Consider the following 57,671-nt stretch of genomic DNA (forward strand, 5'->3'; position numbering starts at 1 on the left):
CGCCTTCCTGGCGCTGTACCACACCGTCGAGGACGCACTCGACGACGATCAGCGCTAACCCCCGACCGCAGAGACAATAGGGCCCATGCCTCCCAGCTCAGATCAGGACGAACGCCGGATTGGACCGGCACGGCGAGCGGCGGAGGTTCCCCGCTCCACGCCAGCCCTCGACATCACCCTCACGACGGACTGGGTCTCGCCATCCGTCGCGCGGGACCGGGTACGTGCCTGGCTGATAAGCCACCACTGGTCCCCAGCACACACCGACGACCTGGTCCTGGCGGTCAACGAAGCAGTCACCAACAGCATCGAACACGGCTACGGCATCTCCCCGGAGGCAGCTGCCACAGGTCCCGCCCTGCCCCATGCCACCGTCGAGGTCCACGGCGAGATCGCCTTCGACGACCAGGGCCACCGCTACGCCGAGTTCGTCGTCCGCGACCGCGGTGACTGGCGGAGCCCCACCAGTGACGCGACCCGCGGCAACGGCATCCGGCTCATGCGGGCCTGCACCGCTGACTTCACCATCCAGCACAGCATCAGCGGCACCACTGTCCAGCTCCGCAGCCACCCACTTCCCGCCCTGCCGCATCAGAGCCCCATGGAAACGCCGGACGACACCGGAGCCGGCTGATCTGACGTGAGAACGGCTCCTCCGCGCCGGGTGGCCTCGATCCCGTCGACGCCGGGCAGGCGCACGTCCATCACCACCACGTCGGGACGTTCCCCAGGACGACGTCGATCGTGTCTCGCCGTCCGGGCAGCTCGCCACCACGGTGATGTCCTCGGTCTCGGACAAGACCTGCACGAGCGCCTCACGCATCAGCCGATGATCCTCAACCACCACCATCCGCACGTCCGCCTCCGAATCACGAGATTCCTAGGGGGACTGGCGTTGAACTCGGGCGAAACGACGACGTGGGCGAGGGAGATCCGTCGTCGGGCAGCGTCGTGGCCTGTGACCTCGATGGCGCCTCCACCCGGAGGCTGCGGCAGCTGATGCGCGACTGTTGAAGGGGCACGCAGGTGTGACGGTCGAGGCCGTGCTGGTGGCTGGCGAACTGGCCAGCAACGCGATCCGCCACGGCGAGGCATCGCGCCGGTGCCGTCTGCATTTGCTCAACCAAGGGTGCGCGTCCACGGTTCCCGGGCCAACACGGTGTGGGCCGAGATGGATCTCGGTGACGGCAGAGTCACAGCCGGATACTGCGGCTCGCCTCATGGAGTTGACCGTCCCTTTGGGTGACGATCCCGTACTGCCCGCCGAGCGGGACCCATTGGTGACAATGGGTGGTGTGCGACCGACACGTTGGGTGTGGGTTCCGGCTTCAAGGCCGGAGCCGGATCGTTGAGGGCCGGTCATCGCGCGGTAGGTACTCGCCGAAGGGCGTGCACTTTCTCCACACGGTGACCGCCCCTTGATGTCCGTTAGGACCTGTTCATCAGGCTCTGTCCGACCTGCGCATCGGCTGTACTCCGGTACGGTCGGGACGGTGACCGAGCAACCCGATCCGAACGCGCGCAGGCGGCTGCGTATCAGTCAGCGGACGGTCGACGGCACGGTCGTCGTCGAGGTGGTCGGCGAGGTTGACCTGGCCACCGCACCCGAACTGCAGGCGGCGATCGTGACCGCGCTCCGCGCGGCCGGTGACGGTGGCTGCGTCGCCGACCTCACCGACGTGACTTTTCTCGGCTCACCGGGGCTGACCGCGCTGCTCAACGGCACCCAGGAAGCCGAGCACCGGCGTGAGCCGTTGAAGATCGTCGTTGACGCCAACCGGCCGGTGATCCGCCCGATCGAGATCACCGGCCTGGACCAGGTGCTCCGCCTCTACCACACCCTCAACGAAGCCCTGCGCTCCGACCGGTAAGGCGGGTGCGGTGTGGGGTTGCCGGTGGCCCGGACAGACCCGGGCCACCGGCAGTCGACCGCCGCCGGTGAGCCGACCGGCTGCGGTCTGGACAACCACCCTGTGGTGGTGGTCTTGAGGGGGAGTGGGTCGGGCGGGCAATCGGCGGAAGGCGCCGCCCGACCCACTCCATCCGGGTCAGCCGCCCTGAGACGGCGGTCCGGCACCGCGAGGGGAATCAGGGGAGCTTGCGGTGCCGTGGGCGGGGCTGCCCGGAGCCGAAGGACGGGCCGACGGGGGCGCCGACCGCCGAGGGGTGTGCACAACGCCGACGTTGCCGGTGTTCTTGGACTGGGGTGTCGCTGTCGCCCCGCCGTTCCTGCCGGTCTTCGTGGGCTTGCCCGCGTTCTCTGGCTTGCCCGCGTTCTCCGGCTTGCCCGCGTTCTCCGGCTTGCCCGCGTTCTCCGGCTTGCCCGCGTTCTCCGGCTTGCCCGCGTTCTCCGGCTTGCTGTTGTTCGTGGCCTTCGACGACTGTTTCAGGTGGGGTGAGCAGTAGTCCGCGACCTTGTCCTCGCCGCCCGCCGCCACGACCAACGGCTGGAAGCGCGGGTTCTTCAGCGCCGTCGCCGCGTTCCCTCGGGCAGCGTGTTCCTGGCACAACGTGAAGACCGACGGGTCGATGACCGATGGACCGTCGGCCGTGGACGCGTCCGGCGTCGTCGACGACACCCCGGTGCCGGCGGAGCGTTCCGTCGGCGTGGGCGCGGGAGTGGTCGTGGTGGTCTGGTCGGCAGGAGCAGCCTGCGACCACGGACTGGGCAGCATGCCGCTGGTCGCGGCCACGACTCCCGCCGATCCGGCCACGGCCACCACGATCACGGCCTTGATGGTCAGTACCTTGGCCAGGCCCGACCGCACCCTCGAGCCATGCCCGGCAGCCGTCTCGGTGTGCGCGGCGCGGAACGCCGCCACCGCGGCCTCCTCGCCCGCCAGCTCCCCCGGATGTGGCGGCGCGGCAGCGGCTGCGAGCACGGCGGCGAGCCGGTCGCCGACCTCCCCGGTGGGCAACTCCCCACCGGGCTGAAAGCCGTCACGCCATGATCGTGTACTCATCCTGTCTTCCTTGGCGTCGAGTCCCGCCGCCACGTCACGCCCTTCGCCACCGTGACGTGCCCGCCACCCTTCTCAAGCCGTTCACCCAGCGTGCGCAACCCGCGCCAGATCGCGGTGCGCGCCGCTCCCGGCCGCTTCCCCATGATCCGTGCGATCGTGCGGGTGTCGAACCCCATCACCACCCGCAGCAACACCGCCTCGGCTTGGTCCTGCGGCAACGTCGCGATGAACCCGATCGCCGCGTCGGTCGCCACCGCCGTGACAGCCTCCTCGGCGGTGTCCCCGTCAGCGGGCACCTCGACCAGCACCTCAGCCGTGAACACCGCGACAGGTCTGCGCTGGGTGTATCTCAGATGATCCAGCGCCCGGTGCCGCGCGATCCGCGTCGCCCAACCACGAAACCCCGCACCCTCGTCCCGGAACGAACCGATGTCCCTGACGATATGGAGCCACGTCTCCGCCGCGATGTCCTCCGCGTCCTGCGCGGAGAGCACCAACCCTCGCAGATACCGCAGCAACTCCGGCTGCACCTCGCGATACAGCAACCGGAACGCCGCCTCGTCCCCACCCCGTGCCGCCCGCACCGCCGTCTTCAGGTCAGCCGCCGCCTGACCGGACGCCATACCTAAACCACAACCTCCCACACGATGGACTTCGCCTCACCGCCCTTGGCGCACGGCCGATCGACAACGTCACACCTGCCCGCGACCAGACCACATCCTTCGCCCGTTCGGGTGAAGGATGTCTCCACCGCCGCGACGCTCAGAGTGGTGCCGTGCGCAGCAACTGTCGAAGGAACGTGCTGGCAACACCGCGTCGGTAGTTCCGGTCGCACTGGTCGGATCGAGATCGGACAGCACCCCACTGAACCTGCCGCGGCGATGACCGCGCCTGTTGCCCAGCACTCTCACTGACGGGATGGTCATCTGCTGACCAGAAGCGACGCGCATCCTTGTGGATCGGACCTGCCTCGATGCCCTCGACGCGGCCGGCCTGCGCCGGAGTGCACCAGCACCCTGCGCCACTCCCGAAGAGAGCAGTTGTGGCGGTACGCACGGGACATGATCAGCGTGTGTGGCGAACGGCCTTCATACGCTTGAGTGATCGACGGCGGCAGACGGCGACACGGTCGCGGCAGCGGCGGCGAAGCGCTCGAAGGCAGCCGCCACGGCAGCGCGGGTCCGCTCGTCCAACTGCTGCATGATGGCCGACAGGATCTGCCGGCGGTCCGTGTCGACCCGCGCGATGATGCGGCGGCCCTCGGCGGTGGCCGCCAGCAACATCTCCCGCTTGTTGAGTGGGTTTCGCGCGCGCTGCAGCAAGCCCAGGGCGACCAGTTTCTCACCCGCTCTGGTGACGGTGGACGGGTTGATGGCGAGTTCCTGAGCGACGGCACTCATCGTGATCGGGTTCTTCTCCGCCACCGTTCGCAAGGTGCGGAATTGCGTCAGGGTGAGCTGCTCCACGACTGACTCGACCGTCGAGTCGGCGATCGCGACCATGGCGCGCAGGGCCGCGAGCGCTTCGTGTGTCCCGTCGGTCGCGATCGTCGTTTGCGTCACGCAACAATCATAAGCCGAGCACGGCGGGCAAACCAGACGTTTGCTCCACGCAATTGTCCCGTGGACCTGAATTGTCCGAGATGAACCGCCGTCCTGCCGGTTTCGAGTTCGTCATGGATGTTTGCGTCGCGCAAGTGTGGCTAGTCCGATCGACGAAGAGCCTGGAAGGAGGCTGTGGTGACCGCAGTGCACACCGGGCGGGATGCCGCGACCGACGTCAGCGCGTTCGCCGAGGCGTTGCGCGCGGGGGTCGACGGTGAGGTGCGGTTCGACCCGGGTACCCGTGCCGCGTACTCGACCGACGCGTCGAATTTCCGGCAGGTGCCGGTCGGGGTGGTCCTGCCGAGGACACCCGAGGCCGCGGCGGCCGCGGTCGCTGTCGCGCGGGAGCACGACGTACCAGTCCTCTCACGGGGTGGCGGTACGAGCCTCGCCGGTCAGTGCACGAACGCGGCGTTGGTCATCGACTGGTCCAAGTACTGCCACCGCGTCGTGGCGGTCGACCCCGAGGAGGCGACGTGCGTGGTCGAGCCGGGCATCGTGCTCGACGATCTCAACCGGCACCTCTCGTCGACCGGGTTGCGGTTCGGGCCCGAGCCCGCGACGCACATGAACTGCACCCTCGGCGGGATGATCGGCAACAACTCCTGCGGCGCCACGGCACAGCGGACCGGGAAGGTCGTGGACAACGTCGCCGCGCTGGAGGTGCTCTGCTACGACGGCACCCGATTCTGGTGCGGCCCCACCGACGACGACACCTACGCCGCGATCGAGCGCCGTGGCGACCTGAAGGCGGCGATCTACCGGCAGCTGCGCCACCTGCGCGACACCTACGCCGACCGGATCCGCGCGGGCTTTCCCGACATCCCGCGGCGGGTGTCGGGCTACAACCTGGACTCGCTGCTGCCCGAGCACGGTTTCGACGTGGCGGGGCTGCTGGTCGGCAGCGAGTCGACCCTGGTCACGGTGCTGAGGGCCAAGTTGAAGCTGGTGCCCGTGGTGAAGGAGCGGGCGCTGGTCGTGCTGGGGTTCCCGGACATCGCGGCCGCCGCCGACGCCGTTCCGTCGGTGCTGCCGCACGAGCCGATCGCGCTGGAGGGCCTGGACGCGAAGCTGATCCGGGACGAGCAGCTCAAGCACATGAACCCGGCCGCGCTGGCCGCGCTGCCGGAGGGCCGGGCGTTCCTGATGGTGCAGTTCGGTGGCGACACCAAGACCGAGGCACGAGAGCGTGGCCAGGGCCTGCTCGACGCCACGGGGCAACCAGCCCACGCGAAGCTGCTCGACGACCCGGCGCACGAGAAGCAGCTGTGGGCGGTGCGGGAGGCGGGGCTCGGCGCGACGGCGCACGTCCCGCACCGGCCGGACACGTTCGAGGGCTGGGAGGACTCCGCCGTCGCGCCGGAGCGTCTGGGCGACTACCTGCGCAGGCTGCGTGAGCTGTACGCCGAGTTCGGCTACGCCAGCGACACCGGCCCCAGCCTGTACGGACATTTCGGGCAGGGTTGCGTGCACACCCGCATCCCGTTCGACCTCTACACCGCGGCCGGTGTCGCCGACTACCGGCGGTTCCTCGAGCGGGCCGCCGACCTCGTCGCCGAGTTCGGTGGCTCGCTGTCCGGCGAGCACGGCGACGGGCAGACCAGGGGCGAGCTGCTCCCCCGCATGTTCGGGCCCGACCTGGTGCGTGCGTTCGAGCAGCTCAAGCACGTGTTCGACCCGGGCAACCGGATGAACCCCGGCAAGGTCGTGCACCCGGCGCCGCTGGACGTGCACCTGCGCCTGGGCGGCGACTGGGCACCCGCGACACCGCAGGACCTGCATTTCCGGTATCCGAACGACGGCGGCTCGTTCGCCGAGGCCGCGAACCGGTGCGTCGGGGTGGGCCGCTGCCGCCAGCACAGCACGGACGGCCACCAGGTGATGTGCCCGTCCTACCAGGTCACCGGCGAGGAGGAGCACTCCACGCGAGGCCGGGCCCGGCTGTTGTTCGAGATGCTGCGCGGGCACGACGACAGCCCGCTCACCGACGGCTGGCGCTCCCCTGCCGTGCGGGACGCCCTGGACCTGTGCCTGGCCTGCAAGGGCTGTAAGAGCGACTGCCCCGCTGACGTGGACATGGCCACCTACAAGGCCGAGTTCCTCGCCCACCACTACCAGGGCCGTCAGTGGCGGCGCCCGCGCGCCCACCTGGCCCTGGGTTGGCTCCCGGTGCTGGCCCGCGCGGTGAGCACGACACGCCTGGCTCCCGTGGTGAACACACTCACCCACACCCCCATGCTGCGCCGCATCGCGATCGCGGCCGCGGGGGTGGAGGACCGCGAGGTGCCGCTGTTTGCCGGCGAAACCTTGCAGCAGTGGTTCGCCCGCCGGGGTCCACGCGGGACAGGTGCCCGCGGCTCCGTTTTGCTGTGGCCGGACACCTTCACCAACCTTTTCCACCCCCACATCGGCCGGGCCGCCATCGAGGTGGTCGAGGCGGCAGGCTGGCGGGTCATCATGCCGTCCGGGCCGCTGTGCTGCGGTCTGACCTGGATCTCCACCGGGCAGCTCGCGACCGGCAAGAAGATCCTCACCCGCACCGTGCGGGCGCTCGCCCCGCACCTGCGTACGGGCGGCCTCGTGCTCGGTCTCGAGCCCAGCTGCACCGCGGTGTTCCGCGCCGACGCCGCCGAACTGTTTCCCGAGGACCAGGACGTGCGCAGGCTGCGCGACCAGACCGTCACGCTCGCCGAACTGCTCACCCACCACTCACCCGGCTACGAGCCGCCCCGGCTCCCCGACGGCACCACCGCGCTCGCGCAGGTGCACTGCCACCAGCACGCCGTGCTCGGCTGGGACGCGGACCGGGAACTGCTGAGCAAGGCGGGCGCGGATGCCGAGCAGCTGGACTCCGGTTGCTGCGGCCTGGCGGGGAACTTCGGTTTCGAACCGGGCCACCGCGAGGTGAGCGAAGCGTGCGCCGAACGGGTGCTGCTTCCCCGCCTTCGCCAGGCGGATCCGGCGACCGCGGTGCTCGCGGACGGGTTCAGCTGCCGCACCCAGATCCACGAACTGGACAGCGGTGGGCGGGAGGGCATCCACCTCGCCGAACTGCTCGCCGCCGCCCATCGAGGGAACCCCACCGGCAGCGCCCGGCCAGAGGACCGGTGCGCCACCCGTCCCGCGGAACCGACCAGAACGGCGAAGGCGATCGCAGTCGCAGGCGCCGCAGCCGCCGCGATCGGCGCGCTCGCCGCCGGACGCGCACTCACAGTGAGGAGAAGGACATGAGCGAGACCGTCGGCGACTACCTCCTGGCACGGCTGCGGGACTGGGACGTCCGCGAGGTGTTCGCCTACCCCGGTGACGGGATCAACGGCATCGTCGCCGCCTTCGGCAAGGCGGACAACCAGCCGCGGTTCGTGCAGGTCCGGCACGAGGAGATGGCCGCGTTCGCGGCGGTGGGCTATGCGAAGTTCTCCGGCAGGCCCGGTGTGTGCATGGCCACGTCGGGGCCCGGCGCGATCCACCTGCTGAACGGCCTCTACGACGCGAAGCTCGACCACGTGCCGGTCGTCGCGATCGTCGGCCAGACCGCGCGCAGCGCCATGGGCGGCAGCTACCAGCAGGAGGTCGATCTCCAGTCGCTGTTCAAGGACGTGGCCTCCGACTACCTCGTCGAGGTGAACGTGCCGGAGCAGCTGCCCAACGCGCTCGACCGCGCGATGCGGATCGCGGAAGCCAACCGGACACCCACCGCCGTCATCATCCCCGCGGACCTCCAGGAGATGGCGTACAGCCCACCCCAGCACGCGGTCAAGCAGGTGCCCAGCAGCCCACCGAGCCATCCGCACTCCGCGCCGGTGCCGCCCGACGCGGACCTCGCCCGTGCCGCCGAGATCATCAACACCGGGACGAAGGTCGCCGTACTGGTCGGGCAGGGCGCGCGGGGCGCGGCCGCGCAGGTGCGTGAGCTGGCCGACCTGACCGGGGCCGGGGTGGCGAAGGCGTTGCTGGGCAAGGACGTGCTCGCCGACGACCTCCCGTACGTCACCGGGTCGATCGGGTTGCTCGGCACCCGGCCGAGCTACGAGCTGATGCGGGACTGCGACACGCTGCTGATCGTCGGGTCGAACTTCCCGTACAGCCAGTTCCTGCCGGAGTTCGGGCAGGCCCGCGCGGTGCAGATCGACATCGACGGCCGGTTCATCGGCATGCGCTACCCGACCGAGGTGAACCTGGTCGGCGACGCGGCCGCGACGCTGACCGCGTTGCTGCCGAAGATCACCCGCAAGGAGGACCGGTCCTGGCGGGCGACCGTCGAGGAGAACGTGACCTCGTGGTGGGAAACCATGGACCGGCAGGCGCATGTGGACGCCCGCCCCGTCAACCCGATGCGCATCGTGAGCGAGCTGTCCACCCGCATCCCCGAGAACGCGATCGTGACCTCGGACTCCGGCTCCGCGGCCAACTGGTACGCGCGCAACCTGCGCATGCGAGGCGACATGCGCGGCTCCCTGTCCGGCACGCTCGCCACCATGGGACCCGGCGTCCCGTACGCGATCGGCGCCAAGTTCGCCCACCCCGGCCGGCCGGTGATCGCGCTGGTCGGCGACGGCGCCATGCAGATGAACGGCATGGCGGAGCTGATCACGATCGCCCGCTACCGGCACCTGTGGTCCGACCAGCGGTGCGTGGTGTGCGTGTTCCACAACAACGACCTCAACCAGGTCACGTGGGAGCTGCGGGCCATGGGCGGGGCGCCGAAGTTCGAGGAGTCCCAGACCCTGCCGGACGTCGACTACGCCGCGTTCGCCCAGAGCATCGGCCTCGCCGCACACCACGTCGACGCCCCCGACCAGCTCGGGCCCGCGTGGGACGCCGCGTTGTCCGCCGACCGGCCCACCGTGCTCGACGTGCGCTGCGACCCGGAAGTACCGCCCATCCCACCGCACGCCACGTTCGAGCAGTTCACGTCGGTGACGGAGGCCGTGCTCAAGGGCGACCCCGAAGCTCTGCACTTGATCGGCCAGGGCGTCCGCACGAAGGCCCAGGAACTGTTGTCCGGCTGGAAGAAATGACCACTCCAGTACTCGACCGCGTCACGGCCCGCGCCTACCGGGTGCCCACACCGGCACCCGAAGCGGACGGCACCCTCGCGTGGGATGCCACCACCATCGTGGTCGTCCAGGCCGAGGCGGCGGGTGTGACCGGTGTCGGCTGGACCTACGCGGATGCCGCGTGCGTGCCGTTGATCGAAGGCACGATGGCACCGATGCTGTGCGGCCGGCCGGTCCTGCACGTCCCGGCGCTGTGGTCGGCTGTCCAGCACGGCACCCGCAACCTTGGGCGCCCCGGACTCGTCTCCTGTGCACTGTCGGCAGTGGACATCGCGTTGTGGGACACGGCGGCCAGGCTCCTTGGCGTGCCGGCCAGCACCCTGCTGGGCAGGGTGCACGACAAGGTCGCGGTGTACGGCAGCGGCGGCTTCACCACTCAGAGCGCCGAGGAACTCACCGAGCAACTCGGCGGATGGGTCCACACCCGGCACATCCCGCGTGTGAAGATCAAGATCGGCGAGTCGTGGGGCGCGCAGGTCGGCCGGGATCTCGCGCGGGTGCGCACCGCTCGCGAGGTCATCGGTGCCGGCGCTGAGCTGTACGTCGACGCCAACGGCGCATACACCGTCGGCCAGGCCCGCCGCGTCGCACAGGCGTTCGCCGAGTACGACGTGGAGTGGTTCGAGGAGCCGGTCTCCAGCGACGACCTCACCGGCCTCGCCACCGTCCGCGCCGCGACCGACATCGACGTCACGGCGGGCGAGTACGGCTACGACCTGCCCTACTTCGCCCGCATGGTCACGGCCGGCGCTGTCGACTGCCTGCAGGTGGATGTCACCCGCTGCGGCGGCTTCACCGAATGGCGCCGGATCGCCGCGGTCGCCGCCGCCGCGAACCTGCAGGTGTCGGCGCACTGCGCCCAGAACGCGGCCGCACACGCCGCGGTCACCACCCCCAACATGCGGCACCTGGAATGGTTCGCCGACCACGACCGCATCGAAACGGCGTTCTTCGACGGCACGCTCGATCCCCACGGCGGGTCAGTCACCCCCGACCCCAGCTCCCCCGGTCTTGGGCTCGATCTCAAGATGCCGGATATCGAGGAATACGCGATCAACGCCTGATCCAACGACCGGCACTCACGAGGAGACATCGTGCTACCACCCGACAGCGCCTTCGCCGAAGCCGTGGCCCTGCGCTACTACATCGAAGCGGTGGCGACGGAACTCGGTGTCGAGACGACGGCGGCGTGGCACGAGTACGGGCCACCGTCCTCCGCATACATCGCGCTGCCCCACCGCCCTCCTGACAACCCCGAGCAGTTCCTGATGCTGCAGTGGTCCAGCGACGACGGCTGGTCGTTGGCCATCGAACCGACCGGTGCCGAAACACCGGTCGTCGTCGCGGCGTGGCCGGACGATCCACATCCCCCACCCCAAGCCCTGGCTGCCGCGGTACGCCGGCAGCTCAGCACCAGCCCTGACCTTGCGCACCATCCGAGTGAGGACGAACCATGCGTGCTCTGACCGTCCACCCGGGACAACCGGACTCACTCCAGGTCACCGACGTCCCCGACCCGGCACCCGGACCACACGACTTGCTGGTCGAGGGCCTCGCCCTCGGCATCTGCGGCACGGACAAGGACATCGTCCGCGGCGAGTACGGGTGGGCACCACCGGGCCGGGACCGGCTGGTGCTCGGGCACGAATCCCTGGGCCGCGTCCAGCGATCCCCGGACGGCTCCCGGTTCGCGCCCGGCGACCTGGTCGTCGGCGTGGTGCGCCGCCCCGACCCCGAACCATGCGGCGCGTGCCGTGCCGGCGAGTTCGACATGTGCCGCAACGGCCGCTACACCGAACGCGGCATCAAGGAGATCGACGGCTACGGCAGTGAACTGTGGACCGTCGAGGAGGACTACGCCGTCCCCGTCGACGACCGGCTCGAGCAGGTCGGGATGCTGCTCGAACCGGCCAGTGTCGTCGCCAAGGCGTGGGAGCAGGTGTGGCGCGTCGGCGAGCGCGCGTGGTTCGAACCCCACCGGGTCCTGGTCACCGGCGCCGGCCCCATCGGCCTGCTCGCCGCGCTCCTCGGCACCCAACGCGACCTCGACGTGCACGTCCTGGACCGGGTCACCGACGGTCCGAAACCCCAGCTCGTCGCCGACCTCGGCGCCACCTACCACCACGATCCCGTCGACGAGGTCGTCCACAAGCTCGGGCCCGACATCGTCATCGAGGCCACCGGCGTCGGTCAGCTCGTCTTCGACGTCATGCGCGAGACCGCCGCCTACGGCATCGTGTGCCTCACCGGCGTGTCCGCGGCAGGCCGCACCCTTGCCGTGGACGCCGGCGCGATCAACCGCGAACTCGTCCTGGAGAACGACGTCGTCCTCGGGTCGGTGAACGCCAACCCCCGCCACTACCAGCAGGCCGCCGAAGCCCTCGCACGCGCCGACGAGTCCTGGCTCGCCCGCCTGATCACCCGCCGGATCCCCCTGTCCGAAGCCACCGACGCGTTCACCGACCACCACGACGTGAAGGCCGTCATCGACCTCAGGCAGTGACGAGGAGAACCATGCCGTTGATCGAGGACTACGCACTGCTGGGCGACCTGCACACCGCCGCCCTCGTCTCGCGCGAAGGCGGAATCGACTGGCTGTGCCTGCCCCGCTTCGACTCCCCGGCGTGCTTCGCCGCGCTGCTCGCCGACGAGCACGCCGGGACCTGGCGGCTCGCCCCCGCCTCCGGTGGTCCCGCGACACGACGCGCGTACCGCGGCGACACGCTCACCATCGCCAGCGAGTGGGACACACCGGACGGCACGGTCCGCGTCGTCGACTTCATGCCGCCCCGCGGGCAATCCTCCGACCTCGTCCGCATCGTCGAGGGTGTGTCCGGGCAGGTGCCGATGCGGATGCTGCTGCGCCTGCGTTTCGACTACGGCGCGGTCCAGCCCTGGGTACGGCGCGAGGACGGGGACTTCGTCGCCGTCGCGGGCCCGGACGCGGTGTGGTTGCGCACACCGGTGCACCTGGACACCAGGGCCGCGGAAACCCACACCGCCACCCACGCCGAGTTCACCGTGTCCGCGGGCGAACGCGTCCCGTTCGTGCTCACCCACCGTCCCTCCCACCTGACCGCTCCCACACCGGTCGACGCCGACACCGCGCTCCGCGACACCGAAGAGTTCTGGGCGGGCTGGATGTCCCGCTGCGAGTACGACGGCCAGTGGGCCGGGGCGGTGCGCCGCGCGCTCATCACACTCAAGGCCCTCACCTACGCCCCGACCGGCGGCATCCTCGCCGCGGCCACCACGTCGCTGCCCGAACAGCTGGGCGGGGCCCGCAACTGGGACTACCGCTACTGCTGGCTCCGCGACGCCACCTTCACCCTGCAGGCACTGCTCGGCACCGGCTACGTCGACGAAGCCCGCGCATGGCGGGAATGGCTCGTCCGCGCCGTCGCCGGCGACCCAGCAGACCTGCAGATCATGTACGGGCTCGACGGCACCCGCCGCATCCCCGAGACCACCCTGCACTGGCTCTCCGGGTACGAAGGCGCCCAACCCGTCCGCGTCGGCAACGCCGCGGTCGACCAGTTCCAGCTCGACGTGTGGGGCGAGGTCCTCGACGGGCTCCACCTCGCCCGCGAAGAAGGCATCCACGCCACCGACACCGCCTGGGAACTCCAGCGCGCCCTGCTCGACTACCTGGAAGGCAACTGGCAGCAGCCCGACAACAGCCTGTGGGAGGTCCGCGGCCCACGCCGCCACTTCGTGCACTCCAAGGTCATGGCCTGGGCCGGGGTCGACCGGGCCGTCCACACGGTCGAACATCACGACCTCGACGGCCCAGCTGACCACTGGCGGCAACTGCGGGACACCATCCACGCCGACGTGTGCGAACACGGCTACGACGCCGACCGCGGCACCTTCACCCAGTTCTACGGATCACACGGCCTCGACGCCGGGCTCCTGCTCATCCCCCGCGTCGGGTTCCTCCCCTGGCACGACGAACGCGTACGCGGCACCGTCGACGCCGTACGCAAGGAACTGGACCGCGACGGGTTCCTCCTTCGCTACGACCCCCATGCCGACGGCGGCGTCGACGGCCTCCCCGGCGACGAAGGCAGCTTCCTCGCCTGCACCTTCTGGCTCGCCGACGCCCTGCACGGCACCGGCCGCACCGACGAGGCCCACACCCTGTTCGAGAAACTGCTCGACCTCCGCAACGACGTCGGCCTCCTCAGCGAGGAATACGACACCGGACAGCAGCGGCAGGTCGGCAACACACCCCAGGCGTTCAGCATGGTCGGACTCGTCAACACGGCACTCCACCTCACCGGCTCCGCCATCACCACCGAACGGCCAGCAAGCATCACAAGATCGGTCTCGGAATAGCGTGCCGCCGGGAGTCACGGGCGAACCTCCCATGGCATGCCGCCACAACACCTTCCTCGGCACAGGTTCCTTCCACATCGGTAGAGCACGCGAAAGTGGTCCGAACACGGCCAGCCCAAGCGCTGTGCTGACGCGCTCTCGTCCGAGCCAACGTGCTCGTGCCGCTGGTGTGTGCCCGTGGTGCGCTGGCGAGCGGGCACACGAGGTCACCAAGGGCGCCGGGCGACCTCGTCGGTGTCGAATTCGTCCGATGGCATGGAAGCTCGTCCGCGCGCCGCTCCGTGGCAGGTCGACGGTGGGACTTCGGTCGATGCGCAGCGTGGGTCAGTGGAGGAGTTTGCGGGTCAGGTGCGCGATCTGCCGTGGGGACATGCTCGGCAGGTAGGCGTGTGTGATGGCGCGGCCGATCGCGGGCAGGGTGGCGACCTCCGGGTACGCCAGGTACAGCGGGCGGTAGACGGGCTGGAACTTGGCCTTGAACGCCAGCAGGGAACTGAAGCCGTACACCGGTTCCAGTGCCACCGACGCGACGTCGAGCAGGCGCTGCAACCACGTGAGCCGCGCGCCGCGGTCGACCGGGCGAGCTGGGCACCGGACAGGCTCAGGAATTCGGCGCCGTCGGTCTTCGCGGACAGTGCCGCCTCGGCGATCAGGAACTCCATCACGCCGGGGAAGCCGTCCGTCCTGCGGCGCATGAAGTCCAGCGTCCACCCGACCACGGCACCGTCGCGGTGCACGGGCAGCCAGCTCGTGACGCCGTGGACGGTGTCCTCGCCGTCGACGGCGAGAAGCAGGCGGGTGCCCGGCTCGTTCAGCTCGGTCAGGCCGCCGAGCGTGAACCCCATCTCGGGCAGCCCTTTGTCCGCGATCCAGGTCTCGGAGATGGTCCTGATCTGCTCGGCGATCGCGAGTGGCGCCTGGCCGAAGGTGGTCCACTCGGCGACCACACCCGCCTTGGCGGCCCGGTTGCGCGCGGTGCGGACGTCCTGCCAGCGTTTGCCGGTGAACTCGAGCGTCGCGAGCGGCAGCACGGTCTCCTCCGCCACCTGCACGGTCGAGTAGCCGAGGCCGCGGCACGCGGCAGCCGTGTCCTCGGTGATCGTGTACAGGCACGACACCAGCCCCTGTTTCCTGCAGTAGGCGGTGAACTCGGCGACCGGGGGGCCGTCGGGACCGGGCGCGCCGAACGGGCCGCCGGTGGTGAGCGCGACCGACCCGATGGTGCGGTACGCGAACGCGGTGGCGCCGTCGGCGGTGAACCAGTACCGATGCCCGGACCACATCGCGATCTGACCGAGGTTGGAGCGCGGGTCCTGGCGGAGCAGCGCACGCGCGCGTTCCCGGTCCGCGACCGCACCCGGCTCCGCCTGCGTGGTGAACAAGCGCAGCAGCAGCGCGGTCACGGCGAGCCAGAACACCACGCCGGTCCACTCGAACACGACCGTGCTCGCCGGTGACACCGGCAGGATGCGCGGCGTCGCCTCGACGAGATAGCCGGGTGGCACGAACCGCTGCGGCAGGTCGGCGACCAACTCCAGCATGTTCGGTCTGCGGTCGAAGCCGCCACGCGCCAGCCAGCCGCCGGCGAGCCAGCCGATGGCGGTGCCGCCCAGCGCCACCACACCGGCGACCACGAGCGGCCGCGTGCCCGGCCTCGCCACGTCGAACCGTCGCCGTGCCACCACCAACACCACCAGCACGAGCGCGGGCAACGCGAGCGGCAACGCCACGGTCAGCATCGACTGGCCGGCAGGCAGGCCCGCGGTGAAGATCCGCTCCTCCTGTGGCGTGGTCAGCATCGTCGCCGCCTGCAGCACGCCGAGTCCGAACAGGACGGTGTGGACCCCGATCCCCGCCCACCACGCGGCCCGCCGCCCCCGCCGCAACCCTTCGGCGACCACCAGCAGCAACAGCACCGGCACCACGGAGAACACGGCGGGCCCGGCACCCGAGAGCCGCAACGCCGCGCGCAGCTCGCGGCACTCGATGCGCTGCCCCGCCTCGCACAGCGCGCGGACCGTACCCGCGTCGGGCAGTTCGGGCACCATCACGTGCCGCAGCACCGACAACGGCCCGATCGGGGTGCCCGCGAACACGGCGACCAGCGGGCCGACCGCGGTGACCGCGACGAGCAACGCCACCAGCGCACGGGACTCGGCGATCGACGGCGCCCTGCTCACGGGCCGGCGGCCGGGCCGCAGCAGCACCCCGGCCGCCAGTCCGGCGAGACCGATGGTGAGGCGCGTGAGGTCGGTGAGCGTGCCGGCGTACAGAGCCATCGCCAGCAGCAACGACACTCCGAGCAGCCGCGTTCGCCTGCGCCACAACGTGTCCATCGCGGCCGACGCGCCGAGCAGCGTGCCGGTGAGCGCGCCCGCGGGCCCGAACGCGGTGGAATGGGACAGCGCGATGGCCCACTCGCCGCCGAGCGCGGCGCCGAGTTCCACCAGCCCCACCGCCACGAGTGTGCCGGCCACCTGCGCGACCACCAGCACGACCGCGGCACGCACGCTGCCGAGCCGCCGCTCAGCGATCGGGAGGAACACGACCGCGAGCGCGGTGGTGAGCACGTAGGCCGTCGGGCCGTGTGCCCAGAACCCGGACGTGAGCGGGGTCCACCAGCGGCCGTCGGCCAGCGCAGGCGCCCCGGCCCCGACCGTGTGCCGCAACGTCCCGTGCGGACCGAACCGCACCGTCCCGGTCGCGAACGCGAGCAGCCACAGCAGCACGACGTAGCCGACGGTGAGCGGTGCGGACGCGATGGCGACGCCCAGATTCCTGGCGACCCGGCCCGGGTCCGCCTGCCGGATCGCGGTCATCGGGTCAGCTCCATCCTGGTCGCGAGCCAGGGCAACAGGACGCCCAGCGCGGGCCCCCACACCGCCCACGAATGGCCGCCCGGCAGCACGTGCATGTGCGCGTCCATCCCGGCGGCGAGCGCGGCCTGGTACATCTGTCGTGTCTGACGCAGGTAACGCTCGTCGGCCGCCCCTGCGACGAACTGGCCCGCGGAGTCCGGGAACCGGGTGCGTGTCAGCACGTCACGCGGGTTGATCGCGTGGTACGCCGCCATGTCACCGCCGAACGCGGCGTCGACCGTCTGCGCCACCGTGCCCGAGTTGGGCCGGTTCTCACCGGAGAAGTCCAGGAACGTCGGGTACACGTGCGGTGCGAGGACCCCGGTCTGGACCGCGCACGTGCCGCCGTTGGAGAACCCGCCGAATGCCCACGTCCGCGTGTCCGTGTTCACCTGCAGGTGCGTGCGGATCCAGTCGGGCACGTCGGTCGCGAGGTAGGTGGCCGCGTTGCCGATGCGCGAGTCGAGGCACATCGGGTTGACGGTCGGGGCGGTGAGGTCGTCGGGCATGACGACCACCGGCGCGAGCCCGTGGTGCGCGGCGGCGAACCGGTCCATGCGGGACGCGAGCATGCCACCGTAGAGCCAGTCGTCCGAGTTACCCGGCTGTCCGCCCACCAGCACCAGCACCGGCAGTTCCGCCCTCGGCGACGACAGGTAGGCGGGTGGCAGGTACACCCAGCCGGAGCGGGCCGCGAAGTGGGACACGGTGCCGGGAATCGTCACCTCCGCGACCGCGCCGTGCCTCGGCAGCCACTTCGGCGCGTGCCACACGTCGGCCAGCGGTTCGCCCGGCCGTGGCGCCACCAGTGCCCGCTTCGTGTTCCCGACCTTCGCGAACGCGACCTGGTTGGGCTGCGGCAGCCCGAACGCGTCCCGCACGGTCGGGTACTGCCCGAACTGCACGTTCGCCAGCTCCGCCGCCGCGACCAGGACGACCAGTGCCAGCACGAGGTTCCTCGGTGGCCGCCACCACGACCGGGGCGCGGCCGCCGACCGCGTCACCGCCAGCCACACCGCCCCCAGCCCCGCGACGATCGCGAGCCACACCAGCGGCGGCAACGGGTCCGGCCACGGCCGCCACCACCAGGTGAGCGTCCCGTACAGGAGGAAGACCGACACCCCGGTCGCCACCAGGGCGACGGGCACGCCCCGCAACCACCACCCTCGCCCGGCTCGCACCAGCAGGAACAGGAACGCGGCCACCCCGAGCACCACGAGCGTGACCATCAACGGCGAACCACCGAGCAACGACCAGTCCGGCATCACGGACCCCTCTCGCCAGGCCCGGGCATCCCTGCCCAGCCCCCGCGCACAGCGTGCGCCGTCCACCTGCGATTCACCTGAGAAGGACCGCAGAAATCGGTGAGACAACCGGGTCGGATGAGCCAGAAACCCCCACGTGACTTCTGTTCGGACACTGAATACCTGGGCTTCCCAACCCGCTGGGCCTCCAGCCGTACAGATCGTCGACGCGTTCGAACGAGAGGAGGACGATTCACTGTCTCGAGGAGCTCGGCGACCCGGTTTGGTGTGTGCGGAGGGTGATGGCGAAGAAGGCGCGCAGGTCGGTGCTGAGGTAGCGGTTGGCGGGGCTGGGCATGGCGGGCAGCAGTCTGTGTGGGGTCTGCCCGTCGAAGATGTTGCAGCTGACCATGTTCGGGTGGATGTCGAGTTGCATGCCACGGTCGATGCCGACCTGCGCCATCGCGCTGGCAAGCGTTGCGAGGGTGAGGTCGTTGCCTGCGACGTAGATCAGATGTCCGGCCGCGTCAGTGCCCAGGCCTGAGCGCCAGGTGTACTGGAACTGGCTGCGTGCGCTGCCCCATCGGGCATCCCGGTTGACGTCCAGACCCGGTACGGCCTGGCCGTGGTCGACGATGAGGTCCAGGCTCTGCTGCACCGACACGACGTCGGCGGACAGCCGGGCGTCGCGGCCCCACTGGTCGACGGTGATCCGGCCATCGCGGTGCACGACCGCGGACGCGGCACCGTCGCGCAGCGGAACGATCTGGTGCTGGTCGAGGAAGGCGCCGCCGTGCGCGTCGACCATCTTGAACCCGGCGTTGAACACCGCCGTCAGCCGCGGCAGCAGAGAGGGAGGCACCTCACCGGGCGCGTTGGGGTCGCGGGCAGGTTCTTTGGTGCCGGCGATGAGCCGGCCGCGCACCAGGTCCTGGTTGAACCACGCCGCGCCGGCCAGCACACTGCCGTGCGCAAGGTCGGGCTGGAAGAAGGTCGTGTACAGCGCGCCCTGCCGGTCCGCGGGCACCCACACCCCTTCGCCCGGCAGGTCGCCTGGTGTGGGCAGATCCGCCGGGTGGTCGGCGCGCACGGCCGCGGGTGGTGTGCCGTGACGCGGGACGGTGTCGGCGGCCGGCGGCCCGGCCGACGGTGGGTGGCGGGAGTACCACCAGTTCTCGACGGTGTTCACCACCGCACCGGCACCCATGTCGTCCCGCAGCCAATCGACGGTGCGCACCCCGATACCGGCGTTGCCGGGCCAGGTCAACGCACGTACGTAGGTCACCGTCGGGTAGATCAACGCCACGACCAGCCCGACGAGCACGAACGGCAGTACCCGGCGGCGTCGTGGTCGCCTGCGACGGGTGTCGATGGCGGTGTGGTTCATGCCGTCACGCTAGGAAGACGCGCGTGCGGGCAGGGCCATGTGACGGTTAGCCGACGGCAAGTTTCAGCGGTCCTCGCGGACCGGGAGCAGCAGCGTGAAGGTTGGCGGGGACGGACGAGCCAGCCGCAACCGGCCCCCCTCTCCCTCGGCCAGTCGCCGCGCCAGCGCGAGCCCGAGCCCGTGGCCGGGCGGGGCGTTGCCCGGGGCGTGGAACGGATTGCTGTCCGGCTCGACGCCGGGTCCTTCGTCGGTCACGTCGACCGCGACCGTGTCGCCGGCGTCCCGGGCGGTGACGGACACGGCACCCTGGCCGTGGCGCAACGCGTTGTCCAGCAGGACGGTCACGATCTGGCGCAGGACAGCCGCCGCCACCGCATACCGGCCTACGTCGGAGCGTACGTCGACCCGCAGCGCACGGCCGTGCTCAGCCAGTAGCCCGTGCCAGTCGTGTTCGATCTCGGTGAGGAGTGTGCCGACGGTGGCGGTCGCCTCATCGGGACGGGCGTCCCGGGCGAACGCGAGCAGGTCGTCGATGGTGCGTTCGAGCCGGTCGGTGGTCGCGAGCCCCGCCGTGATCGCACCCGCCAGATCGGCGCCGGGGGTCTCCAGCGCGGACTCCAGTTGCAGCCGCAGCCCGGCCAGCGGGGTGCGGAGCTGGTGTGACGCCTCAGCGGAGAAGGCGCGTTCACGGGCGAGCAGGTCGGCGAGGCGCTTGGCCGTGGTGTCCAGCGAGCCGCCGACCGAGTCGATCTCGGTGATGCCGGAGCGGGCCGCGCGGACGGTGAAGTCGCCGCTGCCCAACCGGTTCGCCGTCGCGGACAGCGCCTCCAGCGGCTCCGCCAGCCTGCGGGCCTGTCTGCGCGCCAACAGCCACGTGGCGATCACCGCGGCCACGCCGAGCACCGCCATGCCGGCCCAGGTGAGCACGGTCCGCTGCCACACCTCCGACCGTGGGGTGGCCGCACGAACGGTGCCCAGCACGCGGGCGCCGTCGCGGACCACCACCGCCACCACCAGGTGACTCGAAGTGTCCGCGGACACCACGTCGTCCGCAACATCGGCACTGGCCGTGTCTGTGTCCAGGGTGAGCGGCCCGGTACCGGCCCACCGGGTGCCGTCCGGTCCGTACAGGGCGATGGATGTGGCCTCCTCCGCGCCGGGCAGTTCCGACGGGACCTCGCCACGAGCCAGCGTGGTCGAGGTCGCGAGGGCGACCGCGTCCGCCAACCGCTCCAACTCGGCACGCTCGTCATCGAGGTAGTACTTCGCGACACCCACCGCCAGCGGCACCCCGAACAGGGTGATGGCCAGCACCGCGACCAGCAACGACACCCCGACGATCCGTCTGCGCACCTCAGTCCGCCGGTGGTTCGAGCCGGTACCCGACCCCGCGGATCGTCGCGATCTCCGGCACCGCCCCGGTGACCTCGCCGAGCTTCCTGCGGATGGCCGCCACGTGCACGTCCAGCGTCTTCGTCGAGCCGTACCACTGGGCATCCCACACGTCCGCCATCAGCGCCTCGCGCCGCACCACGACCCCAGGATCCGCGGCCAGCCGCAGCAACAGGTCGAACTCCTTCGTACGCAACGGAAGTTCGTGGCCGTCGACGGTCGCCCGGCGGGTGGCCGGGTCGATCCGCAGCTGTCCTATCTCCACCGGCCGCTCACGGGCGCCGGCCACGGACCCACGACGTAGGTGCGCCCGGATCCGCGCATGCAGTTCGGCAAGCCGCACCGGCTTGGTCAGGTAGTCGTCGGCGCCGGCCTCCAACCCCACGACCACGTCCATCTCCTCGGTCCTGGCGGTGAGGATCACCAGCACACAGCCCGGCTGGACCTCACGGAACCGGCGGCACACCTCCGTGCCGTCCAGGTCCGGCAGGCCGAGATCGACCAACGCCAGATCGAACGTGTTCGCGGCCGCCTCCCGCAGGGCCTCCCGCCCGGACTGCCGCCAGCGCACATCGTGACCATGCTGGCCCAGGCTCGCCTGCAGGGCCTGGCCGATCGTCTGGTCGTCCTCCACCACCAGCAGCCTCGCCACCCGGTCAGCCTAACCGCCCACCCGCCGCGCGCCAGCCGAACCGAACACCGTGGTGAACGCGGTGCCGAACCGGCGGTCGAGGTAGCAGCCGATACTGATCTGCCCCGCGAGATAGCGGGCAAGCAGCTCCCGGTCGGTGTCCGCGTCGATCACCGGCCGGCCGAACCGCGGGCCGGCCTGTTTCCGGTGCGCCGCGATCAGCCTCATCACAAGATCGCTCATCATCGCTCTCCGACACCTGCCGTCAGCGTAGGCAGCGGTGCGTTCGGCCTGCGCCAGTACGAGGTGAACGCAAGGCAAACCATCAGCCAGAGCCCCCCGAACAACCACCCAGCCAGCACGTCCGACGGCCAGTGCACCCCCAGGTAGACACGGCTCACCCCGATCGCGGCCACAGCCAGCACCCCCACCACGATCGCCGCCACCCGCAGGACACGACTGGTCAGCCGCGCCACCAGAACCACCGTCAACACACCGAGCACCGCACAAGCGCAGACACCGTGACCCGACGGATAGGACGCGCTGGCCTCCACGACCAACCGATCAGCCCCCGGCGGCCGCGCGACCACGTGTTTGATCACCGGCACCAACAACGCCGCACCCGCCGTCGTCACTGCGACCAGCACGGCGTCCGCCCGCTGCCGCCGCAGCAGCAGCCATCCGGCCACAACCGCCGCGAGCACCGCCAGCACAACCGTGCCACCGACGACACTCACCCACTCCATCACCCGGTTCAGCCCGGGTGTGCGATGGTCGACCAACCACCGATGCCACGGCCGATCCAGCACCGTGAGCCCGTCGTGGTCCACCACGTTGTCCGTCAGCTCCGCGACCGCAGACACCACACACGCCACCGCGACCACCCGCCCCACCACCCACGCGGCAGGCCGAAGCCGAAAAGACACGAGCACCAGGCCAGGCTAGAAGGCACAACGTTCACGCCAGGCCAGCCAAAGGCAAGCGCCAGGTTAACTGGTTCATCACCCGCATCGGCTTGTCCGCAACCGACAGCGTCCTGCCCGGCCAACCCTCGTGGCCTGACCTCAAGTCAGGCGCGATGCCGGACGTCCACAACGGACTCCATGACCTCCCCGCCCACATCCGCTGGCGGCTCGCCGACCCCATCCAGAAAGATCCGACACCAAGTGACCGAGACCCCAGCCGGCACGGCGGGCCGCCGGAGTGAGATCGTGGCAACGCTGGGGCCATGACTCTTCCTCCCGTCCCGGTCCCACCACGACTCGCTGCCCATGGATCAGTGGCCTCGAGCCACGTGACGGAGCGCGACGAGCGCGATATCGTCGGCGGCGGGCTCCCCCACCCACCATTGTGGACATGATGCGCACACACGGCTTCTGCCGAACCAGACCGCAAGGTCGCGCGCAACCGCTCGAGGCCGTCGTCGATCGGTTCGCCGCGCCGTTCGACCAGACCGTCGGTGTAGCAGACGACGAGCCCGCCTGCCGGGAGGTCGGCGGTGGTGCTGCCCCGGCCGGTCACGCCGAGGCCGAACCCGATGGGCAGGCCGACGGGCACGTGCACGAATCCGGGTTCCTGCCCGGGTATCGCGACGAGGGGTGGCAGGTGCCCGGCCGACGCCACGTCCATCGTGCTGTTGACGGTGTCGACGACCAGGAATCCGACCGTCGCCATCACAGTGCGCTCGAAGTGGCTCGCTTTGCGATCGACTTTTTCCAGCACCACCGCCGGATCGTCGAACTCCAGCGCGTACGCGCGCAGCGCGCTGCGCAGTCGTCCCATCACGATGGCGGCGGGCAGGCCGTTGCCCGCCACATCACCGATGACCAGCCCGATCCGGTCACGCGGCAGAGGGAACACGTCGTGCCAGTCGCCCCCGATACCGATCTCCGCGCCGGGCACGTACCTGCCCGCGACCTCCCATCCCGGCGCTCTGGGCAACAGCTGCGCCGGCATCAGGCTCTCGACCAGCGTCGCGGCCGCGGCCTGTTCCGAGCGCGACCGGTGCAGGACCGCGGCCATCGTCACCCGGTCCGCGACCAATCGCAGCAGCTCGACATCCTCGTCGTCGAACCGGCACGCCGACGTTCGGCCGACGTGCAGCACTCCGACGAGTTCTTCTTGCGTCATCATCGGTACTCCGAGAAGGACCCGGAGCTCGTGCTCCCACAGGAGCGGGTTCACCACCGTCGACGAGTCGACCCGGTCGATCTGCACCGGCTGCCGCAACCGCGCGACCCGACCCGCGAACCCCGCTCCCAGCGGTACCCGAACCCCCTGGAAACCTCTTCGTCCAGACCCACACTCGCCTTCGCGACCAGCCGCTCCCCGCTCGCGTCCACGAACAACGCCGAGACCGTGTCCACCCTCGAACAGGTCGGGGACCTGCCCCAGCAGAACCTCGACGAGCTTCTCCAGCTCGATTTCGACAAGGGTGCTGTCCGTGACAGCCTCCAGCACACGGAGCCGTCGTGCCCCGCCCTCGCCCATGCGCCGTCCCAACTCGCGTACTTCTCGATGATCTGCGACACGATGTGCCTGATCATGTGCCGGTGCCCGTGTCGCCGGTCACACACTCCTGGCACCCGCTCCCCCACGTTTGTCGTCAGACACAACCGGGTATCAATTCGTCCGAATGGATGAACGGCGCACGGAGATGAGCGACGTCGTGACTACGCAGACCTGGCCCACAGGCCCGGGAGATGTGTCTCGCCGGGGGACCACACTCACCTGCGACCTGGATCCGACGTCAGGTGCGCTGCTGCGCAAGTTCGTCCGGCAGCTGCTCGACGGCCAGACGGGTGTCGTGGTCGAGGACGCCATGCTCGTGGCCGATGAACTCGCAGCCAACGCGTGCCGTCACGGCCGAGCGCCCCGCGTCGGCCGGTTGCCCCTGCTCGACCACCGACGGGTCCTGCTCATCGAGGTCGACGACGCCGGCCCGGGGCAGCCACAGATCCGGAAACCGGACAATACGGGCGGACGCGGGCTGATCCTCGTCGACCGGCTCACGACGCATGGGGGGTGCGCTCCCGCCGCGGGTGCAAAACCGTGTGGGCGGAGATGGCGCTGGACGGCAACGGTGGCGACAACCCATACCTGGCCCCGTCGGCGAACTGGACCCGGGACGCAGTCCGCTGAGCGACCTCAAGCAGCTCGCTGACCATTCGTGCTTGGTGACGAACTGTGACGAGCGAGGGTCGAAGTGGCGTGGGATTGGACGGGGTCCCGCAGGCAGCGCGGGTGGTCACCGCCGACCGCGGCACTCGGCATCTCCAGACCAAGGGCGTCTTCCGTGGCACACCGGAACTGACCTCTCAGCACCTTGTCACGTGGGCGCTGATCGTCGAACAATGGCCACGGCTCGGCGCCGCGCTGGTTTGTGCCCCGGAGGCGATCGAGGGACTCGAGCAGGCTGAACCACGTCGCCAGACTCCAGGACGCGCTCGATCCCGCCTCGGCACACGGACCTCGGACGTGTTGTTGCGGATCCTGCGCGACGGTGTTCCCTCACCACGGACTACCCCGCCTGGTCCGGTTCGAACCCGTCGGCGAGCCGACCTGACTGTCGCGGAGCGGACACTCACCTGCACGCTCTGCTGCGGCGCTTTCGACGCGACCACACCGGAAATGACTGCTCTGGCACGCATGCGTTGACAGTTGTCGGGTATCCACACGGGTATCGACTGGAGCAGTTATGGCGAAACACCGGCTGGACAAGCGGAACAGTCAGCAGTGGGGCGGCCCTGCACTGGCCACCGATCACGACCCTGGCCCTGCCAAGCATGCGACCACCGCGGCCGAAGAGACCGCGTCTCCGCGAGAAGCAGGCAGCGACACGGCAACTGAGCCGGAACCTGACCACGATCAAAGCCTGCATGGCGACGACAAGGCCGCGTCCTCGACGGTCTGACGAGACCCGCGAGCACCGAGCCCGGGCGGCCGCAGTGTCCCGAGCGGACAGAGGTGGAGGTTGAGGTCCGTCTCGCCGTCCGGGCATCTGCGTCCACTGCGGTGCCTTCAGCCTGGACAGCCCCGCTCGGGGAACTGGGATCGCGGCCGCACGACAGCTCGTCCGCCGGGTGCTCAGCGGGCACAGGGGAGATGGGCCTGGGCGACCGATCCGGCCACGAGCAGGCCCGCGTCGTCCGTCCCGGAGCTCCCACCGCTGGAAGCGACCAGCGCACTGGTCAACCTTCGCGATCCGTGGTCAGAACGGGTAACGGAAGGCGGCTCCACTCCGAAACGCAGGTATGGGTTCCGGCTCCCGGCTCTGGGCCGGAACCATGTGGGGCGGTCATCGCGCGGTAGGTACTCGCCGACAGCGGGCACTTTCTCCACACGGTGACCGCCCCAGGTACTCATCCCCATCCGAAGGCTCGGGTCGCGCGATCTCTTGCGCATGGACTGCGTACCGGTCCATCTCCGGGCGACGAAGCCCGGTACGTCGGCCGATAGCGCTGGCCTGCGGCATCTGCTCGCCGGTGACCCGGACAGGTCCGGGCCATCGGACAACCACCAGGTGGTGGTGGTCGAGGCGAGTGGGCCGGGCGACACGTTCGGCGGTTTGCGTCGCCCGGGCCCACTCCTTCCGGTCAGCTGCCCTGAGACGGCGGTTCGGCACCGCTGTGGGGATCAGGGGGACCTACGGTGCCGTGGGCGGCGCTGTCCGGAGTCGAGGGACGAGCCGGCGCGGGGGCCGGTCGCCGAGAGCTGTCTGCCTGGCCGGTGTTGCCCGTGTTCTCGGGCTTCCCTGACGCCCTGCTGTTGGCGGCGGCCTTCTCGGGCGCCGCGGCAGACACGCCTTCGGGCTTACCGGTCTGCACTGGCTTACCTGTCTGCGCAGGCTTACCGGTTTGCGCGGGCTTACCGGTCTCTTCGGGTTTACCCGCGATGCTTTCGGGTTTGCCGGTGATCTTTGGCTTGCCTGTGTGCTCTGACTTGCCACTGGTCGCCGGCTTGCGCTTGTGGTCGCGCTCCGTGTCCGAGGGCTGCGTGATGCGTGTTGCGCAGTACTTCGCGACCTTGCCTTCGCCGCCCGCCACCACAATCAAGGGCAGGAAGGCGGGGCTCTCCAGAGCCGTGCGCGATCGACCACGGTCCGAGTACTCCTGGCACAGTTCGGTGATCGACGGCGCCTTCGACGGCGGTGACGGCGCCTGCGCGGCGGGACGTTTCGTGGTTGTGGGTGCCGGTGCCGAGGTAGTGCTCCGCTCGGCAGGCGGCGTCGGTGACCACGGGGCGGGCAGCACGCCGGTGGCCGCCGCCACGATGCCCGCGGAACCAGCCACGGCAACAACGATCATTGCTTTGACGGTGAGCACCCTGGCCAGCACGGATCGCGTCCTCGACGCGGGAGCGGGGGCCGTTCCGGCCGCCGCGCGGAACGCCGCCACCGCCGCCGCCTCGCCTGCCAGCTCCCCGGGATGCGCAGGCGCGGTGGCAGCGCGGAGCACGCTGGCGAGCCGCTCGCCAGCGTCCCCCGTGGGGAACATCCCGTCGGGCCGCCAGTCGTGCCGTGATGATCGCGTACTCATCCTGTCTTCCTTGGCGTCGAACGCCATGGCCACGTCACGCCCGTCGTGGCGTCGACGCGCCCTCCCCGGCCCTGCTCGAGCCGATCACCGAGCTTGCGCAACCCACGCCACGTCGCGGTGCGCACCGCCCCCGGTCGTTTGCCCATGACCCGCGCGGCCGCGTTGGTGTCGAGTCCCATCACGACCCGCAGCAACGCCGAGATTTCCACACTGCGCGCTCAGATGACCTCGGCTGGCAAGGCCGCACGGCCCGCAGTCAAGCCGCGTGTGCGCCGGACGGCACCGGCTCCGCCTGCCACCGGCTACGCACCACCCGTGCACTACTGCGACGGTGCGGCCTCGCGGTGACCAGCGACGGCCGGGTGCCGTTGCTGAACGCGGCACGCGCCAGCGTTCGCCGGGGACGATCTCGCCGCGCCTTGACGGCAGCGAGGCCTGAGTCCGGCCGGTCACGACCCGAAGACCACGAACTTGTCGACGGTCAGCAGGCGGAGGAACAAGCCCACCGGGAAGTCGCCGGGTGACTGCCAGGCCGCCCGCACGACAAAGCCCGACTCACCGGTGCGGGTGACTTCCGTGCCGGCGGGCAACGCGCCGCGCAGAAACCTTCTCCTGCTCCACGTCTCCGACAAGGTTCTCGCGCTCCCCCAGTTCGTGTGCAGGACGACAGTAGCGACACTCCAACCAGGACAGAGCAGCTGCCCTGGTGCGGGCTCGTCGCGTACCGCGGAGGTCTAGCATCCGGGCATGAACAGTGCCCGCGACCTCGTCATCGACTTCTCGCCGCCCTTGATCGCGTTGCTGGTGGCCGCGGAGCGTGCGAAGGGCGGTCCGCTCACGGAGGACGAGGTCCTCGACATCCGTGACGGGGCGACCTGCGTCCGCGTGCCGAGGTCGGTGGCCGAGGCGATGGCGGAACAGCGCGGATATCCCGACCTCGACCCGGAGCGGTGCTGGGAGCAGTGGCAGGCCGTGCGGACCGAGTTCGCGGACTGAGTCAACGCGCGTCGCGGTGTGCGGCGAAGGCGGTCAGCAGCGCGGCCACGGTCAGCGCGACGCCGAACCACACGGCGCCGGTGGTGCCGAAGCCGTTCGCGAACAGGCCGCCGAGCAGTGCGCCGAGCGCGATGGAGATGTTGTACCCCATGGTGTTCAGCGACATGGCGGCCTCGAAGGTGTCCGGCGCGGCGGCGAGCATCATGTTGACCTGACACAGGTTCGCGGCGCCGAAGGACACACCCCACAGCACCACCGCGACCGCCAGGCCCGCGGGACTGCTGCCGATCAGCAGGATCAGCAGCAACGCGGCGACGAGCCCCGTGCAGGCGACGACGAAGGTCGCGCGCATGTTCGTGGTGACCGTGTGCCCGGCGACGACGTTGCCGACCGCGCCGCCGATCCCGAACACGATCAGCAGCCCGGTCACCCAGCCGGGCGAGACCCCGGCGTGCTGCTCCATGAAGGGGCGGATGAACGTGTACGCGCCGAAGTGCCCGAGCACGTACAGGGCAACCGTGATCATCACGACCCGCAGCCGCCCGTTGCGCAGCGGCAGCGCGAACACCTCCCGCACCGGGATGGCGCTCTCGGATGGCAGCGACGGCAGCGCGAGCACGACGGCGAGCAGCACCGCCAGGCTCAGCCCGCTCCAGATGAGGAACGTGGTGCGCCAGTCGGTGAGGCTCTCGATGAACGTGCCCAGCGGCATGCCCACGACGGTGGCGATCGACATGCCCGACAGCACGACCGCGGCGGCCTTGCTCGCCTTGTCGCCGGGGACCAGCCGCATCGCCATGGCGACGCCGATCGCCCAGAACACGCCGTGCGCGAAGCCGGTGACGAGCCGGGCGGCCAGGACGAGCGCGAAGTTCGGCGACACGGCCGTGACGAGGTTGCCGACCGCCATGATCACCAGCAGCGCGGCGAGGAGCGCACGGCGGTTCACCGTGCGGCTCCACGCGACCAGGAACGGCACACCGACCCCGGCGGAGATGCCGTACAGCGTCACCATCATGCCCGCGAGGCCGACGGAGACGGACAGGCCCGCGCTGACCGGGGTGAGCAGCCCGACGGGCATCAACTCGGTGGTGACGAAGACGAACAGGCTCGCGGTGATGGCCGCGACGCCCAGCCACGCCCGGAACGACGAGCGCGGTTCGGTACTGACAGTGGTCATGAGCCGAGTCTCGCGACGCGTCATCGATGAGTCCAACGCAATGTTGTCACTTCAGCGATGCCCTACGATCATCGATCCATGGAGCTCCAGCAGATGCGCTACGTCCTCGCCGTCGCCGAGACGAACAGCTTCACCCGCGCCGCGGAGCAGTGCATGGTCGTCCAGTCCGCGCTGAGCCGCCAGATCGCCCGGCTCGAACGGGAACTGGGTGCGCGGCTGTTCGACCGCACCAGCCGCCACGTGCGCATCACGCCGGCGGGGGAGGCGTTCGTGGCCGCGGCCCGCGAGAGCCTCAACGCCGCCGAGCGCGCGGTCGCCGACGTGGGGGCGGTCACCGGTGAGGTGCGCGGCAGGCTCGCCCTTGGCTTGATCCCCACCGTGGCCGCCGTCGACATCCCGGACGCGCTGAGCCGGTTCCGCGACCGGTATCCGCGGGTGCGGCTGAACATCCGCGTCGGCGGCAGCGACGACCTCACCGAGCAGGTCAGGCAGGGGAGGATCGAGGTCGCGTTCCTCGGGCTGCCCACGAGCGCGCGGCCGGCGGGCGTCAACGCCCGCGAGCTCGCCAGGGACCGGCTGGTCGCCGTCGTCGCCCCGGACCACCCGCTCGCGCGGGAGCCGGTCGTCGACCTCGCCCGGCTCGCGACCGAGACCTTCATCGACCTGCCACCGCGGTCCGCCGCGCGAGCGCAGTCGGACGAGGCGTTCGCCGCCGCGGGCCTGAGCCGCGAGGTCGCGTTCGAGGTCACCACCGCGGACTTCATGATGGCCCGCCTCGTGCGGAAGGGCCTGGGGATCGCGCTGCTCCCGTCGACCTACGTCCCCCACCTGACCGGGCTGGCCACCATCGAGATCACCGACGCGCCCATGCGCGTCGAGTACCTCGTCTGGGGCGGCGCCGGGCGCACCCCGGCGGCGACCGCGTTCCTCGACATGCTGGACCTGCCCGCTACCGGGCGATCCTCGTGAGCTTGTCCGGGTTGGTCACCGAGTAGATGCCCAGCACCCGGTCGCCTGCCGGGGTGAGGTCGAGGACCAGCACGGCGAACGGGGCGGCACCGGAGAACAGGACCGCGGACGGGTCGCCGTTCACGTGGCGGTACCGGATGTCGAACACCCCGGTGGCGTTCGCGGTGACCCTCACCAGCAGGTTCGCCACCGCGTCCCGGCCGTGCACCGGGTGCGGGCTGGTCGCCGCGCCCTTGCCGCCGCCGTCCGTCCACAGTGTCACGTCCGGGGCGAGCACCTGGAGCAGCGCCTCGAGGTCGCCGCCCATGGCCGCCTCGACGAATCGTTCGGTGACGCGCTGCTGCACACGGGCGTCGACGCGGTAGCGCGGGCGCCGGGCGCGGACGTGCTCGCGGGCGCGGTGGGCGAGCTGGCGCACCGCTTCCGGGCTGCGCCCCAGGATGTCGGCGATCTCCGCGTGCGGGTACCCGAACGCGTCGTGCAGGACGAACACCGCGCGCTCGGCGGGGCTGAGCGCCTCCAGCACCACCAGCAGCGCCATCGACGACGACTCGGCCCGCAGCACGGGGTCGGGCCGGTCGGTGACCACCGGTTCGGGCAGCCACTGCCCGACGTAGGTCTCGCGGCTGCGGTTGAGCGCGGCCCGGCGCGCGAGGGCCTTGTTCACCGCGACGCGCACCAGGTAGGCGCGGGGGTGCCCGATCCTGTCGTGGTCGGCGGCCACCCAGCCGAGCCAGGTCTCCTGCAGCACGTCCTCGGTGTCGGCGACGGAGCCGAGCATGTCGTAGACGATCGCGAACAGCAGCTCGCGGTGCTCGACGAACGTCCCGGTGGCGGCGTCGTGGTCGGTCATCGTTTCTCCCTCCTCCCCGCCCGAGAGTGGCGGCGCCCCCGGAAACGTGACATGCCCGCGGCGGATGTGGCCGACGTCTCCTCGTGTCACACCACGCCGTCCCGCCGTGCTCTCGGTTCAGCGCCTGCCGGGAAGGTCCCGGCCACGGCACTTCGAGGAGACGACGATGCGAACCCTGATCCGCGACGTCCGGGTGTTCGACGGCGAGCACACCACGGCGCGCGCCGACGTGCTGATCGACGGCGACCGGATCGCCGAGCCCGACGGCCGCCCCGCCGACGTCGAAGTGGACGGTACCGGGCGGACACTGCTACCCGGGTTGATCGACGCGCACACCCACACCTTCGACGGCAACCTGGCGCAGGCGCTGACCTTCGGCGTGACCACCGAACTGGACATGTTCTGCCTGCCCGCGAACCTGGCGCGGCAGCGCGCGCTGGCCGCCGAACGCGACGACGTGGCCGACATCCGCAGCTCCGGCGTGCTCGCGACCGCACCCGGCGGCCACCCCAGCCAGCTGATGACCGCGCTCGGCGACACGCTGGGCGACGCGGCGGGTCCCTTCGACACGGTCGCCACGGCCGAGCAGGCGGCGGCGTTCGTCGCGGCCCGGCAGGCGGAAGGGGCCGACTACCTGAAGGTGGTGGTCGACGACGGCGCGGTCCACGGCACCGACCTGCCCGCGCTCACGCCGGACGTGGTGGCGGCGCTCGTCGACGCCGCGCACGCGGCGGACCTGGCGGTGATCGCGCACGCGATCACCGCGGCCGAGGTCGGGATCGCGCTGGACGCGGGCGTGGACGGCCTCGCGCACGTCTGGGTCGACGCCGGACCGGCGACCCGGGACCTCGCGGCCCGCGTGGCGGCGCAGGGGGTGTTCGTGGTGAGCACCCTCGTGTACTTCGAGGTGATCAGCGACCAGCGCGGCGCCGACCGCGCACGTCCCGGCAGCGCGGAGCAGGCGGTGCGGGTGGCGCGGGCCTTGTGGGACGCGGGCGCGCCGTTGCTGGCGGGCACGGACGCCACCCCGTTCGCGCCCGTGCACGGCGAAAGCCTGCACGACGAACTGGTCCTGCTGACCGAGGCGGGTCTCACCAACGAGCAGGCCCTGGCGGCGGCGACCAGCGTGCCGGCCCACCACTTCGGACTGGACGACCGCGGCCGCATCGCGCCGGGCCTGCGCGCCGACCTGGTGCTGGTCGACGGCGACCCCACGCACGACATCACCGCCACCCGGGCGATCGCCGACGTGTGGCGGCGCGGCGTCCGCCAGTCCCGCTGACCTCGAAAGGAACCCGATGAACCGTTTCTTCCTGCTCCCCGCGGGCGGCTCCCGATCGGCTCCCACCCCGTGGGCGACCGCCAAGGCGACGGCCGAGGACACCGAGAACCGCTTCACGCTCAGGGAAATCCACGGCGAGGTGGACCTGCCGGAACACCGCACCGGGTTCGTCTACGTCATCGACGGCGAGCTCGACGTGGACGTCCGCGGCACCAGCCACCACCTCACCGCGGGCATGTGCGCACTGCTGCCCAGCGCGATCCGCACGACGGGTGCACGCGCGTTGCACCTGACGGCACCCGGCGACGTGCCGGTCGAGCACGGCTACGTACTCGCACGCGGTGAGGCGCGGCCGGGCCGCGTCCCGCTGCCTCCCGCGTTCAGCGTGAAGGCCCGCGCCACCGACACCGGCGGCCTGTTCTCACTGCTGGAGGTGACGGTGGCCCAGCCGGTCCCGCGTCACACCCACCACGTCGCCGACGAAGCCATCCACGTCCTGGACGGCGCGCTGCGCGTCGACTTCGGCGACACGACCCACATCGCGGGCAAGGGCGACTTCGTCCTGTTGCCCCACGGTCAGCCGCACGCGATCGGCCCGGCCTCGACGCCCCCGCCACGCGTCGTCCAGATCTCCAGCCCCGGCGGCTGGGAGCACGTGGTGGAGGCCCTCATCGAGAACCGGACGGAGGTGAGCAGGGCGGGCCGCCTCGACCCGGCCGCACTCAACCGGTACACGCGCCGCCACGGCGTGACCTACGACGTGCCCTAGGCACCCCGTGGCGACGCGGCCCCTGCCGCGTCGCCACGTCACGTGTGCAGCGCGGCCTTCGGGCCCAGGTAGAGGCCGCCGTTGACCTCGAGCACCTGCCCGGTCACCCACCTGCTGTCCGGCGCGGTGAAGAACGCGACCGCGTCGGCGATGTCCGCCGGGACCCCGACCCGGCCGAGCGCGACGATGTCGGCGACGCCCTCCGCCGCGCCGGGCAGCTCGTCCAGCCACGAGTTCATGTCGCTGCGGGTGATGCCGGGCGAGATCGTGTTCACGGTGATCCCCCTGTCCCCCAAGGTGTTCGCGAGCGACCGGCCGAGCACGTTCAGCGCACCCTTCGTCATCGCGTAGACCACCTCGGGGATCGCGAACCAGGTGACCCCCGACGAGATGTTCACGATGCGTGCGCCGTCACCCAGCAGGGGCAGCGCCTTCTGGATGATGAAGAACGGCGCGCGCACGTTGACCCGGAACACGCGGTCGAAGTCGTCCTCGGACGCGTCGATCCCCGGACCGAACACGGCGGCGTTGTTCACCAGCACGTCCAGGGTTCGCCCGGCGAGCCCGTCGGTGAGGCGGTCGATCAGCAGCTCCACGCCGTCCGGCCGCGCCAGGTCCGCCTCGACCGGGAAGGCGTGGCCGCCGGCCGCCTCGATGGCGGCGACGGTCTCCAGCGCGGCGGCCTTGTTGGTGCCGTAGTGCACCGCCACCAGCGCGCCGTCCTGCGCCAGCCGTTCGGCGATGGCGCGGCCGATGCCCCGGGACGCGCCTGTCACGAGTGCTGTTCTCATCGTGGTCTCCCCTGTCATTTGTAAGGGAACGTTCCCTTACGTTGCGAGTAGACTAGCGTTCGTCACGAGACCGAGCAAGGGGGAACGATGCGCCGAACGGCGGCGGAGACCAGGGAACTCATCCTCGACGTCGCCAGCCGCCTGTTCTACTGGCACGGCATCCGGGCCACCGGCGTGGACAAGATCGCGGCGGAAGCCGGCGTGTCCCCCAACGTGCTCTACCGCGCGTTCGCGACCAAGGACGACCTGGTCGCCGCGTACGTCGCCCGCTCAGCCGAGACGGGGCGGGCCCGCTTCGAGGCCGCCGTCGCCGCCGCCGGTCCCGACCCGCGTGCGCGCATCCTCGCGATGTTCGACGTGCTCGCGGAAGACATCCGCCCGGAGGTGTTCCGGGGCTGCGCCTGCATGATGACCCTCGCGGAGTTCCCCGACCCCGACCTGCCCGCCCACCGGCGGGCCGTCGCCACCAAGCAGTGGGTGCGCACCCGGTTCGGGGAACTCACCGAACAACTCGGCGTGGCCCGGCCCGCGGAACTGGCGGACCAACTGTCGATCATCTGGGAAGGCACCAGCAGCACGGCGCAAGCCATGGGCGCCGACGGCCCACCCACCGCCACGCGCGCCCTGGTCACCGCGATCCTGGATCACCACCTGCCCGCGCGCGGTCGCGCCACGCCGTGACGCCACGTCCGATCGCGCCGGTCGTCGCCGACACATAGCCGCCGGGCGAGATCCTGCCCGGCGCGGGCACCGCCGTCGAGCCGTTGGCTTGTGGTGATCCACAGTCGGGAACTGTGGTGCACCACAGCAAAACCTTGTGGTCAACATCATTACGGTCGCCTCCCCCGCCGCATACTGTCGCCTCCGTGAACACCAACCTCTCCGACTCGCCCCGCCGCGCCCTGGCGGGGCTGGTGCTCCTCCTGGTGGTGGCAGGAGTGATCACCGGCACCGCGCTGCTCCAGCGCGGGATCCCGCCCGCACCCGCGTCAGCGCCGTCGTCGGCGTTCAGCGCCGAGCGTGCGATGCGGCACCTGGAGCAGTTCGCGCGTGCACCACGTCCACAGGGCAGCGCGGCGGGCGTACGCGCCGAGCGCTACCTGGCGGACGAGTTGCGCGCGGCGGGCCTGTCGGTGGCGGTGCAGCACGCGGTGGGTGTCCACACGGGCGACGGCCTGGCGACGTTCGGCCGGGTCGACAACATCGTCGCGACGCTGCCGGGCACCGACTCCTCGGGCACGCTGGTGCTGGCCGCGCACCACGACTCGGTGGCGATGGGACCGGGCGCCTCCGACGACGGAGCGGCGGTGGCCGCCATGCTCGAGACGGTGCGGGCGCTGCGCACCGGTGACCGGCTGCGCAACGACCTCGTCCTGCTGATCACCGACGGCGAGGAGAACGGTCTGCTGGGCGCGGAGGCGTTCCTGCGGGAGCACCCGCTGGGCCGCCGCGGCGGCGTGGTGCTGAACTTCGAGGCGCGCGGGGTGAGTGGCCCGTCGCTGATGTTCGAGACGTCTCGTGACAACGCGCGGCTCGTGGACCTCTTCAACGACACCGTCCCGCACCCGAGGGGCGACTCGTCGATGGTCGAGGTGTACCGGGTGCTGCCGAACGACACGGACTTCTCGTTGTTCGCCGACGCCGGGTTCAGCGGGCTGAACTTCGCCTACATCGAAGGCGCGGCCAGGTACCACACGGCGGGCGACTCGATCGCGAACCTGGACCAGGGCAGCCTGCAGCACCACGGCGAGAACATGCTGGCACTCGCACGAGCTCTCGGCGACACCGACCTGCGCACGCTGGCGGCCGATCACGACGACACCTACTTCGACGTGCTGGGCATGAAGATCAGCTATTCGAACGGGATGGTGTGGCCGCTGGCGGTGGTCGCGTTGTTACTCGTGGCCCTGCTGACGTGGCTGGCGCGCAGGCGCGGGCTGACGACCGTCGGCAGGGTCGCGGTGGGCGCGGCGTCGGCACTGGTACCGCTGGTGGTGGCGTTCGGGCTGGGTCAGCTGGTGTGGACGGCGCTGACGTGGGTGCGACCGTCGTACGACGTGGCAGGCGGGCTGCTGCATCGGCCGGTGGCGTTCAACGTGGCGGTGATCGTCGCGGCAGTGGCGGCGCTGCTGGCGTGGTATCTGCTGTTACGCCGGCGGCTGGGCGCGGTGGCGTTGGTGATCGGCGGACTGGCGTGGCACGTGCTGCTCGGTGTCGTGTGCGCCGCGTACGCGCCGGGAGCGTCGTTCCTGTTCACCGCGCCGGCGCTGATGGCGACCCTCGGCGCCATCGTCGCGCTGCTCGTGGAGCGGCCACTGTGGTCCGTGGTGGCGCTGGCCGTGGGCTTGGTGGTGGGCAGCGCCCTGCTGCCCTACTTCGCGTACATGGTGTTCGGTGCGGTGGGCTTGTCGCTGGCCGCCGTGGGTGCGGTGTTCACGGTCCTGTTCGCCCTGCTCCTGCTGCCCGCGGTGGACCTGCTGTCACCGGAAGCGCAGCCACGACGACGTGCGGTGGCCATCCCGGCCACGGCGCTGCTGGCGAGCGTGGCCCTGGTGGCGGCGGGCCTGGCCGTCGACGGCCCGGACGCGGCGCACCCGGCGCCGACGCACCTGGCGTACGTACTGAACGCCGACACCGGCAAAGCCAGCTGGGTCAGCGCGGACACGTCCCCGAGCGAATGGACATCGGAACACGTCGACAGCCAGAACACCGGCGCCCTGCCACCGGGCTACCAGCGAGGCACCCTGTGGACCGGCCCGGCCCCGGCCATCGAGGCGACAGGCCCGGAGGTGACCGCGGTGAGCAAGACCGGCACGACGATCACCTTCATGGTCCGCTCCATCCGCGGCGCCCCGTCGGTCACGCTGCGTCTGAGCACCCCGATCACGAAGGCAACGGCACGCATGGGCGACCAGGCACCGACGTCCACACCGGTCACGGGCACCCGCAAGAACACGTGGCCCGCGGAGATCCGCCTCCGGGACCTCCCCACGAACGGCGCGACGATCACCGTCGAGACCACGGGAGAGAACCCCCGCCTGACGGCGATCGACGAGACCCACGGCCTCCCCGAGACCACACCGCGCCCCAACACGACCACCCCAAGCACACGAGAGGACGGTGGTGTGACGGCAGTGGCCCGCACCTACAGCCTGTGACCGTTCCCGCAGGGGTTCCGTCAAAGTGGGATGGGTCTTCTCTGGGTCGACCTCGTTGTGGGTTCCCTCCGGGGTCTTCGCCGTCCTGGGCTCTGTCCTCGCCGGACGGGCGTCCTCGCCGGAGGGCGTCCTGCCGGACGGGCCTCCTCGCCGGAGGGGCTGGTCTCCGGGATGGCGGGGGTCTTGCACGGGGCTGGTTTGGCAAGGACTGGTGTCCGTTGTCTGCCATCCCGTCGACCTCCCGGAGGGCTATCACACCGCGTCAAGGGGGCCCGGCAGCTTTGGGCAGGTGGGCGCGTTGAGCGTCGGGCCCCCTTGACCCGGCGTGATCGGGCTTCGCCAGGTCGACGGGATGGCAGGCACCCCTCAGGGGGTTATGGGGCTTCGCCCCGCTTCGCGGGGCCGGGCGCTGCGCCCGGCATGCTGGGATCCGCTCCCGCCAGGAGTCCGCGACTGGACGGAACTCACCCAAGGATCCGTCAAGGCCGGATGGGTCTTCCCTGGGCTACTGGTGGTGGTTCGGGCTTGTCAGGTGTGCCTGCGTGATTTCCCTCCGGCAGGGTCCTCTCCGGACGGCAGGTCTCCGGGATGGCAGGGGCTGACTAGGCAGGGATTCTGTTGAGGTCTGCCTGCATGGGTGGTGAGGCTTGGCCCCGCTTCGCGGGGCTCGGCGCGCAGCGCCCGGACCGCTGGAATCAGCTCCCGCCAGGAGTACCGCGACTTAGATGGAACCCGCCCCCGGGGATCCGTCAAGGTCGGACGGGTCTTTCCTCGGCTGGTGGTGGTTCGAGCTTGTCAGGTTTGCCTTGGGGTTTCCCTCCGGCGAGGTCCTCTCCGGACGGGCAAGTCTCCAGGATGGCAGGGGCTGAATTGGCACAGATTCTGTTGACTGGTCTGCCAGCGTGGATGGGGGCTTGGCCCCGCTTCGCGGGGCCGGGCGCTGCGCGCCCGGACTGCTGGGATCAGCTCCCGCCAGGAGTACCGCGACTGGACGGAACCCGCCCAAAGATCCGTAAGGTCGGATGGGCTGCTGGTGGTTCGGACTTGTCCGGTTTGCCTAGCGTGGGGCTTCCCTCCGACGGGGTCCTCTCCGGACGGGCAGGTCTCCGGGCTGACCAGGCAGCGATTATGTTGCCTCATCCTGGTGACCACTCGCGGCGAACGGCATCGCCTACGCTGCCCACTCACCGTCCCCGGCACGCCTCTGCCGACATCGTGCTGCCCCGGGCTGCCCGACAGCTTGCATTCTCCTCGAGGTCGGCAACGCCTCGAATGCCTACATCGGCATCACGCCGGTCATCCACGCCATCGCCGGGTCCGGGTCGCGCAGCGCCAGCAGTGACGCGACTGTGGACGGAACCCTGCCCGTCGGACCTGGGCGGATGCGGGGAACGTCACGCCCACCCCGCGCACCGCGCCGGAACGAACTGTGGCACGGTTTGGCGCGAGGCGTGGGCGGGTACAGAGCGCCCATGCCTACCAAAGAAGTCGTCGACTACCAGCTCACCGCTGTCGATCTGTCCGCTGACCAGCGCAGGCGTGCCGTCATCGCGGTCGCGTCCGCGGCTCGGGACGCAGGAGACTGTGCCGGGTTGCTCGACATGCTGGGGCTCAGTGCAGCGGAGGCGTTCCCGGACGTCCCCGCTCCGCGCATGTAGTCGTCAGTCGCCCTGTGGTCTCGTGCTATCCATAGGGGGCACGGGGCGAGACGGGGAGAGATGAGCGACGAGCAGATCATCGCGGGCCGGTACCGGTTGGTCGAACGGCTCGGCAGCGGCGGTATGGGCGTCGTCTGGCAGGCGTACGACGAACGGCTGCGCCGCAAGGTCGCCGTCAAACAGGTGATGGTGCCCGCCGAGCTGACCTCCTCGGAAAGCGAAGAGATGATCCGCCGCACCATGCGGGAGGGGCGGATCGCGGCCCGGTTGCAGCACCCGCAGCTCATCACCGTGTTCGACGTGGTCCAGGACGGCGGGCAGCCGTACCTGATCATGGAGTACCTGCCGTCGAAGAGCTTGTCGGCGCTGGGCCCGCTGCCGCCGGACGAGGTGGCGCGCATCGGCGCCGAGGCCGCCGCCGGGCTGGCCGCCGCGCACGAGGCCGCTGTGGTGCACCGGGACGTCAAGCCCGCGAACGTGCTCGTCGGCGAGGACGGCACGGTCAAGATCACCGACTTCGGGATCGCGCGGGTCACCGAGGACATCGGCGGCACGCTGACCAGCACGTTCGCCGGTACACCCGCGTACCTCGCGCCTGAGGTGGCCAAGGGGGACCCCGCCACCTACGCGTCCGACGTGTACTCGCTCGGCGCGACGCTGTACACGGCCGTCGAAGGGGAGCCGCCCTCCGGGAACGACGCCAACCCGATGGCGCAGCTCTACCGGATCTCGTCCGGGTCGATCAAACCGCCGACCAAGGCCGGGCCGCTGACCGACGTCCTGATGTGGCTGCTCAACGCCGACCCCGAGCAGCGGCCCACCATGGTGCAGGCCCGTGACGCCCTGGCCCACGTCACCTACGAGACACCGGTCTCCGGCATGGCGACCCCGACGGCCGTCCCGATGCCCGCCGCCATCCCGGTACAGGCGCCGGCACCGGCCCTGTCGCCGACGCCGGCGACCGCCGCCGCTCCGGCCGGGGCCGCCGCGCCCGCGCAGCAGACCGGCAGACGTGGGCGTGCCGTCCTGTTCGCGGTCGTCCTGCTGGTCGTCGCACTGGCGGCCGCGGTCGTGACCACCCTGATCAACCGTGGCGGCTCCCCGTCCACCGCGGCGCCGCCGTCGGACGGGACGACCACGACGACGGCCGCGCCGACCACCACGGAACCGTCCGAGCCGTCCACGTCGGACGAGACGACCACGACGACCACCACGACGACGACCACCACGACCACGCCGCAGCAACCCGCCAATCCCGGCGCCGCGATCGCCGCGTACTACGCGATGATGCCCGCGAACCGCGACGAGGCGTGGAACCGGCTGACGCCGCGGTTCCAGCAGAGCCGCGCCCAGGGCCGCGAGAGCTACGACAACTGGTGGGGCTCGGTCCGCTCCGTGTCGGCGTCGGAGATCAGCGCGACCGGGCCGGCGACCGTCGAGGTCACCCTCCTGTACAACTTCAACGACGGCAGCCGTCGCCGTGAGCGGCACCGGTACACGCTGGTCAACCAGAACGGCGCGTGGCTGATCGACACCGCGACCGTCCTGTACAGCAACCCCGCCTGACCGCGCGAGCTCCGCACCCTTCACCCAATCGAGTGATGTGAGTCATCCGCGTACCGCCAGGGACTACTCTTGTTCCCCGATGACAACGCATGCGACATCACCCAGCCAGGTGCCGGTCGGGGTCGATCCCACGCGACCGAGCATTGCCCGCATCTACGGCGGTTTCCTCGGCGGCAAGGACGTCTACGAGGTCGACCGGCAGGTCATGGCCAAGATCAGCGCGGCCGTGCCGGAGGCGGTGGACATCGCGCGGGGCAACCGCGGTTTCCTGAACCGCGCGTGCCGGTTCCTCACGCAGACGGAGATCGACCAGTTCCTGGACTGCGGTTCCGGGCTGCCGACCGCCGAGAACACGCACCAGATCGTGCAGCGCTACAACGACGAGGCGCGGGTCGTCTACATCGACAACGACCCGGTGGTGCTCGCGCACGGGCGTGCCCTGCTGGAGGACAACTTCCGGGTGCGCATGGTCGGCGCCGACATCTTCGAGCCGCGGCAGGTGCTCGAGGACATGACCGTCCGCAGCGTCATCGACTTCTCCGAGCCGGTGGTGATGCTGCAGGTCGGCACGATGCACCACGTCGCGGACGACGCGCGGGCGCCGGAGATCATGCGTGAGTACATCGACGCGCTCGCCCCCGGCAGCTACGTGGTGTTCTCGCACTTCCTCGACCCGGAGACGCCCGAGCTGACCCCGATCGCCAAGCGCATCGAGCACATCCTGGTCAACGGGCCGCTGGGCGCGGGCCGATTCCGCACCCGCGACGAGATCATGGCGATGCTCGACGGCCTCGAACTGGTCGCCCCGAACTCCCAGGACCCGCCCGGCCTCGCACCCTGTGACCTGTGGTGGCCGGACGGGCCCCGGCTCGGCGGGATCAGTGGCGCCGGTCAGTGCATCGTCGGCGCGGTGGGGCGCAAGCCGTAGCCAGCAGGCTCGCGACGACGCTCAACCACACGGCGTGCCGGTGGTCGCCGGTCGCCTCCGTGACCGCGCCCGCCAGCGCGGGCCCGAGCACGGCACCGACGTTCAACGCGACCGTCGCGAACGAACCACCGAGCGACGGCGCGCCCGGCGCGAGCCCGCAGCACCCGCGTGATGAGCGCCGACCCGACACCGAACGACAACGCCCCCTGCGCAGCGGTCGCGGCGAACAACGGCACCGGGTGGGCGCTCACCAGCACGAGCACCAGCCACCCGACGGGCAGCACGACCAGCCCGGCGGTGAGCCACCGGTCCGAGATCCGCGCGGTGACGCCGGCGAACGCGCCGACGCCGAACGCCGCGAGCAACGCGGGCACCGCCCCGGGCGGCAGCCCGGCGGCCCCGGTCGCGAGGACCGCGAGGTAGGCGAACGTCGCGAAGGTGGCGCCGTTGACCAGCGCCCCGAGCAGGAGCGTGCGCCGCAACGGCCCGGACCGCAGCGCCCGGATCTCCCTGGCGAGGTCGACCGCGCGGGCGCCCGCGGGTTCGGCGGGCGCCGACCGGACCACGAACGCGAGCGCGGGCACGGACAACGCGGCAACGGCCCAGAACGCGGACCGCCAGCCGAAGAACTGGCCGAGCAGCGCCCCGGCGGGCACCCCGGCCACACACGACAGGGTCACGCCCCCGACGAGCACGGCCGCACCGCGGGCCCCGACGACGGACATGGCGACGGCGAGAAACCCGGCGTTGGCCACGGCGGCCACCACCCGCGAGCAGAACAACACGGCGAAGTCCGCGGTCACGGCCCCGACGACGTGCACGACAACGAACACGACGAGAAACGTGACCAGCGCGCGACGCCGAGGCCACCGGGCGCTGAGCGCGGCCATGACAGGCGCGCCGACGACCATCCCGACCGCGTACGCGGAGGTCAACGTCGCCGAGACCCCCACAGGAACAGCCAGCTCACGGGCGATGCCGGGCACCAACCCGGACAACATGAACTCGGAGGTGCCCTGCGCGAACACGGCAAGGCCAAGGATGTAGACGAACAACAACGAGCGCTCCAACGGGAGAACGGACGAAGGAAGCCATGTCCGGCCGCCGAGGACGCGCGTCGACGCCACCCCGCACAGGGGTGGTCAGATCAACCGAAACGCCGCCGAACGACCGGCGGCTCCGCTCTGTCCGACTCGGGACTCGTCACGAGACGCACCGTAGCGCTCGGAAGAACCGGGAACCAACCTGATTACGACGGCGAAGCACACCTTGAGCCACAAGCCTCGAGGCGTGGTCACTTCGCCGGGTGGGTGTCCAGCAGCTCCGCCGCCACGTCGGCCGCCGGGGTGACCAGCGCGCTTTCGATGTCGTGGAAGGCCTTCTGCGCCGCGATGGCGGGCCAGTCGTCCGGGAGGTGGCGGACGGGCAGCCTCGGGTCCTTGCGGATCACGCGCAGCCACTCGGTGACGATCGACAGGTGGGCGGCCAGCGGGTCGTCGGCGTACGGCTGGTCGTCCGTCCAGCGGGTCAGGAAGTCTCGGTAGCCGTCCGCGATCGGGGCCAGGTCGTACGCGTCCTCGACGAGCTGGGCGACGTCCGAGTCGACCGTGGCCCGGAAGACCCGCACGTGGGCCGAAAGGCCGAGAGACGCGACGATGTCGTCCACGCGGACGTGGCCCGGCGCGATCCACAGGCCGCCCTGCAGTGGGCCGAAGCCCGCCCACGCGAGCTTGGACCGCAGGTCGTGGCGTTGCCGCTGCCACGACTCGGGCAGGGAGAACCCGAGCAGGGTCCACGTGCCGTCCCAGTCCTCGTTGACGGCTCCGGTGCGCCAGATGCGGGTGTGGCCGTCTCGGAGCACCTCCTCCGCGGTGGGGGTCAGGCCGAAGTACATGCGCCTGCCGTCCTTCTGCCGGTACAGCAGGCCTCGGTTGACCATGCGCGTGAGGGTGGACCTGGTCGCGTGTTCCGACACGCCCAGCCTGCCGAGCACCTCGATCACGCTGCCCGAGAAAACGCACAGGTCGCGGTCGTACAGGTAGTCGCCCAGCAGCGTGAGCATCAGGGACTGGGGGCGTACCGTCACGGCGGCAATATTAGGCAGTTTCTTGACGACCGCAACTCTGACGCCTAACTTTGGGAGCGCTCGCATCGCGTACGAGGAGGTACCGTGCGTCGACTTCTTCCTGCCCTGGCAGCGTTTCTCCTCATCACGGCCACCGCGTGTGGCGACGACAGCGGCGGCGCTGACGACCCCATCCGGGTCGGCCAGATCGTCTCCCTCACCGGCAACTACTCACCGCTCGGCAGCGAGAACAAGAAGTCCGTCGAGCTGGCCGTCGCCAAGGTCAACCGCGCGGGCGGGGTCCTGGGACGGCGGCTCGAGGTCGTCGTGAAGGACGACAAGAGCCAGCCCGACCAGTCCGTGCTCGCGTTCAACGACCTGCGTGGCGACGACGTGGCGGCGGTGATCGGATCGCCGTTCTCCAACTCCGCGCTCGCGACGATCCCCGTGGTGGACCGGGAGGAGATCCCCTACCTGTCGCTGACGCCCGCGGACGAGCAGGTCGATCCCATCCACCCGTACGTCTTCGTGGTGCCCGCGACCTCCGGCACGTACGCCGAGCGGATCCTGCAGTACCTCGAGGCGACCGGGGTGTCCACAGTGGCCGTCGCGCACGACACGCGCAGCTCGTACGCGGTCGCGGGCCACAAGGGCATGCGGGACGGCGCGTCCCGGCACGGCATCGAGATCGTCGCCGACGAGGAGTTCCAGACCGGCGCCACCGAGTTCGGCTCGGTGTTCGGGCACGTCCGCGGCTCGAACGCGCAGGCACTGGTCGTGTGGGCGACCGGCGCGCCGGCGGTGGCGCTCACCAAGCAGTACGCCAGCGCAGGCCTCGACATCCCGCTCGTGCTGACCGGCGCGCAGGCCAGCAAGCTGTTCCTCGACCCGGTCGGCGCGGCAGCGGAGGGCACGATCGTCGCCAGCTCGATCGGCGTCGTGGGGCCGGAACTGCCCGACGGCAGGCAGAAAGCCGCCATCGACGAGCTGACCACCGCGTTCACCGACGCGCACGGCTACCCGCCACCGCAGTTCGCGCAGGACGGGTGGAGTGCCGTGCACCTGCTGGTGGCCGCCATCGAGAAGGCGGGCAGCACCGAACCCGAGGCGATCCGCGCCGCGCTCGAGGGCCTGAAGCTGGTCACGCCCAACGGCGAGTACGCCTACGGCAAGGACGACCACGCGGGGCTCGGTCCGCGGTTCATCTCCGTCAACACCGTCACCCAGGGCGCGTTCAAGCCCACCGAGTGGGCGGGCGAGCAGCTGGCCGAACTGGCGGGGTGACGCCGTGATCCTGCGGGCGAACGGGCTCCGCCGCTCGTTCGACGGGGTGTTCGCCGTGCGCGACGTCGACCTCGAGGTCGCGCACGGCGAACTGCGGGCCGTCATCGGACCGAACGGCGCGGGCAAGTCCACCCTGTTCAACCTGATCGGCGGACAGCTGCGCGCCGATCAGGGCACCGTGGTCTACGACGGGACCACCATCGACCGGCTGCCGCCGCACCGCAGGGCCGCAGCCGGGATCGCCGTCGTGTTCCAGGGCGCACGCGTGTTCACCGGCATGACCGTGCTGGAGAACGTGATGGTCGGCGCGCACGCGGGCACCCGCGCCGGGTTCGGCGCCGCGATCACCCGGCTGCCCCGGCACCGCCGCGAGGAACGGGAGATCCGCGCGCGGGCGCTTGAATGCCTTGCCAGGACGGGACTCGCGGACTGGGCGGACCGCGACGCCGGTGCGCTGCCGCTCGGCCAGCAGCGGGTGGTGCAGGTGGCACGCGCACTGTGCGGGCGGCCGAAGCTGCTGCTGCTCGACGAACCCGCCTCCGGGCTGCGCGCACCGGAACGGGCGCGGCTCGCGGACCTGCTGGCCGAGCTGCGCACCGAGGGGATCACGATGCTGCTGGTCGAGCACGACGTCGCGTTCGTGACCCGGCTCGCCGACCGGGTGACCGTGCTCGACCTCGGGCAGGTGATCGCCGAGGGCACGCCCGCGCAGATCCGTGCCGACGACCGGGTCGTGGCCGCGTACCTGGGGACACCGGCATGATCGACATCCACGATCTCGTCGTCCGCTACGGGCCCGCCACCGCGCTGGACCGGGTCAGCCTCACCGTCGGCGCGGGCGAGATGGTCGCGCTGGTCGGCCCGAACGGCGCCGGGAAGTCCACAGTGGTCAACACGCTCTCCGGCATCCTCAAGCCCGCGGCGGGCACGGTCACCGTGCGCGGGCGGCTCGCGCACGTGCCGGAGGGCAGGCAGGTGTTCGGCGACCTCACCGTCGAGGACAACCTGCGCCTCGGCGGACGGCGCTACAAGCAACGCGACACCGGTCCCGTGCACGCGATCCTGCCGCGCCTCGCCGAGCTGCGGCACCGCCGCGCGGGCACGCTGTCCGGCGGCGAACAGCAGATGGTGGCGGTCGGCCGTGCGCTGATGAGCCGCCCGGACGTGCTCGCGGTCGACGAGCTGTCCCTCGGTCTCGCCCCGCTCGTGGTGGCGGACCTGGTGCGGCACCTGCGGGAGCTGAACGAGACCCGGGGCCTCGCGGTGCTGCTGATCGAGCAGAACGCGCGGCTGGCGCTGGAGTTGTGCACGCGTGCGTACGTGCTGGAGGCGGGCCGGATCGTCGCGGCAGGTCCGTCGGACGAGCTGGCGGCCGGGGTCGCGGCCGCCTACCTGGGAGGCCCGGCGTGAACGACCTCCCCGCCTACCTCGTCACCGGGCTCGGCACCGGCTGCGGGTACGCGCTCGTCGGCAGCGGGCTCGTCGCCGTGTACCGGGTGACGCGCGTGGTGAACTTCGCGCAGGGCGCGTTCGCGGTCGTGGGCGCGATGTGCGCGGCGTCGTTCCTGACCGCGCTCCCCCACGGCCTGGCGGAACTCGCCGCGGTCGCGGTCGCGGCACTCGTGGGGCTGCTGGTGGGAATGGTCGCGCTGGCTACCGATCCGCGGTCGGCGCTGATCGTCACGCTCGGGCTGTCGGTGTTCGCGTACGCGGTCGAGGTGCTCGTGTGGGGCGACCAGCCGCGCTCGTTCGCTGGCCTGCCGGGCGCGGTGGCGATCGGCGACGCCCGCGTGCAGACCCACTACCTGCTGGTCATCGGCGTCACGCTGCCGGTGTTCGCCGGCATGGCGTTGTTCTTCACGCGCACCGGCACCGGCAAGGCGCTGACCGCGTGCGCGTCGAACCCGTACGCGGCGCGGGTGGTCGGGATCGACGTGCGGCGCATGGGCCTGCTCGCGTTCACCATCGGCGGCGCGCTGGGCGGACTGGCCGGCGTGCTGGTGACGCCGGTCCAGCAGATCACGTTCGACGCGGACGTCACGCTGATCGTGAACGGGTTCGCCGCCGCGATCCTCGGCGGGCTCACCAGACCCGCGGTGACGCTGGCGGGCGGACTCCTGCTGGGGGTCACGCAGGCGCTGGTCGCGGGCTACGGCAACGCGGCGCACCAGACGGACGTGGCGCTGGGGCTGATGATCGCCGTGATGGTCTGGCGCGCGGCCCGCCGTCCGGTGGAGGAGCCGGCATGAAGGTCCTGATCGCGGCTCTTGTCACGCTCGCGCTGCCGGTCTTCCTCGACGACGAGCAGATCGGCGTCTACGTCCTCGCCGGGCTGGCCGCCATGGTGACCGTCGGGTTGTCGCTGCTCATGGGGCAGGCCGGGCAGATCTCCCTGGGACAGGCGTCGTTCTCCGCGATCGGCGCGTACACGGCCGGGCTGCTGAGCGTGCACGGCACCCCGCCGGTGCTCGGCCTCCTCGCCGCGCCGGTGGTGGCCGCCGCGTTCGCCGCGGCGGTCGGCGTCGGCGTGCTGCGGCTGCGCGGGCACTACCTGGCGTTCGCCACGCTCGCCATGCAGCTGATCCTGTTGTCCGTGCTCGCGCAGTCCACGTGGGCCGGTGGCGCGATCGGCCTGCAGGGCATCCCGCAGCTGCTGGACGGCGACGGCGTCCAGTACGCGTACGTGACGTGGACCGGGCTGGCGCTCGTGCTCCTGGTGGCGCACAACCTGGTGCGGTCGCGGCCGGGCCGCGGGCTGCGCGCGCTGGCGACGTCGGAGGTCGCGGCGGCGGCGAGCGGGGTGCCGGTCGGGCGGTACCGGCTGGCGGTGTTCACGCTGTCGGCCGCGTTCGCCGGGCTGGCGGGCGGGATCTACGCGTTCTACCTGGGGTACCTCGGGCCGGGTTCGTTCCCGGTGCTGCTGTCGGTCGAGTACGTGGTGATGGCGGTGGTCGGCGGTCTCGGCACGCTCGCCGGCGGGGTCGTCGGCGCGGTCGCGATCGTGCTGCTGGTGCAGGTGCTGAACGAGCTGGGCACGAGCCCCGGCATGCCGAGCTACGCGCCGAGTGTCCTGTCGTACGCGGTGTACGGGCTGCTGCTGGTGGTCGTCGTGCTGTGGTTGCCGCGCGGGATCGTGCCCGCGCTGCGCAGGAAGGAGCGGACGTGAAGACCCTGCTCGCGGCCACGCTGGTGGCCGGTCTGCTGTCGCCCGTCGCCGCACCGTCCCATGTGGAGGGTCGGCTGCCGAGCGGCGCGACGTACGTGATGGACGTGCCGGCCGATTGGAACCGCACGGTGCTGCTGTACAGCCACGGCTACACCCCGGACGGCAGCCCGAACCCCGCGCAGAACGCGCCGGACGACGCGCTGCGGTCCGCGCTGCTGTCGCGGGGCTACGCGTTGATCGGCTCGTCGTACGCGGAGACGGGCTGGGTGCTCGAACACGCCCTGCCCGACCAGCTGTCCACGTTGGACACCTTCGTGCACCGGTTCGGCAGGCCGGCGCGCACGATCGCGTGGGGCACGTCGCTGGGCGGCATGATCACCACCGGGCTGGCGGAACGGCACGGCCACCGGTTCGCGGGCGCGCTCGCCATGTGCGGCCTCGAACAGGGCGGCGTCGCGAACTGGAACAACACGCTGGACGCGGTGTTCGCGGTGCGGACGTTCTTCGGCGACCCGTCGGTCCCGCTGGTGAACCTCCCCGACCAGGCGACGGCCCTGGCGTCCGTCGGCGCGCTGACCGCCGGGATGGCGGCCGCCCAGGCCACCGCACAGGGCCGGGCACGGACGGCGCTGGCGGCGTCCCTGCACAACCTGCCGTGGACGGCGGGCTACGAGCCGGTGTACCAGGCACTGCGCGGCACCGTCTACGTGGGACTGTCGTGGCGGCAGGAGGCTGAGACGTGGGCGGGCGGGAACCCGTCGTGGAACACGGGGGTCGACTACGCGCGGATGTTCGCGCGGTCGGCGTTCCGGGACGAGGTGATCGCCATGTACGAGCAGGCCGGGCTCTCCCTCGCCGACGACATCGGACTGCTGAACCGGGCGCCCCGGATCTCGGCGACGCCGTCCGCGGTGCGGTACGTCCAGCGGAACCTGACCTTCACCGGCCGCCCGGCGACCCCGCTGCTCACGATCCACACGACCGGGGACGCCCTGGTGCCGGTGCAGGTGGAACGGGCGTACGCGGAGGCGGTGCACGCCGAGGGGCGGAACCGCCTGCTGCGGCAGGCTTTCGTGGACCGGGCCGGGCACTGCGCGTTCACCGCCGGGGAGATCCTGGCCGCGCTGCGGGCGGTCGAGCGGCGCGCGGTGTCGGGCCACTGGCCGGACACGGGCCCCGCGGCGCTGAACGCGGCCGCTGAGCGGCTGGACCCGGCCGGTGACCACGCCTACCTGCGGTACCGCCCCGCGCCGTACCCGCGACCGTTCGAGAACCGATAGTGCGAGGAGGAGACACCGTGGACCTGACCGGACGGGTAGCGATCGTCACCGGCGCCGGGCGCGGGCTCGGCTTCGCCTACGCGTCGGCGCTGGCGAACGCGGGCGCGGCGGTGGTGGTCAACGACGCCGACACCTCGGCGGCCGCCGGTGCGGTGGCCCAGATCGCGGGCTCGGGCGGCAAGGCGGTGGCCGAGCCCGGCCCCGTCGGGCCCGCCTCGACCGCGGACAAGCTCGTCGCACGCGCGGTGGCGGAGTTCGGCCGCCTCGACGTGCTGGTCACCAACGCGGGCGTGCTGCGGGACCGCATGCTCTGGCGCATGTCCGACGACGAGTTCGACACCGTCGTGGACGTGCACCTGCGCGGCACCTTCACGTGCGTACGCGCCGCGGTGCGGCGCATGCGGGACCAGGGCGACGGCGGCAGGGTCATCGTCGTCGGCTCGCCCGCCGGGCAACGCGGGAACGTCGGCCAGACCAACTACTCCGCCGCCAAGGCGGGCATCGTGGGCATGGCCCGCACCTGGGCCATGGAGTGCGCCCGCGCGAACATCACGGTCAACGCGGTGATCCCGGTGGCCGCCACCGCCATGACCGCGACCATCCCCGCGTTCGCCCCGCACGTCGAGGCCTGGCAACGGGACGGCACACCGCTGCCCGCGTGGCTGCGCACCGGCGAGGGGTTCGGGGTGCCGGACGACGCCGCGGGCCTGGTCGTCTTCCTCGCCTCAGCCGGCTCCGGCGACGTGACCGGCCAGGCGATCGGCGTCGGCGGCGACAAACTCTCGCTCTGGACCCACCCCGAGGAGGCTACAGTCGCCTACCGCGACGGCGGCTGGCCCGCCGACGACATCGCGGCGATCTGGGGAGCAGCCATGAGAAGGACGACGAATGCGTGACCAGGGCATCGGGTCGTGGCCCGCGCGACGGACGCGGATGTCGCCGGACCGGGTCGCCGCGGTGCACGGCGGCCGGGAGCTGACGTACCGCGAACTCGCCGAGCGGGCGACGCGGGTGGCCCACGCGCTGGCGGCACTCGGCGTCGGCAGCGGTGACCGGGTCGCCTACCTGGGCCCGAACGAGCCGCGGTTCCTCGAGACCATGTTCGGCACCGCCATGCTGGGCGCGATCTTCGTACCGCTCAACACCCGGCTGGTGGGCCCGGAGCTGGACTACATCCTCACCGACTGCGGCGTCTCCGTGCTCGTGCGGGCGACCGGCCACACGCTGATGGCCGGCGTGCCGCACGTGCTCGACCCGGCCGCGTACGAGGACCGGGTCACGGCCGCGCCCGCCACCCCCGTCGACGAAGTGGTGGCGCCCGACGACGTCGCGCTGATCATGTACACGTCCGGCACGACCGGCAGCCCGAAGGGCGCCGCGCTCTCCCACGCCAACATCCACTGGAACACGGTGAACGTGCTCATCGACGTGGACATCGCGCACGACGAGGTGACGCTCGTGAACGCGCCGATGTTCCACGTGGCGGCGCTCAACCAGACGGTGCTGCCGACGTTCCTCAAGGGCGGCACCGTGGTCCTGGACTCCTTCGACCCGGCGCGCACGCTCGAGACGATCGCCCGCAGGCGCGTGACGTACCTGTTCGGTGTCCCCGCGATGTTCCAGGCGGTGGCGGACAGTCCAGGGTGGACGGACGCGGACCTCTCCTCGGTGCGCACGCTGATCTGCGGTGGCGCGCCGGTGCCGGAAAGCGTGATCACCACCTACCAGCAGCGGGGTCTGGTGTTCCTGCAGGGCTACGGCCTCACCGAGTCGTCGCCGAGCGCGTTGTTCCTGCGCGCGGCGGAGAGCACCGGCAAGGTCGGCTCGGCGGGCACCCCGTGCTTCTTCACCGACGTGCGGGTCCTCGACGCGGACGGCGCGGACGTGCCACCGGGTGTCCCCGGCGAGGTGGTGCTGCACGGGCCGAACGTGATGGCCGGCTACTGGGGCAAACCAGCCGAGACCGCCGCCGTGCTGTCGCCCGACGGCTGGCTGCGCACCGGCGACATCGCGGTGTCCGACGAGGACGGCTTCCTCTACATCCGCGACCGCGTCAAGGACGTGATCATCTCGGGTGGCGAGAACATCTACCCGGCCGAGGTCGAGGACGCGTTGCACCGGCACCCGTCGGTGCGGGACTGCGCGGTGATCGGCGTGCCGGACGAGCGCTGGGGCGAGGTCGGCCGCGCGATCGTGGTGGCCCGCGACGAGGTCGAACCGGCGGACCTGCTCGCGTTCCTCGACGGCCGCATCGCCCGGTACAAGATCCCGAAGTCGGTGGTCTTCGCCGACGACCTGCCGCGCACGGCGTCCGGGAAGCTGCTGAAGAGCGCGCTGCGCACGACCTACGGGGAGCGGCCATGACCACCACCGTGCACGGCCTCGACGAACTGGCGGCGCTCGCGGGCACCACGCTCGGCCCGACGGAGTGGCACGAGGTGACCCAGGACCAGGTGCACACGTTCGCCGACGCGACCGGCGACCACCAGTGGATCCACACCGACCCGGTCCGGGCCGCGGACGGCCCGTTCGGCGGCACGATCGCGCACGGCTACCTGACGCTGTCGCTGATCATTCCACTGTGGACCGGCCTGCTGGACCTGCGCGGCGTCCGCACGCGGGTGAACTACGGGCTCGACAGGGTCCGCTTCCCCGCGCCCGTCCCGGTCGGCGGCAAGGTCCGGCTGACCGCCGCCGTCGCCGCGGTGGACCGGCTGACCGAGGACGCCGTGCAGACCGCGGTGGACTTCACGGTCGAGGTCGCCGGCAGCGAGAAGCCCGCGGTCGTGGCACGCGCCCTGTACCGGTACTACGCCTGATGCCGCACACCGGTCGGTGATCGCAGCTCGCGGTTCGCCTCGGCCAGCTCCGCCGCGACCGCGCGGCAGGCGGCGCAGCCGGCGAGGTGGCGGGTGAGGGCGGTGACCTTCCTCGCCTCGAGACCGGCGCGCAGCCACGGCCCCATCCGCTCGCGCGCCGCCTGGCAGCGCGGGTCGCTCGCCTCGGGCACCTGCGCCTGCAGGAACGCCTTGCGCAGCCCCTCGCGGGCACGCACCGCGAGGGCCGACACCCCGTTGGGTGAGAGGCCGAGCGTCGGCGCCAGGTCGCTCGGGTGCGCGCCGTTGACCTCCATGTGCCACAGGACGGCCCGCCACCGCGGCGGCAGCTCGCGGAACGCCTCCCACAGCACGCGTTCCCGCCACCGCCCGACCACGATCTGGTCGCACGGCGTCACCTCGGCGTCCGCGGCGGCCTCGGCGCCGGCGCCGTAGCGGTCGACGCGGCGTTCGCGCTGCCAGTGGCTCGACGCGAGGTTGCGGATGGCGACCAGCAGGTAGGGCCGCAGGTCGTCGCGCGGTCCGCCGCCGCCGAGGATCGCGACGAGCACCCGCACGAACGCCTCGGCGACCAGGTCCTGCTGGTCGGCGTGGTCGCCCGCGCAGAGCTGCGCGGTGCGGCGGGCCGGTTCCTCGTGCTTGCGGTACAGCTGCGCGTAGGCGTCGACCTCGCCACGGCGGACGGCGGCGATCAACGGCTCGTCGGATATCGGTGCGTCACCGTCGGATGACATGGGCACTCCCCCACCCTGAAGATACGGGGTACACCATTGTACCCGGTACGGGGATGTACCGGTAATCGGAACGCGCTAAGGTCGCCGTGTGACGTCCTCACCAAGCGGTCGTCCCCGCGATGGCCGGGCGGCGCGGTGGGCCGGTCAGCGGGAGCGCCGCCGCAACGCGTTCGTCGACGCGGCGCTGGAGGCGATCGCCGAGCACGGCCCCGACGTGACGACCGAGCTGATCGCGGAGGCCGCGGGCGTTGCGCGCACGCAGGTCTACAAGCACTTCGCCGACGCGACCGACCTGCACAACGCGATCGCGGAGCGTGCGGTGGCGCTGATCACCACCGAGCTGGCGCCGCTGTGGGACCTGTCCGGGACGCCGATGCAGATGATCGACAAAGCGGTCGGCTCGCACATCCGGTTCCTGTCGGAGCGCAACAACCTGTACCGCTACCTGAACGTGCGGAACGCGATGGCCGACGTCAAGACCACCATCGGCAAGCACCTGACGCTGCTGTTCGAGCACTACCTGACGCTGTTCGGCATCGACGCGCGGATCGGGGAGACGGTCGCGTTCGCCATGGTCGGCATGGTCGACGCGAGCACGGCGCGCTGGCTCGACAACCCGAGGGACATGGACGAGGCCGAGCTGTCGGCGGTGCTGGCGCGGTGGGTGTGGCGGATCCTCGACGACCTGCTGCGGGAGAACGGCGTGGTGCTCGCACCCGACGCGCCGCTGGCCACGCCGGACCTGAAGTTCAGCCCCTGACGCCGGTCAGCCGTCTGCCTCGGTCTCCTCGTCCCACTCGAAGCCGAACTCGGCCGCGAGCGCGTCGAAGATGGGCGTGTCGAACTCCTCGGTCACCGTCTGCTGCGGCATGACTTGTCCCTCCATTTCGGACCCCTCACCGGTGCCAGTCGCCGCGACGGCGATCGTGACGCGATGATCGGGTCACCGGCGGCGTATTTCCCCCGCGTGGGGGAGGTCAAACCTGTTCGCGGGCAGATTGTGGGTGGGTGTGGCAGGGCCACCGTTCTCGCTGGTCCCGGCGCTAGCCTCGATGACGTGGACAACGCGATCGGTGCGTTCCTGCGGGCGCGGCGCGAGCTGGTGCGGCCCGAGGACGTCGACCTCGAGCCGGGCGGGCGGCGCCGGGTCAGCGGCCTGCGCCGCGAGGAGGTCGCCATGCTCGCCGGCGTGAGCGGCGACTACTACGTGCGCCTCGAGCAGGGCCGGGAACGGCACCCGTCGGCGCAGGTGGTGGCCGCGCTCGCGCAGGCGCTGGCCCTGGACGAGGACGCCACCGCCTACCTGCACGAGCTGGCCCGGCCCCGCCCTAGGCCGACGGCCCGGCGCAGGCGGCGGGAGCAGGTCAGCCCGGTGCTGACGAGCATGATGGCCACGTGGACGACCACACCGGCCGTCGTGCTGGGCCGGTGCCTCGAGGTGCTGGCGGCCAACGACCTCGGCCACGCCCTGTTCGCCGGTCACACACACAGCGACGACCTGGTGCGGCTGGTGTTCCTCGACCCCGGCGCGCGTGACTTCTACCCCGAGTGGGAGCGCGTCGCCGTCAACACCGTCGGCGGGCTGCGTGCCGCGGCCGGCCTCGACCAGGACGACCCGCGGCTGATCGAGACCGTCGGCGAGCTGTCGGTCAAGAGCGCGGACTTCCGCAGGCTGTGGGCGCGTCACGACATCCGGCAGAAGAAGAACGAGACCAAGCGGTTCCGGCACCCGCTCGTCGGTGAGCTGACGCTGTCGTACGAGGCGCTCACCGTCAACGGCGCACCCGGTCAGCAGCTGGTCGTCTATCAGGCCGAACCCGGCAGCCCGTCCGCGGCGGCGCTCGCCCTGCTGGGCAGCCTGACCGCGTAACCCCCGTCCGATCCGGACGCCGCGTGCGCGCACGTGGCGCGCTGAACCCTGCCCTGATCAAGGAGAACCGACATGAAGATCGTCCTCGTCACCGGCGCTTCGAGCGGCATCGGTCAGGCCACCGCGCTGCGGCTGGCCGCCGACGGGCACCACGTGGTCATCGGCGCGCGCCGCGAGGAGCGGCTCGCCGAGCTGGCGGGCAAGATCCGCGCCGGCGGCGGGTCCGTGGAGGCCGTCCGCCTCGACGTCACCGACCGCGCGGACGTCGCCGCGTTCACCGAGGGGGCCGTGGCCCGGCACGGGCGGGTGGACGTCGTCGTGAACAACGCGGGCGTCATGCCGTTGTCCCGGCTGGACTCGCTGCTCGTCGACGAGTGGGACCGCATGATCGACGTGAACGTGCGCGGCCTGCTGCACGGCATCGCCGCCGCACTGCCGCAATTCCAGCGCCAGCGCAGCGGCCACTTCGTGACGGTCGCGTCGATCGGCGCGCACCAGGTGGTGCCGACGGGCGCGGTGTACTGCGCGACGAAGTACGCCGCGTGGGCCATCACCGAGGGCCTGCGCCAGGAGGCGGACCCGAGCATCCGGGTCACGACCGTCTCGCCGGGCGTGGTCGAGTCGGAGCTGGCGGACACGATCACCGAGGCGGGCGCGCAGGAGATGATGCGCACCTACCGCGCGGAGACCATCCCTCCGTCCGCGATCGCCGACGCCATCGCGTACGCCATCGACCAGCCCGCGGACGTGGACGTGAACGAGCTGGTGATCCGCCCGGCCCGGCAGCGGTGAACGCGGTCAGACCACGATGTCGAGGCCGCTGAACAGCGCGCGGCCCAGGGTGGTCGAGTGCGCACAGGCCACGACCCCCACGTCCGGTGCCGCAGCCGCGGACGGGACGGTCGCGGTGCCCACGCGCCGCCAGGTGGCGCCGCCGTCGGTGCTCACGTCGCCGGTGAACGTGGTGCCCTGGCGGGTGAGCCGCAGTCGCGCCGGGTACGGGGTCGGGTTCAGCTCCAGCCGGGCCACGGCGTCGAGCGTGCCGTCCTCGTCGGCGTCCCACAGGAGCAGGAAACCGTTGGCGGGCTTGGCGACCAGCGCGACGTACCCGGTGGAGCGGGTGCCGAGGTCGTTGCGGAACACCAGGCCGGCACGGGCGCTCGGGTCGGTCGCGGCCTGCGCGACCAGGGTCACCGACGCGGCCGTCGCGGCGACGTCCGGCCGGAAGATCGCGCCGTACTCGTCGACGCCGGTCCACATGTCGCGCCCGCCGGTGAGGACCGCGAGCTGGTCGCCGCGTTGCCCGAAGTACGCCTCGGTGGTCGCGGCGGTCCGCAGCGGCGCGACCACCGGCTCGGCGACCGTGACCGTCCTCGCCTGCTCGAAGGAGACCGCCTGACCGTCCACTGTGTACCTGGCGGTGGCGGCGAGCCGCCCCGGTTCGAGCAGTTGCGCGGGCGGAACGGCGGTGACCGTCCAGTCCGCCGCGAACGTGGCGCCCGCGGCGAGCGACGGCGTGGTCCGCTCGCCCGGCGTGACGGTCCAGCCGGGAGGGGCGGTCAACCGCAACGCCACCGAGGACACCGCGACGCCCTCCCGGTTCGCGACCGTCGCGGCGACCGCGAACGGCGTGCCCGCCGCGGGCGCGCCGGGTGCGTCGAGCGTGACCGGACCCTGGTTCGGCGGCCAGGTCAGCACCATGCCGTCGGCGAGCAGCGCGCGTCGCAGCGCCGGGTAGTCGACGTCCTGCACGGCCCGCCCGTCGGCGAGCGCGAGGTGCGCGGCACTGGCGGCGGCGTGGCCGAGCAGCATGAACACCGGCTCCATGCGTGCCGACCCGAACGCGATGTGCGACGCCGAGAGCGCCACCGGCACCACGAGGTTCGCGCACTCACCGCGGCGCGGCACGATCGCGCGGTAGGAGATCCCGTACGGGCCCGCGGGCGCGACCTGCACGTCGCCCTCGTTGCGGGCCACGCCGTTGATCACGACGCGGGCGCAGTTGTGCGAGTCCATCGTGTACGAGGCGAGGCCGACGGGGTCCGGCGCGGTGCGAGCCCAGCGGCAGTCGTGCTCGGTGACCACGTAGTCGGCGACCATGCGGCGGCCCTCGCGGATGTACAGCTCGTGCGGCCAGCCGCCGGTCTCCGCGAACTCGTCGGCGGGCAGCCCCCACGCGCTCACCTCGGCCCGGATCGCCGCGGGCACGGCGGGGTCGTTCGCCAGGTAGTGCAGGAGACCCTGCTGGTAGGTGACGTGGTCCTGGAAGATCCGCTCACGTTCCAGGTAGCCGGCCTCGGGCCAGCGGTGGTTGCGGCCGATGTTGTCGGTGCTGACGGCGCCGTTGTTGTTGAGGTCGGTCTTCCCGTTGGGCATGGGGGTGTTGAGGCGCAGCGCGTCCCACACCCCGGCGGCGATGTAGCGGCGCAGGAGCTCGTAGCGGGCCGGGTCGTAGCCGGGTGGCCGCGGGAACGGCCGCCGGTCGGCCGCTTTGGTGAGGCAGACGCGGAAGTTGTAGGCCTGGATGCGCTGATCGCCCGCGCCGGTGTTGCCGACGGGGTCGCCCTGGACACCCGGCAGGAGACCGCTCGTGGGGTCGCCCGGCGTGCGGTAGGGGTCGACGGCGCGCTGGAACTGGTGCCCGGAACGGACCTGGACGCCGTTGAGGGTCTCGCCGTGGACGGCGTTGCCCTCGCGGCCGACCGTGTAGGTGACGCCCGCCTTCGCCATGAGGTCGCCCTCGTAGGAGGCGTCGATGTAGACCGCCGCGCGGAACACCTTGCCGTTCTCGGTGCGCAGTGCGGTGATCCGGCCACCGGCCATGTCCACTGAGGACAGCCGGTGCTCGCGGAAGACCTGGACGCCCGCCTCGGCGACCCAGGCGTCGAACACGGCCTCCGCCACGTGCGGTTCGAAGCCGAAGGCCTCCGGCTTGCCGTAGTGCGCGCCGACGCGGCGGTAGAACTCGCGGGACAGGCCGCCGATGGCCTCGATGCGCCCGGAGTCGGTGGCGCCGAGACCGGAGGAGGTGAGCCCGCCGAGGTGCCGCCCGAAGACGACGAGCGCGACGGACCGCCCGTGCCGCGCGGCCCGCACGGCGGCGGTGACACCGGCGGAGGTGCCGCCGTGCACGCAGACGTCGGTGCGGATCTCCCCCGGCGCGGGCGAGACGGGGTAGTAGTACTGCAGGCCGGGGGCCCTCGGGCCCGCTTCCGCCGTGCCGGTGGCGGAGAGGAGGACCGCCGCCGCACCGGCCCCCGCGATCGCCGTT

Annotated in this window: 48 protein-coding genes and 2 pseudogenes (1 of these 50 running past the window's edge); 30 read left to right on the plus strand and 20 right to left on the minus strand. The window is 71.3% G+C overall.

The window, feature by feature from the left end:
- Positions 1-85: 85 nt before the first annotated feature.
- Positions 86-634, plus strand: coding sequence for an ATP-binding protein (locus ACYQ77_RS29995; RefSeq protein ID WP_459717047.1), 549 nt, complete (start codon positions 86-88; stop codon positions 632-634).
- Between the two features lie 859 nt (positions 635-1,493).
- Positions 1,494-1,871 carry an STAS domain-containing protein gene (locus ACYQ77_RS30000; protein WP_459717049.1) on the plus strand — a complete coding sequence of 126 codons (378 nt, stop codon included), beginning with the start codon at positions 1,494-1,496 and terminating at the stop codon, positions 1,869-1,871.
- 177 nt (positions 1,872-2,048) lie between these two features.
- Here ACYQ77_RS30000 and ACYQ77_RS30005 read toward each other — a convergent pair whose 3' ends face one another.
- The 3 genes from ACYQ77_RS30005 to ACYQ77_RS30015 all read right to left on the minus strand — a co-directional run bounded on the left by ACYQ77_RS30005 (position 2,049) and on the right by ACYQ77_RS30015 (position 4,525).
- Positions 2,049-2,963, minus strand: a complete 915-nt coding sequence (locus ACYQ77_RS30005) for a hypothetical protein (RefSeq protein WP_459717051.1) — start codon at positions 2,961-2,963, stop codon at positions 2,049-2,051.
- The gene (locus tag ACYQ77_RS30010) at positions 2,960-3,586 is read right to left on the minus strand and encodes an RNA polymerase sigma factor (protein ID WP_459717053.1); all 627 of its coding nucleotides are present in this window, start codon (positions 3,584-3,586) and stop codon (positions 2,960-2,962) included. Before ACYQ77_RS30010 ends, ACYQ77_RS30005 begins: the two co-directional genes overlap by 4 nt.
- A gap of 465 nt (positions 3,587-4,051) precedes the next feature.
- The gene (locus tag ACYQ77_RS30015) at positions 4,052-4,525 is read right to left on the minus strand and encodes a MarR family winged helix-turn-helix transcriptional regulator (protein WP_459717055.1); all 474 of its coding nucleotides are present in this window, start codon (positions 4,523-4,525) and stop codon (positions 4,052-4,054) included.
- Positions 4,526-4,702: 177 nt separating this feature from the next.
- Between ACYQ77_RS30015 and ACYQ77_RS30020 the strand changes: the two genes are divergently transcribed.
- From ACYQ77_RS30020 to ACYQ77_RS30045, 6 genes are read left to right on the plus strand one after another with little or no spacing between them, the layout of a single operon-like run.
- Positions 4,703-7,798: an FAD-binding and (Fe-S)-binding domain-containing protein gene (locus ACYQ77_RS30020; RefSeq protein WP_459717057.1), complete on the plus strand. Its 3,096-nt coding sequence runs from the start codon at positions 4,703-4,705 to the stop codon at positions 7,796-7,798.
- Positions 7,795-9,588 (plus strand): thiamine pyrophosphate-requiring protein, encoded by a 1,794-nt coding sequence (locus tag ACYQ77_RS30025; protein ID WP_459717058.1) that lies wholly within the window; start codon positions 7,795-7,797, stop codon positions 9,586-9,588. The genes ACYQ77_RS30020 and ACYQ77_RS30025 overlap by 4 nt, the downstream gene beginning before the upstream one ends.
- Positions 9,585-10,691, plus strand: coding sequence for an enolase C-terminal domain-like protein (locus tag ACYQ77_RS30030; protein ID WP_459717060.1), 1,107 nt, complete (start codon positions 9,585-9,587; stop codon positions 10,689-10,691). The genes ACYQ77_RS30025 and ACYQ77_RS30030 overlap by 4 nt, the downstream gene beginning before the upstream one ends.
- Before the next feature lie 30 nt (positions 10,692-10,721).
- Positions 10,722-11,093 (plus strand): DUF6292 family protein, encoded by a 372-nt coding sequence (locus ACYQ77_RS30035; RefSeq protein WP_459717062.1) that lies wholly within the window; start codon positions 10,722-10,724, stop codon positions 11,091-11,093.
- Positions 11,081-12,130, plus strand: coding sequence for a glucose 1-dehydrogenase (locus ACYQ77_RS30040; RefSeq protein WP_459717063.1), 1,050 nt, complete (start codon positions 11,081-11,083; stop codon positions 12,128-12,130). The genes ACYQ77_RS30035 and ACYQ77_RS30040 overlap by 13 nt, the downstream gene beginning before the upstream one ends.
- Positions 12,131-12,141: 11 nt before the next feature.
- Complete coding sequence (locus ACYQ77_RS30045) at positions 12,142-13,965, plus strand: glycoside hydrolase family 15 protein (protein ID WP_459717065.1); 1,824 nt, start codon at positions 12,142-12,144, stop codon at positions 13,963-13,965.
- Positions 13,966-14,289: 324 nt separating this feature from the next.
- On the opposite strand, the pseudogene ACYQ77_RS30050 reads toward ACYQ77_RS30045, so the two are convergent.
- The 8 genes and pseudogenes from ACYQ77_RS30050 to ACYQ77_RS30085 all read right to left on the minus strand — a co-directional run bounded on the left by ACYQ77_RS30050 (position 14,290) and on the right by ACYQ77_RS30085 (position 23,937).
- Positions 14,290-16,784, minus strand: a pseudogene (locus tag ACYQ77_RS30050) (phosphatidylglycerol lysyltransferase domain-containing protein).
- Entirely contained in the window at positions 16,781-18,088 is a 1,308-nt protein-coding gene (locus ACYQ77_RS30055; protein ID WP_459717067.1) for an alpha/beta hydrolase, read from the minus strand. The pseudogene ACYQ77_RS30050 and the gene ACYQ77_RS30055 overlap by 4 nt, the downstream one beginning before the upstream one ends.
- Positions 18,089-18,320: 232 nt before the next feature.
- Positions 18,321-19,454, minus strand: coding sequence for a hypothetical protein (locus ACYQ77_RS30060; protein WP_459717068.1), 1,134 nt, complete (start codon positions 19,452-19,454; stop codon positions 18,321-18,323).
- A 63-nt stretch (positions 19,455-19,517) separates the two neighbouring features.
- Positions 19,518-20,807, minus strand: coding sequence for a sensor histidine kinase (locus ACYQ77_RS30065; protein WP_459717070.1), 1,290 nt, complete (start codon positions 20,805-20,807; stop codon positions 19,518-19,520).
- Position 20,808: 1 nt separating this feature from the next.
- Positions 20,809-21,498 carry a response regulator transcription factor gene (locus ACYQ77_RS30070; protein ID WP_459717072.1) on the minus strand — a complete coding sequence of 230 codons (690 nt, stop codon included), beginning with the start codon at positions 21,496-21,498 and terminating at the stop codon, positions 20,809-20,811.
- A 9-nt stretch (positions 21,499-21,507) separates the two neighbouring features.
- A complete protein-coding gene (locus tag ACYQ77_RS30075) occupies positions 21,508-21,705 on the minus strand; it encodes a hypothetical protein (RefSeq protein WP_459717073.1) in 198 nt (65 codons plus the stop codon).
- A 14-nt stretch (positions 21,706-21,719) separates the two neighbouring features.
- Positions 21,720-22,409, minus strand: coding sequence for a phosphatase PAP2 family protein (locus ACYQ77_RS30080; RefSeq protein WP_459717075.1), 690 nt, complete (start codon positions 22,407-22,409; stop codon positions 21,720-21,722).
- 25 nt (positions 22,410-22,434) lie between these two features.
- Positions 22,435-23,937, minus strand: coding sequence for a PP2C family protein-serine/threonine phosphatase (locus ACYQ77_RS30085; protein ID WP_459717077.1), 1,503 nt, complete (start codon positions 23,935-23,937; stop codon positions 22,435-22,437).
- A 196-nt stretch (positions 23,938-24,133) separates the two neighbouring features.
- On the opposite strand from ACYQ77_RS30085, the gene ACYQ77_RS30090 reads away from it, so the two are divergent.
- Positions 24,134-24,640 carry an ATP-binding protein gene (locus tag ACYQ77_RS30090; RefSeq protein WP_459717078.1) on the plus strand — a complete coding sequence of 169 codons (507 nt, stop codon included), beginning with the start codon at positions 24,134-24,136 and terminating at the stop codon, positions 24,638-24,640.
- Positions 24,641-26,072: 1,432 nt separating this feature from the next.
- Here ACYQ77_RS30090 and ACYQ77_RS30095 read toward each other — a convergent pair.
- Positions 26,073-27,041 carry a hypothetical protein gene (locus tag ACYQ77_RS30095; protein WP_459717079.1) on the minus strand — a complete coding sequence of 323 codons (969 nt, stop codon included), beginning with the start codon at positions 27,039-27,041 and terminating at the stop codon, positions 26,073-26,075.
- Positions 27,042-27,463: 422 nt separating this feature from the next.
- Positions 27,464-27,646, minus strand: coding sequence for a hypothetical protein (locus tag ACYQ77_RS30100; RefSeq protein ID WP_459717081.1), 183 nt, complete (start codon positions 27,644-27,646; stop codon positions 27,464-27,466).
- 115 nt (positions 27,647-27,761) lie between these two features.
- Between ACYQ77_RS30100 and ACYQ77_RS30105 the strand changes: the two genes are divergently transcribed.
- The gene (locus ACYQ77_RS30105) at positions 27,762-28,010 is read left to right on the plus strand and encodes a hypothetical protein (RefSeq protein WP_459717082.1); all 249 of its coding nucleotides are present in this window, start codon (positions 27,762-27,764) and stop codon (positions 28,008-28,010) included.
- Between the two features lies 1 nt (position 28,011).
- Here the strand turns inward: ACYQ77_RS30105 and ACYQ77_RS30110 are convergent, their stop codons facing one another.
- On the minus strand, positions 28,012-29,190 hold the full coding sequence (locus tag ACYQ77_RS30110) for an MFS transporter (protein ID WP_459717084.1): 1,179 nt from the start codon (positions 29,188-29,190) through the stop codon (positions 28,012-28,014).
- 78 nt (positions 29,191-29,268) lie between these two features.
- On the opposite strand from ACYQ77_RS30110, the gene ACYQ77_RS30115 reads away from it, so the two are divergent.
- Entirely contained in the window at positions 29,269-30,159 is an 891-nt protein-coding gene (locus ACYQ77_RS30115; RefSeq protein WP_459717086.1) for a LysR family transcriptional regulator, read from the plus strand.
- Here ACYQ77_RS30115 and sigJ read toward each other — a convergent pair.
- Positions 30,140-31,012, minus strand: coding sequence for an RNA polymerase sigma factor SigJ (gene sigJ / locus ACYQ77_RS30120; protein WP_459717087.1), 873 nt, complete (start codon positions 31,010-31,012; stop codon positions 30,140-30,142). The two genes, ACYQ77_RS30115 and sigJ, sit on opposite strands and share 20 nt — an antisense overlap.
- 166 nt (positions 31,013-31,178) lie before the next feature.
- Here sigJ and ACYQ77_RS30125 point away from each other — a divergent pair, with 166 nt between their 5' ends.
- Together ACYQ77_RS30125 and ACYQ77_RS30130 are read left to right on the plus strand one after the other, a co-directional pair.
- Entirely contained in the window at positions 31,179-32,294 is a 1,116-nt protein-coding gene (locus ACYQ77_RS30125; RefSeq protein WP_459717088.1) for an amidohydrolase family protein, read from the plus strand.
- 16 nt (positions 32,295-32,310) lie between these two features.
- On the plus strand, positions 32,311-33,063 hold the full coding sequence (locus ACYQ77_RS30130) for a cupin domain-containing protein (protein WP_459717090.1): 753 nt from the start codon (positions 32,311-32,313) through the stop codon (positions 33,061-33,063).
- Between the two features lie 38 nt (positions 33,064-33,101).
- Here the strand turns inward: ACYQ77_RS30130 and ACYQ77_RS30135 are convergent, their stop codons facing one another.
- Positions 33,102-33,854, minus strand: a complete 753-nt coding sequence (locus tag ACYQ77_RS30135) for an SDR family oxidoreductase (RefSeq protein WP_459717092.1) — start codon at positions 33,852-33,854, stop codon at positions 33,102-33,104.
- 87 nt (positions 33,855-33,941) lie between these two features.
- Here ACYQ77_RS30135 and ACYQ77_RS30140 point away from each other — a divergent pair, with 87 nt between their 5' ends.
- From ACYQ77_RS30140 to ACYQ77_RS30160, 5 genes are all read left to right on the plus strand, one after another.
- Positions 33,942-34,535 (plus strand): TetR/AcrR family transcriptional regulator, encoded by a 594-nt coding sequence (locus tag ACYQ77_RS30140; protein ID WP_459717093.1) that lies wholly within the window; start codon positions 33,942-33,944, stop codon positions 34,533-34,535.
- A gap of 185 nt (positions 34,536-34,720) precedes the next feature.
- Complete coding sequence (locus ACYQ77_RS30145; protein ID WP_459717095.1) at positions 34,721-37,012, plus strand: M20/M25/M40 family metallo-hydrolase; 2,292 nt, start codon at positions 34,721-34,723, stop codon at positions 37,010-37,012.
- Positions 37,013-38,484: 1,472 nt separating this feature from the next.
- Positions 38,485-38,670 carry a hypothetical protein gene (locus ACYQ77_RS30150; protein ID WP_459717097.1) on the plus strand — a complete coding sequence of 62 codons (186 nt, stop codon included), beginning with the start codon at positions 38,485-38,487 and terminating at the stop codon, positions 38,668-38,670.
- Positions 38,671-38,730: 60 nt separating this feature from the next.
- A complete protein-coding gene (locus ACYQ77_RS30155) occupies positions 38,731-40,236 on the plus strand; it encodes a serine/threonine-protein kinase (protein WP_459717098.1) in 1,506 nt (501 codons plus the stop codon).
- 79 nt (positions 40,237-40,315) lie between these two features.
- Positions 40,316-41,164 (plus strand): SAM-dependent methyltransferase, encoded by an 849-nt coding sequence (locus ACYQ77_RS30160; protein WP_459717100.1) that lies wholly within the window; start codon positions 40,316-40,318, stop codon positions 41,162-41,164.
- On the opposite strand, the pseudogene ACYQ77_RS30165 reads toward ACYQ77_RS30160, so the two are convergent.
- Positions 41,115-42,165 (minus strand): annotated as a pseudogene (locus tag ACYQ77_RS30165) (MFS transporter). The gene ACYQ77_RS30160 and the pseudogene ACYQ77_RS30165 overlap by 50 nt on opposite strands.
- Before the next feature lie 293 nt (positions 42,166-42,458).
- A complete protein-coding gene (locus ACYQ77_RS30170; protein ID WP_459717102.1) occupies positions 42,459-43,250 on the minus strand; it encodes a PaaX family transcriptional regulator in 792 nt (263 codons plus the stop codon).
- Positions 43,251-43,334: 84 nt separating this feature from the next.
- On the opposite strand from ACYQ77_RS30170, the gene ACYQ77_RS30175 reads away from it, so the two are divergent.
- From ACYQ77_RS30175 to ACYQ77_RS30215, 9 genes are read left to right on the plus strand one after another with little or no spacing between them, the layout of a single operon-like run.
- Positions 43,335-44,513: an ABC transporter substrate-binding protein gene (locus ACYQ77_RS30175; protein WP_459717103.1), complete on the plus strand. Its 1,179-nt coding sequence runs from the start codon at positions 43,335-43,337 to the stop codon at positions 44,511-44,513.
- A gap of 4 nt (positions 44,514-44,517) precedes the next feature.
- Complete coding sequence (locus tag ACYQ77_RS30180) at positions 44,518-45,276, plus strand: ABC transporter ATP-binding protein (RefSeq protein ID WP_459717105.1); 759 nt, start codon at positions 44,518-44,520, stop codon at positions 45,274-45,276.
- Positions 45,273-45,923: an ABC transporter ATP-binding protein gene (locus tag ACYQ77_RS30185; protein ID WP_459717107.1), complete on the plus strand. Its 651-nt coding sequence runs from the start codon at positions 45,273-45,275 to the stop codon at positions 45,921-45,923. Before ACYQ77_RS30180 ends, ACYQ77_RS30185 begins: the two co-directional genes overlap by 4 nt.
- Entirely contained in the window at positions 45,920-46,762 is an 843-nt protein-coding gene (locus ACYQ77_RS30190) for a branched-chain amino acid ABC transporter permease (RefSeq protein WP_459717109.1), read from the plus strand. The genes ACYQ77_RS30185 and ACYQ77_RS30190 overlap by 4 nt, the downstream gene beginning before the upstream one ends.
- Positions 46,759-47,679 (plus strand): branched-chain amino acid ABC transporter permease, encoded by a 921-nt coding sequence (locus tag ACYQ77_RS30195; RefSeq protein WP_459717111.1) that lies wholly within the window; start codon positions 46,759-46,761, stop codon positions 47,677-47,679. The genes ACYQ77_RS30190 and ACYQ77_RS30195 overlap by 4 nt, the downstream gene beginning before the upstream one ends.
- On the plus strand, positions 47,676-48,959 hold the full coding sequence (locus ACYQ77_RS30200) for a DUF6351 family protein (RefSeq protein WP_459717113.1): 1,284 nt from the start codon (positions 47,676-47,678) through the stop codon (positions 48,957-48,959). The genes ACYQ77_RS30195 and ACYQ77_RS30200 overlap by 4 nt, the downstream gene beginning before the upstream one ends.
- Before the next feature lie 17 nt (positions 48,960-48,976).
- The gene (locus ACYQ77_RS30205) at positions 48,977-49,855 is read left to right on the plus strand and encodes an SDR family NAD(P)-dependent oxidoreductase (RefSeq protein ID WP_459717114.1); all 879 of its coding nucleotides are present in this window, start codon (positions 48,977-48,979) and stop codon (positions 49,853-49,855) included.
- Positions 49,848-51,323 carry an acyl-CoA synthetase gene (locus tag ACYQ77_RS30210; protein WP_459717116.1) on the plus strand — a complete coding sequence of 492 codons (1,476 nt, stop codon included), beginning with the start codon at positions 49,848-49,850 and terminating at the stop codon, positions 51,321-51,323. Before ACYQ77_RS30205 ends, ACYQ77_RS30210 begins: the two co-directional genes overlap by 8 nt.
- Entirely contained in the window at positions 51,320-51,778 is a 459-nt protein-coding gene (locus tag ACYQ77_RS30215; RefSeq protein WP_459717118.1) for a MaoC family dehydratase, read from the plus strand. The genes ACYQ77_RS30210 and ACYQ77_RS30215 overlap by 4 nt, the downstream gene beginning before the upstream one ends.
- On the opposite strand, the gene ACYQ77_RS30220 is transcribed toward ACYQ77_RS30215, so the two are convergent.
- Positions 51,769-52,530: a sigma-70 family RNA polymerase sigma factor gene (locus tag ACYQ77_RS30220; protein WP_459717120.1), complete on the minus strand. Its 762-nt coding sequence runs from the start codon at positions 52,528-52,530 to the stop codon at positions 51,769-51,771. The two genes, ACYQ77_RS30215 and ACYQ77_RS30220, sit on opposite strands and share 10 nt — an antisense overlap.
- Before the next feature lie 88 nt (positions 52,531-52,618).
- Here ACYQ77_RS30220 and ACYQ77_RS30225 point away from each other — a divergent pair, with 88 nt between their 5' ends.
- The 3 genes from ACYQ77_RS30225 (at position 52,619) to ACYQ77_RS30235 (ending at position 55,192) form a co-directional block, all read left to right on the plus strand.
- A complete protein-coding gene (locus ACYQ77_RS30225; protein WP_459717122.1) occupies positions 52,619-53,290 on the plus strand; it encodes a TetR/AcrR family transcriptional regulator in 672 nt (223 codons plus the stop codon).
- A 297-nt stretch (positions 53,291-53,587) separates the two neighbouring features.
- Positions 53,588-54,400 (plus strand): helix-turn-helix domain-containing protein, encoded by an 813-nt coding sequence (locus ACYQ77_RS30230; protein ID WP_459717123.1) that lies wholly within the window; start codon positions 53,588-53,590, stop codon positions 54,398-54,400.
- Between the two features lie 72 nt (positions 54,401-54,472).
- The gene (locus tag ACYQ77_RS30235) at positions 54,473-55,192 is read left to right on the plus strand and encodes an SDR family oxidoreductase (RefSeq protein ID WP_459717125.1); all 720 of its coding nucleotides are present in this window, start codon (positions 54,473-54,475) and stop codon (positions 55,190-55,192) included.
- A gap of 6 nt (positions 55,193-55,198) precedes the next feature.
- Here ACYQ77_RS30235 and ACYQ77_RS30240 read toward each other — a convergent pair whose 3' ends face one another.
- On the minus strand, positions 55,199-57,671 hold the 3' portion of the coding sequence (locus ACYQ77_RS30240) for an FAD-dependent oxidoreductase (protein ID WP_459717127.1). 23 nt of this gene lie beyond the right edge of the window; only the last 2,473 of its 2,496 coding nucleotides appear in the window; the start codon falls outside the window, past its right edge; the stop codon is at positions 55,199-55,201.

The sequence above is a fragment of the Actinophytocola sp. KF-1 genome (assembly GCF_054661535.1).

Excerpts from the sequence above, each read along its gene's own strand:
- ACYQ77_RS29995 (WP_459717047.1), top strand. The coding sequence starts at position 86 with ATGCCTCCCAGCTCAGATCAGGACGAACGCCGGATTGGACCGGCACGG.
- ACYQ77_RS30005 (WP_459717051.1), bottom strand. The coding sequence starts at position 2,963 with ATGAGTACACGATCATGGCGTGACGGCTTTCAGCCCGGTGGGGAGTTG.
- ACYQ77_RS30010 (WP_459717053.1), bottom strand. The coding sequence starts at position 3,586 with ATGGCGTCCGGTCAGGCGGCGGCTGACCTGAAGACGGCGGTGCGGGCG.
- ACYQ77_RS30025 (WP_459717058.1), top strand. The coding sequence starts at position 7,795 with ATGAGCGAGACCGTCGGCGACTACCTCCTGGCACGGCTGCGGGACTGG.
- ACYQ77_RS30030 (WP_459717060.1), top strand. The coding sequence starts at position 9,585 with ATGACCACTCCAGTACTCGACCGCGTCACGGCCCGCGCCTACCGGGTG.
- ACYQ77_RS30040 (WP_459717063.1), top strand. The coding sequence starts at position 11,081 with ATGCGTGCTCTGACCGTCCACCCGGGACAACCGGACTCACTCCAGGTC.
- ACYQ77_RS30045 (WP_459717065.1), top strand. The coding sequence starts at position 12,142 with ATGCCGTTGATCGAGGACTACGCACTGCTGGGCGACCTGCACACCGCC.
- ACYQ77_RS30055 (WP_459717067.1), bottom strand. The coding sequence starts at position 18,088 with ATGCCGGACTGGTCGTTGCTCGGTGGTTCGCCGTTGATGGTCACGCTC.
- ACYQ77_RS30060 (WP_459717068.1), bottom strand. The coding sequence starts at position 19,454 with ATGAACCACACCGCCATCGACACCCGTCGCAGGCGACCACGACGCCGC.
- ACYQ77_RS30075 (WP_459717073.1), bottom strand. The coding sequence starts at position 21,705 with ATGAGGCTGATCGCGGCGCACCGGAAACAGGCCGGCCCGCGGTTCGGC.
- ACYQ77_RS30090 (WP_459717078.1), top strand. The coding sequence starts at position 24,134 with ATGAGCGACGTCGTGACTACGCAGACCTGGCCCACAGGCCCGGGAGAT.
- ACYQ77_RS30095 (WP_459717079.1), bottom strand. The coding sequence starts at position 27,041 with ATGGCGTTCGACGCCAAGGAAGACAGGATGAGTACGCGATCATCACGG.
- ACYQ77_RS30105 (WP_459717082.1), top strand. The coding sequence starts at position 27,762 with ATGAACAGTGCCCGCGACCTCGTCATCGACTTCTCGCCGCCCTTGATC.
- ACYQ77_RS30110 (WP_459717084.1), bottom strand. The coding sequence starts at position 29,190 with ATGACCACTGTCAGTACCGAACCGCGCTCGTCGTTCCGGGCGTGGCTG.
- ACYQ77_RS30115 (WP_459717086.1), top strand. The coding sequence starts at position 29,269 with ATGGAGCTCCAGCAGATGCGCTACGTCCTCGCCGTCGCCGAGACGAAC.
- sigJ (WP_459717087.1), bottom strand. The coding sequence starts at position 31,012 with ATGACCGACCACGACGCCGCCACCGGGACGTTCGTCGAGCACCGCGAG.
- ACYQ77_RS30125 (WP_459717088.1), top strand. The coding sequence starts at position 31,179 with ATGCGAACCCTGATCCGCGACGTCCGGGTGTTCGACGGCGAGCACACC.
- ACYQ77_RS30130 (WP_459717090.1), top strand. The coding sequence starts at position 32,311 with ATGAACCGTTTCTTCCTGCTCCCCGCGGGCGGCTCCCGATCGGCTCCC.
- ACYQ77_RS30135 (WP_459717092.1), bottom strand. The coding sequence starts at position 33,854 with ATGAGAACAGCACTCGTGACAGGCGCGTCCCGGGGCATCGGCCGCGCC.
- ACYQ77_RS30140 (WP_459717093.1), top strand. The coding sequence starts at position 33,942 with ATGCGCCGAACGGCGGCGGAGACCAGGGAACTCATCCTCGACGTCGCC.
- ACYQ77_RS30150 (WP_459717097.1), top strand. The coding sequence starts at position 38,485 with ATGCCTACCAAAGAAGTCGTCGACTACCAGCTCACCGCTGTCGATCTG.
- ACYQ77_RS30155 (WP_459717098.1), top strand. The coding sequence starts at position 38,731 with ATGAGCGACGAGCAGATCATCGCGGGCCGGTACCGGTTGGTCGAACGG.
- ACYQ77_RS30160 (WP_459717100.1), top strand. The coding sequence starts at position 40,316 with ATGACAACGCATGCGACATCACCCAGCCAGGTGCCGGTCGGGGTCGAT.
- ACYQ77_RS30185 (WP_459717107.1), top strand. The coding sequence starts at position 45,273 with ATGATCGACATCCACGATCTCGTCGTCCGCTACGGGCCCGCCACCGCG.
- ACYQ77_RS30195 (WP_459717111.1), top strand. The coding sequence starts at position 46,759 with ATGAAGGTCCTGATCGCGGCTCTTGTCACGCTCGCGCTGCCGGTCTTC.
- ACYQ77_RS30210 (WP_459717116.1), top strand. The coding sequence starts at position 49,848 with ATGCGTGACCAGGGCATCGGGTCGTGGCCCGCGCGACGGACGCGGATG.
- ACYQ77_RS30215 (WP_459717118.1), top strand. The coding sequence starts at position 51,320 with ATGACCACCACCGTGCACGGCCTCGACGAACTGGCGGCGCTCGCGGGC.
- ACYQ77_RS30220 (WP_459717120.1), bottom strand. The coding sequence starts at position 52,530 with ATGTCATCCGACGGTGACGCACCGATATCCGACGAGCCGTTGATCGCC.
- ACYQ77_RS30235 (WP_459717125.1), top strand. The coding sequence starts at position 54,473 with ATGAAGATCGTCCTCGTCACCGGCGCTTCGAGCGGCATCGGTCAGGCC.